This window comes from Pseudomonas sp. HY2-MNA-CIBAN-0224 (assembly GCF_040310285.1).
Lineage (GTDB): Bacteria > Pseudomonadota > Gammaproteobacteria > Pseudomonadales > Pseudomonadaceae > Aquipseudomonas > Aquipseudomonas helleri.
Genome location: NZ_JBEOPQ010000016.1, coordinates 1 through 56,553 on the forward strand (window position 1 = coordinate 1; position 56,553 = coordinate 56,553).

A 56,553-nucleotide genomic window follows, 5' to 3' on the forward strand; every position below is an offset into this window, starting at 1 on the left:
TGCCGCGGCCGGCCCGGGTGGTTTACATCCGCCCCTTTTGGCCTGTGTCGGGGCGAGCTGGCTCGCGATCTTTTGATCTTTTAAAAGATCGCGAGCAAGCTCGCTCCTACAGTTTTTTGTGGGTCAGGCGTTACACAGCCCTGCCCGCGCCTGCAAGCTCAGGTGCGCTTGTTCGCCGGGGGCCAGGCTTTGGGTCTGGGCGCCAGTGCTGGCGGATTCGACACAGACAAACCCCATCACTTCATTCCAGCTCACGCCCAGCAACGGCCGCTTGCCCGGGTGCCAGACCACGGTGTTGGCATGATCGCCGGTGTCGATGCTTAAAGCACGCTGCCAAGCGTGGTCGTTTAGCTGCATTTCGCCTTCGTGCTGGAACACACGCTGGCATCCACCCACCACCCGCAGTTCACCTTTTTGCTGGCACGCCTCGCGATTGAGCTGGTCGTAACCGCGCACACCATCAAGCCCAGACAGCGCTACCTCAGCCACGTCTCCAATCCGCCAATAAGCCCGCAACGCCTGGCTGACCTGGCAAGGTTCGTCGTCCTGGTGCTCGGTGCTCAGGCGCAGTTCCATGCTTTCGCCCAGCCGGGCGTGCAGATCAACCTGCCAGTCGCACAACTGCAAACGCCAGTGCAGCGAAACACCTTCTTCGTCGGTGCTGCTGTCCAGCAGTTTCCAGTCGATCAGCCGCGCCCAGCCATGGGACGGCCAGGCATTTTCGCTGGGATGGCGCCCGTACCACGGCCAAAAGATCGGCACGCCACCACGGATCGCCCCCACTTGAGGCCATTTAGCCGCGCACCACAACCAGGGCTTTTGCCCGGTCGGCTTGAAGTGCAGCAACTGCGCACCTTGACGACTGAACACGGCCTGACAGTGCGGGTGGTCGATGACCAGTACGTCGCGTTGCTGAAAACGCTCCCACTGGAAAATCGGCTGCTCACGCTTTGATTTGAAAAAACGGTGAAGCGGATGCTCATGCATGTCCCACAGTCCTGAAAATCATGTCGTCCAACCCTTTGGAAACGGCCTCGTCTGCATCAAAGCACCCTCCCCAAAAAAAACCGGATAGCACAGGCTATCCGGAAAATACGCATAACGAAAAGGAGCTTATCGCAACAACCGTTAGAAGACCGACTGAATTTTCAAACCGGCCACCAATGCGTTATCCACTTTGTCCACGCCACCGGGGTGGGTGATGTACTGCAAGTTGGGACGCACGGTCAGCCAATTGGTCACGTGGATACCGTAGTTGAGCTCGTAGTTGTACTCGGTGTCGCGCAGCGGCGAGTACGACAGGCTGTCGTAGTTGGTGACATCATTGGCGACGTTGGCCAGTTCAGCGTTTTTCTTCACTTGATCGTTAACGTGGATGCGGGCAAAGCCAATGCCGATGTCATCTTTTGGACGCGCATCGAACGGGCCTTTGTACACAAACATCAGCGACTGGTAGTTGTCGACGATGTTGGTGGCCTTGTCATGGAAGGTTGCGTTGGCGGCGACGTTCAGGCCGCGCGACGCATCACCGTTGTGGCTGGTGAGTTGTTGCTGCACAACCAGCCAGTAACCGTGCTTGCTGTCATGCATGCGGTACGGTTGGCCGGTGGTGGCTGCGTCCTGGCCGTTGATGTCTTCACGCAGGTCAGGCGCAGGGGCCGAGCTTTTGTAGTAACCGATGCGGTATTCGCCCGGCAGGTTGTTGACTTTGGGCGACCAGACCAGCTCGACCGGTAAGACCGTACCTTTGGTGCCACTGCCGTTGAGTTTGAAGCCGTTGCCGTGCTCCAGTTGCGACGGATTCTGGTTGTAGGCACCGATCTGCGCGTAAAACTCAGGCGTGATGTTGTACTTCACGCGCAGAGCCGCCTGGCTGACCGGCCAGTTGTACCAGATGTTGGTTGCCCAGTTACCCACCTGAGACCCGCAGAACGCCAGGTTCTGGAACTCGCACGGGAAGGTGTTGAAGTCTTCGCCTTCACCGAAGTAACCGGCTTTGACGTCGAGCTTGCCGTCGAGGAACTGATGCTGGATGTACAACTGGGTCAGTCGCACCATGTGCCCACGGCCGTAGACTTCTTGCGAAGAACTCAAGGTGCCGGCACGCGGATCGCCGATACGGTCGTTGGAGATGTTCTCACCGTTACGGTTGGTGAGCTGGATCTTGGCTTGGGTGTTATCCCAGCCCCAGAGCTTTTGCAGGTCCAGCGCCACGCCCAGGCCAAACTGGTCGCTGTAACGCGCAGTTTTATTGTTGTTGTAGCCGCCATGCAGGTTGGCGCCTACTTCACCGACATAATCAGCTTTAATGTCGATGCCCTGTTCGATGAGCTTGGTCCGCTCGCCCCCCCAATCCCCGGTCATCCATTTTGAATCGGCACTGAACGCTTCGTCTGCCATCGCATTGGCAGACATAACCAGCACGGCGGCCGCTGACAGCTGGCAGAACAACCGGGTATTGCCGTGTTGCTTTTTCATCCCAAAATCCTCGTCTTTTGTTATTAACTGTTTTTATCTAACGCGGTTTACAACATCTTCAGCCAGAAACAACACGCGTCCTTGAGTGTAGCTTTAGCGTCCTTTGAATTGGGCGACGTTATCGCCCCGGCTGTCTTGGGCGGGTAACGCAGCGCCAACACCTAAACGCTCACCTGTCTGGGCATCAAACAGCAGTACCTTGGCCGGATCGAACTGCAGGTTCAGGCTCTCGCCCACTTGCGGCGCAACATCAGGTGCCAGGCGGCAGCACACTTTGACGTCATTAAGCTGGACGAACACCAGCGTGTCCGGCCCGGTGGGCTCGGTCACTTTGACTTCGGCACGAAGCGTGGGCAGGCCATTGGGCTCATGGGGTGCCAGCATGATCTGCTCGGGACGAATCCCCACGATGACATCCCGCTCTTCAAGCCCTGCGTCCTGCACCCCCAGCGGCAACTCACAACGTGCCTGCCCGCTGTCTAGCACGGCCATCAAGCGGCCGTCCTGACGCTTCAAGCGTAGACCAATGAAATTCATTGGCGGCGAACCGATGAAACTGGCGACGAACAGGTTGGCCGGGTCGTTGTAGATCTGCTTGGGGGTGCCGAACTGCTGAATGATGCCGTCCTTCATCACCGCAACCTTGTCGCCCAGGGTCATGGCTTCGATCTGGTCGTGGGTCACGTAGACGGTGGTGGTCTTCAGACGCTGGTGCATCAGTTTCATTTCAGTACGCATCTCGACCCGCAGCTTGGCGTCGAGGTTGGACAGCGGTTCATCGAACAGGTAGATCTTGGGCCGACGTGCCAGCGCACGCCCCATCGCCACCCGCTGCTGCTGACCACCGGACAACTGGCCGGGCTTGCGATTGAGCAAGTGCTCGATCTGCAACAGCTTGGCGACCCGCGCGACTTCTTCGTCAATGGCCGACTGGGCCATCTTGCGGATCTTGAGGCCGAACTCGATGTTCTCGCGCACGCTCATGGTCGGGTACAGCGCGTAAGACTGGAACACCATGGCGATGTCACGATCCTTGGGGCTCATGCCGCTGACGTCCTGATCGTCAATCATGATCGCGCCGCCAGTGATGTTCTCAAGGCCCGCGATGCAGTTCATCAGCGTCGATTTGCCGCAGCCCGAGGGCCCGACCAGGATCAAAAACTCGCCGTCCTTGATCGACAGTTCAATGTTCTTGAGGGTGTCTGGCAGGCCAGCACCATAGGTCTTGTTTACGTTACGAAGCTCGAGCGTTGCCATGATTACCCCTTGACCGCGCCGGCCGTCAGCCCGCGCACGAAATACTTGCCTGCGACCACATAGACCAGCAGGGTCGGCAGCCCGGCGATCATCGCCGCCGCCATGTCCACGTTGTATTCCTTGACCCCGGTGCTGGTGTTGACCAGGTTGTTCAGCGCCACAGTAATGGGCTGGGAATCACCGCTGGAAAACACCACACCGAACAGGAAGTCGTTCCAGATCTGGGTGAACTGCCAAATCAGACAGACCATGATGATCGGGGTCGACATCGGCAGAATGATCCGCCGAAAGATCGTGAAAAAACCCGCGCCATCCAGACGTGCAGCCTTCACCAGTGCGTCAGGAATGCTGACGTAGTAGTTACGGAAAAACAGGGTGGTGAACGCCAGCCCGTACACGATGTGCACGATCACCAAGCCCGTGGTAGTGCTGGCCAGGCCCATCTTGCCGAGGGTGAACGAGGCTGGCAGCAGCACCGTTTGAAACGGCAGGAAGCAGCCAAACAACAGTAAGCCGAAAAACAACTGCGAACCGCGAAAGCGCCACATCGACAGCACGTAGCCGTTCAACGCGCCGATGGCGGTCGAAGCCAGTACCGCCGGAACGGTGATCTTGATCGAGTTCCAGAAGTAACCGTCAACGGTGGCCCAGGCCTTGACCCAGCCAATGCCGGTAACCACGCTCGGCCAGCTCAGCAAGTTGCCGGTGCTGATGTCTTCCGGGGTTTTGAAACTGGTCAGCAGCATCACCAGCAAAGGCACCAAATACAGCAATACCGCTACAATCAGCACCGCGTAGATCGCGATGCGGCTCAGGCTTAGTGAGCGTTTGCCGGTCAGACTAGTCATTTCGCTTGGCCCTCAGCTCGGAATACAGGTAAGGCACGATGATCGCGAGAATCGCCCCGAGCATCAGAATCGCACTGGCCGAGCCCATGCCCATCTGGCCGCGACTGAAGGTGAAGGAGTACATGAACATGGCCGGTAAATCTGACGAGTAGCCCGGGCCACCGGCAGTCATCGCCGCCACCAGGTCAAAGCTCTTGATCGCGATATGCGCGAGGATCATCACCGCACTGAAAAACACCGGACGCAGGCTCGGCAGCACCACTTTCCAGTAAATGCGCGGCAAGCTTGCGCCATCGATCTGCGCGGCACGGATGATCGATTGATCCACCCCACGCAGGCCCGCGAGAAACATGGCCATGATAAAACCCGAGGCTTGCCAGACAGCGGCGATGACCAGGCAATACACCACGCGGTCAGGGTCGATCAGCCAGTCGAGGCGAAAACCTTGCCAGCCCCAGTCACGCAGCAGCTTGTCCAGACCCATGCCGGGGTTCAGCAGCCATTTCCAGGCGGTACCGGTGACGATCATCGACAGCGCCATCGGGTACAGATAAATCGTGCGGATAAACCCTTCGCGGCGGATGCGCTGGTCGAGAAACACCGCCAGGGTCACGCCGATCACCAAGGTGATGCCGATAAACATGCCGCCAAACACCACCAGGTTCTTGCTGGCGACCCACCAGCGGTCGTTGTCGAACAAACGCTGGTATTGCGCCAAGCCAGCCCACTTGTAGGTCGGCAGAAAGGTCGAGGTGGTGAACGACAGAACGAACGTCCACAGGATGTAGCCATAGAAGCCCACCAACACGATGATCATGCTCGGCGCCAGCACCAGTTTGGGTAGCCAGCGTTGCAACACATCGAAGGGCGAGACTTTCCTGAACGCAGCAACAGAACTCATGGAGGAAATCCGTGCGAGGAAAAAGTAGAGACTGCTCCGGGCAGGAGCGAGCTTGTCTGGCGATCTTTTAGAACCTCAAAAGATCGCGAGGCGAGCTCGCTCCTACAGGAGTGGAGTTACTTGGCGGACTTGATCGCTGCGCCAAGTTTTTTGGCGGTGTCGGCCGGGTCGGCTTTAGGGTCGTTGATGTAATTGGTGATTACGTCAAAGAACGCCCCCTGCACGGCCAGCGTGGTCGCCATGTTGTGCGCCATGCTTGGCTGCAGGCCGCCGGACTTGGCGTCAGCCAGGAAGTCCTTGGCCGAGGTCTGGGCACAGGCGTCAAAGCCGAGCTTTTCCATGTTGTTCAACATGTCGTTGCGAACCGGAATCGAGCCCTTGTTGATGCTGAAGACTTTCTGGAAGTCTTCACCCAGCGCCACCTTGGCAATGTCTTGTTGACCGGCCTTGGTGCCCTCGTCTTTCACCTTGAACACCGCCAAAGAGTCGATGTTGTAGGTGAAGGCTTTGTCAGTGCCCGGGAAGGCTACGCACTCATAGTCTTTGCCGGCGATTTTCTTGGCGGCGGTCCATTCACTCTTGGCCCAGTCGCCCATGATTTGCATGCCGGCCTTGCCGTTGATGACTTTGGCCGCTTCCAGGTTCCAGTCCTGGCCTTTGCCATCGGCGTCCATATAGGTCGCGACTTTCTTCAGCTCGGTCAGCGCCTTGACCATTTGCGGGCCGGTCAGGGCGTCGTTGTCGAGGTCAACCAGGGCTTTTTTGTAGCCATCGACGCCCATGACCGAGAGCACCACCGCTTCGAACACGGTGCTGTCCTGCCAAGGCTGGCCGCCGTGGGCAAGGGCAATAAAGCCCGCGGCCTTGAGCTTGTCACCGGCTGCGTAGAATTCTTCGAGGGTGGTCGGTGGTTTTTCGATACCGGCTTTTTTGAAGACTTCCGGGTTGATCCACAGCCAGTTCACGCGGTGGATATTCACCGGCACGGCCACGTAATCACCGTCGTACTTCACGGTGTCGGAGACTTTCTTGTCGAGCAGGCTGTCCCACTTTTCGTCTTTGGCGACCGTCTTCAATACGTCAGTGTCGAGCAGCCCGGTAGACGCCCACTCTTGAATATCCGGCCCTTTGATCTGTGCCATACCCGGCGGGTTACCCGCCACAGCGCGGCTTTTCAGTACGGTCATCGCGGTGGCACCGCCCCCCCCGGCGACAGCGCCGTCCTTCCAGGTGAAGCCGTCTTTTTCAACTTGAGCCTTCAGCACATCGACAGCAGCTTTTTCGCCACCTGACGTCCACCAGTGCACCACCTCAACCGAACCTTTGGAGTCGGCGGCATAGCTGCTCAGAGGGAATAGTGTGGCGAGAGAGATAACGACGGCGAGGCGATTGAATGAATTCATGAGATGCCCTTTCTTGTTGTTATAGCTGTGCAAGTCTTTTGCTTGCGCTACCAATGAGTGTATCCACGCGCCACCCGCCTCAAGTAACGAAGAGACGTCTGTTTGTCACCGTCTGGTGACATTCAAGAACGCGGCCACGGGGCTGTTTGAGATCTTTCAGTATGAGCAACGTCAGCCTTCTTGTAGGCCAAAACCGTTGAAATCCCCACGAGATACAGTTTTTTCCGCATTGCCTGTAGGACGCATCCCGAAGTCGTTTTCCCACGTTGTACCCGCAAATAACATCAGCGAGTCTGCTACTCATCGTCGTAGAAAAAGAACGGATGCCGACCCCCTCAGGAGATTTTAGCCATGACAGAACGTAACTTAACGTCCCGGAATCATTGCTTCATTTACCCCATCAAAGATCAGGAAGGTCGCCCCTACGCCTGGAAAATCGATATTCAACGCGCGGGCAAAGTGCATGTGCATCACTTTGCTTTCGACCAATATGGCGGCGAGATTCCTGCACTGGAGGCCGCAGAAAACTTGCGTAACCAACTGGTGCTGAAAATGCCGCAGTCTTTCACCTATGAAGACCGACAGCGCCTGATGCCGCATAACACCAGCGGCCACCCCGGCGTGTATCGCGTGCAGTCCAATCAGATTGATTACTGGCGCGCCACCACGCGCATTCACGGCTACAACCTGAGCAAGAGTTTTCGCATTGATAAATATGGCGATGACCAGGCCAAACAGCTGGCGCTAGAGGAACGTGAACGGCAGTTAACCCTGTGCAGCGACCCTTACGATGTCGCCATGGAAAAGCTCCAGCATCACTTCAGCCAGACCAGCCGGCGCGTGCGCGAGAACCGTATCAAGGCCGCCATGCACAAGCCCCGCGAGCCCAAGCCCACCGTTCAAGAGGTCTCTGGCACGCAGATGGAACGCATACTGCCGATCAGCGCCGAGCAGGCCAGCCTGTCCATCAGTCGGCATTTCGCGGCAAGTACAAAGTGACCCGCAAACCGCCCACACGCAGGTTTTGCAAGCTCACTTCACCGCCATGGCTATGGGCGATACTGCGCGCAATCCCCAACCCCAGACCGTAGCCTTGCTGTTGCCCGGCCAGTCGAAAGTGTGGCTCGAACACCTGCTCAAGGCGCTGTTCGGGCACGCCCGGCCCCTCGTCGTCGACGGTCAGCACAAACGCTTGCTCGTTGTCGTCTATGCGCAAGTGCGCATTGGTGCCGTACTTGAGCGCGTTATCAATCAGGTTGCCCATGCAGCGGCGCAGGGCCAGGGGTTTGCCGTGATAAGGGCTGGTGGCTCGCCCCTGCAACGTTACCCGGCCATTCCCCTGCGGCAGCACATAGGGTTCTATCAGACAGTCGAGCAAGGTATTGACGTCTACCGGCTCGATATTCTCGTGAATGTCGGTGTCTTTCACGCATTGCAGTGCGCCTTTGACCAGCATTTCCAGCTCGTCCAGATCGCGGCCAAACTTGTATTGCAGTTGCTCGTCATCCAGCAGTTCCACGCGCAAGCGCAGCCGGGTGATGGGCGTGCGCAGGTCATGGGAGATGGCGCTGAATAACTGACCGCGCTCGGTCAGGTACCGGCTGATGCGCGCGCGCATGGTGTTAAAGGCACGCCCCACTTCAACCACTTCGCTGCCACCGCCCACTTCGACAGGCTGAACCTCGTCTTCGCCCAGTGACATGTCACGGGCCGCCCTCGCCAAGCGCTTGAGCGGGCGGCTTTGCCAATGCACCAGCACGCCGATAAACAACAGCAAAAAGATGCTGCTCAGCACGATAAACCACAGTTGCAGCGCCGGCAGCCCTTCTTCTTCAAGGCTGGTGTAGGGCTGGGGCAGCAAAGAGGCGATGTACAGCCACTCGCCCTGAGCCATCTGGATCTGCGTCACCAGCACCGGCGGGTCGACCGGTTCCAGGGTCAGGGCAAAGTGCGCCCACGAACGCGGCAACTCGTCGAGCTTCAGGCCCGCGTTGAAAATGCGTAAGTCCTGGGGGCTGACAAACTTCACCGACAGGTCGACATCAGGCCCCAGCGACTGGCGCAGCACTTGGTCCACGGCGTCCAGCACCGCCTGTTTGCGCTGGGTTGGCGGTAGCACCTGCATGTCCAGCGGCCGGTCATTGAGGCTGACGACAAACCGCGTGCCGCCCATGCTGCGCATTTGATCCAGCACCAGCGGGCGATAGGCCAGCGGCAAGGAGCGCAAGTACGTCACCGTGGCGTTCATCGAGTGCGCCATGCTGCGGGCACTGTTGACCAGGCCTTCAAGCTGGGTGGTGCGCAATTGTGAGAGCCAGATGGCACTCGACAACGTCTGCGCCAGCAAAATGGCCAGCAACGTCAGCAGCAACATGCGGCCCAGCAGCGAACGGGGGAGATGCAGGCGGGATAGAAACTTAATGGCCATTTCCGACGGTGACCTCAGCTGCCAACTGGTAACCGCTGCCACGGATCGTGCGGATAAGCCGTGGCGGCTTCTCGGTGTCGCGCAGGCGCTGGCGCAAACGGCTGACCGCCATGTCGACAATGCGGTCCAGCGGCATCAGATCACGGCCACGGGTGGCGTTGCCGATCATGTCGCGATCCAGGATCTGCTGCGGGTTGTCCAGAAACAGCTTGAGCAAGGCGAAATCCGCCCCGGACAAAATCACCTCTTCGCCATCGGTATGGAACAGCCGATGGGTCACGGTGTTGAGCCGCCACTCGTCAAACGCCATAACTTCATGACCGGCGCTCGCACTGGAAAACTGCGCACGGCGCAACAAGGCCTTGATGCGCGCCTGGAGTTCACGGGGGCTGAAAGGCTTGCCCAGATAGTCATCAGCGCCCAGTTCCAGGCCGATGACCCGGTCGGCTTCATCGGAACTGGCGGTGAGCATGATGATCGGAATTTGCGCAAAACGCGGGTGTTGGCGGACCAAGCGGCACAAGCTAAAACCGTCTTCGTCGGGCAGCATCACGTCCAGGATCAATAAATCGCTGGCCTGCTCATCAAGCGCCCGCCTGAAGCCCGCGCCGTCGCCCACGGTGCGCACTTGAAAGCCGGCACGGGTGAGGTAGATATCAAGGAGCTCGCGAATTTCCTGGTCATCATCGACCAGCAAAATGGATTTGCCGGATGTGCTCACAGGCGCTGATCCTTATTGTTGTTATGACATAGCTCTAAAAGGGCGAAGCTGTGTAGCCGCTGACGAGGTACGAGGCTGCGATGTGGGCCGCAGGACCGCCGATCGGGGGTCGCTTCGCAACCCATCGCAGCCTCATTCTTCGGCAGCGGCTACACCTATCAACCGAACGCTTGTTGCAATGCCACGCCGGCGCCGATCAGGCCCGAGTACGGTGCGGTCACCAGCCAGACCGGGATGCCTTTGAGATAGTCGCTCATGCAGCCTTTGTCGGCAAAGCTTCGGGCAAAGCCGCTGGCCACAAAAATATCGGCAAAACGCGGGATCACGCCACCAACAATGTACACCCCGCCACGCCCGCCGACTGTCAGCACGTTGTTACCGGCCACACGGCCCAGCCAGCAACTAAAGTGCTCCAGCACCTGCAACGCCACCGGATCACCCGCCAGGGCCGCCGCAGTGATCGCCCGGTCGCTGTCCAGCACCGGCTCATGCCCGTCGACCGCACAGATCGCCCGATACACACGCGGCAAACCGCTGCCGCTCAAGATGCTTTCGGCGCTGACGTGGCCGATTTCGTTGTAGATGTGCTGCCACAACTGCACTTCACGCGGGTTGCTCATGGGCAGGTCGACGTGGCCGCCCTCCCCCGGCAAGGCCATCCATTGCTCGTCGCCCAGGTTGAGCAAGGTGCCTACGCCCAGCCCCGTGCCTGGCCCGATAACCACCGCCGGGCGCGCCGGATCGGCAATGCCGGGGCACACCTGGCGCACGTCTTCGGGTTGCAGGCGCGTCATGCCCAGCGCCATGGCGCTGAAGTCATTGATCAGCAGCAGGTGATCGACTTGCAAGGTTTCGCAAAACGCCGACCGGCTCAAGCGCCAATGGTTGTTGGTAAAGCGAAACTCGTCGCCGCTCACCGGCCCGGCCACCGACAGGCACACCGAACCCACCGCTCCGAGCGCCAGGTTCAACTCATTGAGGTAAACCTTGATTGCGTCTTCCGGGCACGCGTAATCGGCCGTGGCCAACACGCTGACTGAACGCAATTGCTCGTCTTCCCAGAGAGCAAAACGGGCGTTAGTGCCACCAATATCACCGACGAGGGCGAGTTTCATTTCAGGGATTCCAGAGACGAGGTAAAGGTACTCGCGCCCTGCTCGGCCGAACTGAAGGCCTGACGCATAAACGCAAACAACTCGCGCCCGGTACCGACGGCATTGCTCAAGGTGCCGACAGCCGGGGTGCGTGCGGCGAATTCTGCCTCATCCACCAACAGTTGCAACGTGCCTTTTACACCATCGACGCGAATCAGGTCACCGTCCTGGACCCGCGCCAGCGCGCCGCCCACTTCCGCCTCGGGGCTGACGTGAATCGCCGCCGGGATTTTGCCCGACGCACCGGACATGCGCCCGTCGGTGATCAGCGCCACTTTGAAGCCGCGATCCTGCAGCACGCCCAGGAATGGGGTCATCTTGTGCAGCTCTGGCATGCCATTGGAGCGCGGGCCCTGAAAGCGCATCACGGCGACAAAGTCGCGTTCCAGTTCACCGGCCTTGAAGGCATCGGCCAGTTGCTGCTGGTCCTGGAATACCCGCGCCGGGGCTTCGACAATCTGGTGCTCCGGCGCAACCGCCGACACCTTCATGACCCCGCGCCCCAGGTTGCCTTCCATCACCCGCAGGCCACCCTCGGCTGAAAACGCACGGGCCACCGGGCGCAAGATGGTCTCGTCGAGGCTTTCGATCGGGCCTTCACGCCAGACCAGTTGGCCATCCACGAGGAACGGTTCGCGGGTGTAGCGGCTCAAGCCGTAACCGGCCACGGTGTTGACGTTTTCGTGCAACAACCCGGCTTCGAGCAGTTCGCGAATCAAGAACGCCATGCCGCCAGCGGCCTGGAAGTGGTTGATGTCGGCTTTGCCGTTTGGATACACATGGGACAGGGTTGGCACCACCTCGGACAGGTCGGCCATGTCTTGCCAGGTCAACTGAATACCCGCTGCCATGGCAATCGCCGGCATGTGCAGGGTGTGGTTGGTGGAGCCGCCAGTCGCGTGCAAGGCGACGATGGAGTTGACCAGAGAACGCTCGTCCACGATCTCGCCCAACGGGGTGAAGTTACCGTTTTGCTGGGTCAGACGGGTGACTTGATGCGCCGCTTCGCGAGTCAGGGCATCGCGCAATGGCGTGTAAGGATTGACGAAAGAAGCACCCGGCAAATGCAGGCCCATCACTTCCATCAGCAACTGGTTGGTGTTGGCGGTGCCGTAAAAGGTGCAGGTGCCGGGGCTGTGATAGGACTTCATCTCGGATTCCAGCAGCTCTTCGCGGCTGGCTTTGCCTTCAGCGTAGCGCTGGCGTACGTCGGCTTTTTCTTTGTTGGAAATGCCCGACGGCATTGGCCCGCCCGGTACAAAGATGGTCGGCAGATGACCGAAGCGCAGCGCGCCCATCAGCAGGCCCGGCACGATTTTGTCGCAAATGCCCAGCATCAAAGCGGCGTCGAACATGTTGTGCGACAGCGCCACGGCGGTCGACAGCGCGATCACTTCGCGGCTCAACAGGCTCAGTTCCATGCCGGCCTCGCCTTGGGTCACGCCGTCGCACATGGCCGGGGTGCCGCCCGCGAACTGGCCCACAGAGCCCATTTCACGCAGGGCTTGCTTGATCTGCTCCGGGAAGTGCTCGTAAGGCTGATGCGCCGAGAGCATGTCGTTATATGACGAAACAATTGCCACGTTGGCGGCGTTCATCAGTTTGAGGGTGTTTTTGTCTTCTGTGCCACATCCGGCCACGCCATGGGCAAAGTTGGCACATTGCAGCTTGCCGCGTTGCGGTCCGTCACTGGCCGCATCACGAATAAGCGTCAGGTACGCCTCGCGGGTAGCTCGACTGCGGGCAATAAGACGCTCGGTGACTTCAAGAACGCGGGGATGCATGTGTTGAACTCCAGGCTAACGGATGTGGCGACCTGTGCGTGTCCTATGCTGACTGAGGCTCGCAGACGCGTGCTCAGTCGTTCGGACCCGTTGATTCAGGTCACTCGTTGTAGATAAAACAAAATATTGCCACTTAAATGGCTTGTTTTCTATTTTTATGAGAATAATCTTGTAATTCCAACAACAAATTGATGACAGGTGCTGTCCATGACATTACGAATCGCAATCAATGGTTTTGGCCGGATCGGCCGTAACGTCCTGCGAGCACTGTATACCCAAGGCTACCGACAGGACTTGCAGATCGTCGCCATTAACGATCTGGGCGACAGTTCGATCAACGCTCACCTGCTCAAGTACGACACCGTTCACGGCACGTTCGATGCCACTGTTGAGCATGATCAGGAAAGTCTGACGGTCAATGGTGACCGAATTGCGGTGACCGCCATCCGTAATCCGGCTGAACTGCCCTGGGCCGACCTGAAGGTTGATGTGGTATTTGAGTGCACCGGCTTCTTCACCGAGCGCAGTAAAGCAGAGGCGCACATTACGGCCGGTGCGCGTAAGGTGATTATCTCGGCGCCGGGTAAAAATGCCGATGCGACGGTGGTCTATGGCGTCAACCACGACATTCTGCGCCAATCGCATCAAATCATTTCTAACGCATCGTGCACCACCAACTGCCTGGCGCCTGTGGCGCAAATCCTCAACCGCGAGTTCGGCATTGCCAACGGCCTGATGACTACCATCCACGCCTATACCAATGACCAGAACCTGACCGATGTTTATCACACCGACCCGTACCGCGCGCGTTCGGCCACGCAGAACATGATCCCGAGCAAAACCGGCGCCGCCGAAGCCGTAGGCCTGGTGCTGCCAGAGCTGGCCGGCAAGCTGACCGGCATGGCGGTACGCGTGCCGGTGATCAACGTGTCGCTGGTCGACCTGACCGTTGAACTGACGCGCGAAGTCACGGCGGCAGAAGTGAACGCGGTGTTTAAAGAAGCCAGCCAGCACTCCAAGGTATTGGGTTACAACAGCCTGCCGCTGGTTTCCAGCGACTTCAACCACAACCCGCTGTCGTCGATCTTTGACGCCAACCACACCAAGGTCAGCGGCAAGCTGCTCAAAGTGCTGGCGTGGTACGACAACGAGTGGGGCTTCTCCAACCGTATGCTCGACAACTGCCTGGCGCTGCACAACGCGGAGTGACGCGATGATCGGTATCAGCTTCACCACGGCTACCTTGGCGGCGCGTAAGCGCATCGCCCTGGTGGCGCATGATCACTGCAAAGGGTTTTTGCTGGACTGGGCCGAACGCCACAAGGCCGCGCTCAGCCAGCATGACTTGTGCGCAACGGGCACCACCGGCCTGTTATTGAGCAAGCGCCTGGGGTTGCCGATTGAAAGCATGATCAGCGGCCCGCTGGGCGGTGATCAACAAGTGGGGGCGCAGATCGCCGAGCAGAAAATCAACATGCTGGTGTTTTTCTGGGACCCGTTCGAGCCACAGCCCCACGACCCGGACATCAAGGCCCTGCTGCGCGTGGCGGCAGTGTGGAACATTCCGGTGGCGAGCAATGAATGCACCGCTGACTATTTGCTCAGCAGCCCCCTGATGAACCAGCCGCACGAACACCGCATTCCCGATTACGCCGCTTATTTGAAAGGCCGGGTTTAACCTGGAATAAAACACACATCTTGTGGGAGCGGGCTTGCTCGCGAAGAGGATCGACTCGGTCAACCCTCAGACCGCGTCGCCCCAATCGCGAGCAAGCCCACTCCCACAGACTGAACTGCCCAAGCAACAAACTCAAAACATCACTTGACCAAACACACAGATGATAAGCATTATCATTCGCTCAAAATCGGTCGGGTAGTGCTGTGAGTCAGTCCCAGTTCAATCAAGTCTTCCTTACTCAGCGGGTGACCTTGCTGCGCACGTTACAGCGGATGGTGAATAACCCCAGCACCGCCGAAGACTTGCTGCAAGAGACTTACCTGCGGGTTACCCGCGCCTTGAACGAGCGTTCGGTCGAGCACTTGGAACCGTTTGTCTACCAGACCGCGCGCAATCTGGCGCTCGATCACCTGCGCTCGCGACGCATTCAGGCGCGTACGGTGGTTGAAGATGTACCGATCGAGGTGCTTGAGGGCATTGCGTCTACCCACAGCACCCCGGAAGAAGCCCACCAAGCAGCGCAATTACTGGAGCGTTTGAGTGTGAGCCTGAGCCAGTTAAGCGCACGTCAGCAGCGGATTTTTATCCTCAGCCGGCTGCATGGCTGCAGTTATCAAGAGATCGCCGAAGAACTTGACGTGTCGTTGAGTACCGTTCAAAAGGAACTCAAATTGATCATGGCGATCTGCATCGGGGTAGCCGACAGGCTGAATCGGCCTTAACCTTGCCCTTCAATGCCACGCGAACGCCCTGAAACTGCCAAGGAACCTCTGTGACGGACACTCACAAATCTGCTGCGCCCGACCCGGCGCACGAGGTGCTGCACGACAGCGCCATGGATCAGGCACTGGATTGGCTGATCACCCTTGAGTGTGCGAGCGACGAACAGAAAATCGTGTTTGAGCAGTGGCTGAATGCCGACCCGGCGCACGCCAGGGCGTTTGCCAAGGCCAACGCCATCTGGAACGGGCAACCGGTGCTGCATGCTGCGCAAACCCTGCAAACCCGGCGCAAACCCGGCGTGCTGCGGCGTATCAGCCGGCATTGGAAGCACGTGGCTGCGGCAGCTGTGCTGGTACTGACAGTCGGTAGCTATACCAACGTGCCGCTGCGCCTTCAGGCAGATCACCTGACGGTGGTGGGCGAGCGCCAGCGCCTGCAGCTCGAAGACGGCTCCAAAGTGCTGCTCAATACCAATTCGGCATTTTCCAGCAAAGTGGTGAATACCCAGGCCCGCGCCCGGTTGTTGCAGGGAGAAGCCTTTTTTGAAGTCCCGGCCAACCTTGAACTGCCCATGGTGGTGGATGCCGGCCCGGTGCGCGTCAGCGTGCGTGACACCGCGTTTGCGGTGAGCTACTTCAATGGCGAAGCGCAAGTGCGGGTACAGCGCGGGGATGTGGACTTGCGGGTAAACAGTGTCGGCACACAAATGCGTTTGTCCGCGGGTAACAGCGTCAGCATTGGCCCGAACGGCTTCGGCCGCCCCACTACACTCAACCCCCAAACCGACCTTGCCTGGGTGCAAGGCCGATTGGTGTTTGAAAACTGCCCGATGAGCAAAGTGCTCGATGAAGTGCGCCGCTACTACCCCGGCTGGATCGTCAACAACAACGAAAAGCTCGCCAACGTGGCCGTCACCGGCAACTACCGGCTGGATCAGCCACTGGATATCGTGCGCTCGCTGGCCCACATCACCTCCAGCCGCCTCTCGGAATACCCGGCGCTGGTCATCCTTAATTAAAAAAACTCGTTTAATCGCATCTTTTTTTACTCGATAGCCCAAGGTCATTCGTCTCGTTGTGATCAATGCAACTGATTCGCATTTTGAGTCAGCTTCGCAACTACAAGACTTGTCACCTCTGGAGCGCTATCAATGCCCACACGTTTCAACAGCCGGTCCACTTCCAACGCTCGCACTGGCGGCTTGCACCAGTGCACATTGTCGTTGTTGACCGTTGCCATGCTGATGGCTGGCGTACAGGCCGCCCCGGCCCTGGCCGCAACCGATCCGCAGCCAGCCAGCCGCTCCGTGGGCAGTTATAAGTTTGCGATCGCTCAGCAGCCACTCGCCTCTGCGTTGAATGACTTCAGCAGCGTGACTGGCTGGCAAGTCGGCCTGCCGGCAGAGCTGGCACAGGACGTGGCCTCGCCCGGCGTACGTGGCTCCCTGAGCCCGGAAAAAGCCCTGGAGCGCCTGCTCACCGGCACCAACCTGACGTACCGCAAGCTGAGCACTAACAACATCGTGCTGGAAAAACGCAGCGCGACCTCCGGCACCCTGGCCTTGCAGCAAGTGACCATCAGTGCCACGCGTAACGCACAAGACGTCAGCGCCGTACCCAGCACCGTCACCGTTCATGACCGCCTGGACCTGGACCGCGAAAACGTTAACACCATCAAAGACCTGGTTCGTTATGAGCCGGGTGTTTCGGTAGGCGGCGCCGGCCAGCGCGGCGGCATCACCGGCTACAACATTCGCGGCATCGACGGCGACCGGATCCTCACCCAGATCGATGGCGTTGAGATCCCCGACTCGTTCTTCAACGGCCCTTACGCCCAGACCCAACGCAACTACGTTGACCCTGAAATCATCAAAAGCGTTGAAATCCTCCGTGGCCCGGCGTCCGTGCTGTACGGCAGCAACGCCATTGGCGGTGCCGTCAGCTACTTCACCCTGGACCCGGATGACATCATCAAGCCGGGCCAGGACGTTGGCGCCCGCCTCAAAACCGGTTACAGCTCGGCTGACCGCAGCTGGCTCAAGTCGGGCACCGTGGCCGGTCGCTCGGGTGACTTCGACGGTTTGCTGCACTTTAGCCAGCGCGATGGCCATGACACCGAATCTTACGGCGACCGTGGCGGCAACGGCCTGGCCCGTACCGCGGCCAACCCGGAAGACGTGAGAACCACCAGCGTGCTGGCCAAGGCCGGCTGGAACTACAACGATGACGACCGTCTGGCCTTCACCTACGAGAAGTACAAAAGCCACGACGACGTCAATGTGAAGAGCGCCGTCGGCGGGCCGTTCACCAACGGCCAGCCATTGGGCATGTACCGCTCGCGTACCGGCACCGACACGGTGAGCCGTGAACGCTTCGGCCTGGTCAACACCATGACGGTCGACAGCCTGGTTGCTGATCACATCAAGACCAGCCTGAATTACCAAATCGCCAAAACCGACGAGACCACGCTGGAAGATTATTTCCCGTTCACCCGCAATGTCATGCGCTCTCGCGACACCACGTATCAAGAGAAGCAATGGGTCCTCGACGCACAGGCAGACAAGGCCTTCAGCATCGGTGAAACCGATCATTTGCTGACCTACGGCGCCACTCTGAAAAACCAGAAAGTCACCAGCTCGCGCAGCGGCTCGGGTACGTGCCTGGCAGTAGGCCGCGGCTGTACGGCAATCGGCGCTGACAGCCCGTCCGATTACCTGGTCAAGTCCAGCGACTTCCCGGACCCCACCATCAACACCTACAGCCTGTTCGCCCAAGACCAGATCAGCTGGAACGACTGGACGTTCTCGCCAAGCTTGCGTTACGACTACACGCGCCTGACGCCGCACATCACCCAGGAGTTCCTCAACACGATCCCGGCCGATGAACGCGCCAACGTCAGTGACGAGAAGAAAATCTGGCACCGCGTTTCGCCAAAATTCGGCCTGACGTACGCCCTGACTGAGCAATACACCTGGTACGGCCAGTACGCGGAAGGTTTCCGTACGCCGACGGCCAAAGCGCTGTACGGCACCTTCGAAAACCTGGCGGCCGGTTACAAAGTAGCGGCCAACCCGAACCTGGAACCGGAAAAAAGCAAAAGTTTCGAAACCGGCCTGCGTGGCAAGTTTGATGCGGGTTCATTCGATGTAGCGGTGTTCTACAACAAATACCGCGACTTCATTAACGAAGACGCCATCACCCCCGGCTACAGCGAAACCACGTTCCAGAGCAACAACATCAAACACGCCACCATCAAGGGTGCCGAGGTTAAAGGTCAGTTGAACCTGGATGCGTTCGGTGCGCCAAAAGGCCTGTACACGCGCGGTTCGGTAGCTTATGCCCATGGCAAAAACGACGACAACGGCGAGCCGATCAACAGCGTCAACCCGCTCAAAGCCGTTATGGGTCTGGGCTACGACCAGGAAACCTACGGCGCTCTGGTCAGCTGGACACTGGTCAAGCGCAAGGACCAGGTGGACAACACCAGCTTCTTTGCCCCGGACGGCACCAGCAAGCAATTCAAGTCGCCAGGTTATGGCGTAGTGGACCTCACCGGTTTCTACAAAGTCACCAAGGACGTCACCGTCAACGCCGGCCTGTACAACCTGACCGACAAGAAATACTGGAACTGGGATGACGTGCGCGGCTACGACAGCGTGGGTGAAGCCGGTGTGCTCAACCCCGCCAACATGGACCGCCTGACCGCTCCAGGTCGCAACTTCTCGGTCAATTTGGTGTGGGACATCTGATAGACACATCCACTGCGTAGTCTTTTCAGGCTACGCAGTGAGGAATTTTTACTGTGATGCGTCTTCTTGATCGTCTAGTTACAAAGCGCATCTCATTCTCAAGGATATTTGCATGACCACTCCTGATTCCGCACAGCGTCCAGCCTTGCGTTCTCAACGCCTGAACCAGATCACCAACGAGCCGCATCAAAAGCTCGATGCACTGGTAAAAGCTCACAAGCCTTTCGACACCCGCGAAAACTTCGCCCGTTTTGTTGTGGCTCAATATCTGTTCCAATCCGAGCTGCAAGCGCTGTACACCGACGCGGCCTTGAAAGAGATCGTGCCGGACCTGCCAGAGCGTTGCCGTGCAGAACAAGCCAAGGCTGACCTGGCGGACCTGAACACCCAGGTGCCTGCTCCAGTCGCTGGCGCAGTCAATGCTCCGAGCAAAGCTGAAGCCTTGGGCTGGATCTTTGTGTCGGAAGGCTCCAAGCTTGGCGCTGCGTTTTTGATCAAGCGTGCTGTGGCACTGGACCTGAGCGAAACTTTCGGTGCACGCCACTTGGGCGAACCGGCCGGTGGTCGTGCTGAAGGCTGGAAGAGCTTCGTTAAAACCCTCGACGGCCTGGAACTGAGCGCCGAAGAAGAAGCCGACCTGGACAAAGGTGCTGTCGCCGCGTTTGAACGTTTTACCGTATTGCTGGAACATGCTTACGCTGCTGAGCCAGAACTGGCCTAAGCAGGATCTGCTCGGTCAGCGAGCGCTGACCGAGTATCTTTTTCTGCGCCTTGAGCCTATGACACACCCAACTCAATCCTCATCCAAAATCGCCCGTTTCCTGTTTGGCGTGCTGGCCTACGTCAGCTTGGGCATCGGCCTGATCGCCATCGTGATCCCTGGCTTACCCACCACCGAATTTATTTTGCTCGCTGCCTGGGCTGCGACCAAAAGCTCCCCTCGCCTGAGTGCCTGGCTCGAAAACCACCGTTTGTTTGGCCCGATTTTGTTCAATTGGCGCAACGGTAAAATCATCCAGCGCAAAGCCAAAGTCAGCGCCACCATCAGCATGCTGCTGTGTGCCGGGTTGATGCTTTACGTGCTTGATCACGACTGGCCGGTGTTTCTGGCCATTGCCGGCATGAGCATGGGCAACCTGTGGATCTGGTCCCGCCCGGAACGCTTGCCGCTGGCGAGCGAGTAACTGAACGGCAAGCTCGCTCCTACCGTTTATTGGGGGTTAGAGCGTTAACGCCCCGCTGTACAGCCCATACGCCGCGCCCAGCGCGGTAATCACGACTGCCGCGAATATCAGCGGCTCTATGCCCTTGAACAACGCCTGCCCTTGCTCACGCTTGGCCTTGGCAAACAGAAATATCCCCGGCGCATAGAGCAACGCGGACAACAGCAAGTACTTGGGCCCCGCCGCATACAGCAACCACATCGCGTAGATCAATGCGATGGCTCCTATCAGCAAGTCCTTGACCCGGCTACGACTGGCCTTGGCGTAGGTCTCACCGCGCACGCACAACAACACCGAATACGCCGCCGACCAGAAATAAGGCACCAGAATCATCGATGAGGCGAGGTAGATCAGGGTGGTGTAGGTGCCCGATGACACCAGCGTGATGACCAGAAACAGCTGAATCATGATATTGGTCAGCCACAGGGCGTTGACCGGCACATGGTTGGCGTTTTCCTTTTTCAGGAACGCCGGCATGGTTTTATCCCGAGACGTCGCGTACAAAATCTCGGCGCACAACAACGCCCATGACAGCAGCGCACCGAGCAATGAAACCGCAAGGCCGATGCTGATCAGAATCGCGCCCCAATCCCCCACCACATGCTTGAGCACCCCGGCCATGGACGGATTTTGCAGTTGCGCCAGTTCGGGCTGAGTCATGATGCCCATCGACAACACGTTCACCAGCACCAGCAACGCCAGCACGCCGAGAAACCCGATCACGGTGGCCTTGCCCACGTCGGAACGCTTTTCGGCGCGCCCCGAGTAAACACTCGCGCCTTCGATGCCGATAAACACAAACACGGTGACCAGCATCATGTTGCGCACCTGGTCCATCACACTGCCAACGCTGGGCATTTCAGCGCCCCACAGGTCACGGGTGAAGATGTCGGCTTTAAACGCCACGGCGGCCAGCACGATAAACATCACGATCGGTACGATTTTCGCGACGGTGGTGAGCTGGTTGATAAACGCGGCCTCTTTGATGCCGCGCATTACCAAAAAATGCACGCCCCACAGCAACAGCGACGCGCAGCCAATGGCAATGGGCGTATTGCCCTGGCCAAACGCGGGGACGAAAAAACCCAAGGTGCTGAACAGCAACACGAAGTAACCCACGTTGCCCATCCAGGCACTGATCCAGTACCCCCAGGCCGACGAGAAGCCCATGTAGTCGCCAAACCCGGCCTTGGCGTAGGCGTACACCCCCGAATCCAGCTCCGGCTTGCGATTGGCCAGGGTCTGGAACACAAAGGCCAGCGCCAGCATGCCCACCGCCGTGATTGCCCAACCAATCAATACCGCAGCGCCAGCGGCTCGTTCGGCAATATTTTGTGGCAATGAAAAAATACCGCCGCCAATCATCGACCCGACCACTAACGCAATCAAGGCATTGAGCCGAAGCTTCTGGGTCTGCTGAGACATCGCTACCTCTTTGTTGGGTGTTTTATTAATGCTGGTTATCAAGCGACAGGCATTTACGAGTAAATAAATGTTTGTCCCAAACGTTTAATAAAGTTGCGCTATAAGCCTGATTTTTTAACAGCAAGATTTTCTATTAAAGACCAAAAACCAGCGCAGATGCAGATGACGTTTTCATTTCACAGGTCGTTAAATGAAACATTCGGCTCACATTTGCAAATTCTCAAATAGTGTCTAGCTTCATTCCCCACGACGAATCAATTAAAGCCGCTGTATTACCTGAAAGCCCTCTGGAGCCGGGTTTCCAGCGCGCGTCATAAAAATGCGCAATAGCGACCTCCCCGCTCTACTGACAATGGAATGTAGTCATGACCTGACCTAAGTCAACAGGGTAAGCAAACAACGCAATAACCTCTGAGACATCACTTCACATGGATTGGAGTCACTCTAAATGTCTGACACTCCTGGAAAACTTCGACTAGGTGCATTGGTTGCTCTGGTAGTCGGTTCAATGATTGGCGGCGGGATTTTTTCGCTGCCGCAAAACATGGCGGCAAGTGCGGATGTCGGGGCGATTTTAATCGGCTGGGCGATCACCGCCGTGGGCATGCTGACCCTCGCATTTGTGTTCCAGACCCTGGCCAATCGAAAACCCGACCTGGACGGCGGCGTGTACGCCTATGCCAAGGCCGGGTTTGGCGATTACATGGGTTTCTCATCGGCCTGGGGGTACTGGATCAGTGCCTGGCTGGGCAACGTGGGTTACTTTGTGCTGCTGTTCAGCACACTCGGTTACTTCTTCCCGATCTTCGGTGAAGGCAACACGGTCGCCGCCATCGTCGGCGCGTCAATTCTGCTCTGGGCCGTGCACTTTCTGGTCTTGCGCGGCATCAAGGAAGCAGCGTTCATCAACCTGGTGACCACCGTCGCCAAGGTCGTGCCGCTGATTCTGTTCATTCTGATTGCACTGTTCGCCTTCAAACTGGACATCTTCACCAGTGACATCTGGGGCCTGAAAAACCCGTCGCTGGGCAGCGTGATGGACCAGGTGCGCAACATGATGCTGGTCACCGTGTGGGTGTTCATCGGTATCGAAGGCGCGAGCATCTTCTCGTCCCGTGCCGAAAAACGCTCAGACGTCGGTCGCGCCACCGTGATCGGTTTTATCACCGTGCTGCTCTTGCTGGTGCTGGTGAACGTGCTGTCGCTGGGCATCATGACTCAGCCAGAACTGGCAAAACTGCAAAACCCTTCGATGGCGGCCGTGCTTGAACACGTGGTCGGCCACTGGGGGGCGGTGCTGATCAGCGTCGGCTTGATCGTGTCCTTGCTGGGTGCCCTGCTGTCGTGGGTGCTGCTGTGTGCAGAGATCATGTTCTCGGCTGCCAAAGACCACACCATGCCGGCGTTCCTGAAGAAGGAAAACGCCAACCACGTACCGGTCAACGCCCTGTGGCTGACCAACGTGATGGTGCAGATCTTCCTGATCATCACCCTGTTCTCGGAAAGCACCTACCTGTCGCTGATCTATCTGGCGACCTCGATGATCCTCGTGCCTTACCTCTGGTCGGCGGCCTACGGCCTGCTGCTGGCGGTGCGCGGCGAGACTTACGAGAACGCCCTGGCTGAACGCAAAAAAGACCTGATCATCGGTTCTGTCGCGCTGATCTACGCGATCTGGCTGATCTATGCCGGTGGTCTGAAGTACCTGCTGCTCTCGGCGCTGCTGTATGCACCTGGCGCCATCTTGTTCGCCAAGGCCAAGCGCGAAAGCGGCCAACAAGTGTTTACCAACATCGAGAAAGTGATTTTTGCCGCAGTGATTATCGGTGCCCTGGTGGCAGCGTATGGCCTCTACGACGGCTTTCTAACCCTGTAACACCCTGTTTTATGTACTTTGGAGGATGACTGTAATGACCACGGAAAAAGTGAAGTACGGCGTGCATTCCGAAGCCGGCAAGCTGCATAAGGTTATGGTGTGTTCCCCAGGCCTGGCTCACCAGCGTCTGACCCCGAGCAACTGCGACGAGCTGTTGTTTGATGACGTGCTCTGGGTCAACCAGGCCAAGCGTGACCACTTCGATTTCGTCACCAAAATGCGCGATCGCGGGATTGATGTGCTGGAGATGCACAACCTGCTGACCGATATTGTTGCCATTCCAGAAGCGCTGGACTGGATCCTTGACCACAAGGTCACGCCAAACCAAGTGGGCGTGGGCCTGGTCAATGAAGTCAAAGCCTGGCTCAAGAGCCTTGAGCCGCGCCACATTGCCGAGTACCTGATTGGCGGTGTCTCAGCTGACGACCTGCCCAATAGCTTCGGTGGCAAAACCATCCAGATGTTCCGTGATTTCCTGGGCCACACCAGCTTTATCCTGCCGCCCCTGCCGAACACTCAGTTCACCCGTGACACCACCTGCTGGATCTACGGTGGCGTAACGCTGAACCCGATGTACTGGCCAGCCCGCCGTCAGGAAACCCTGCTGACCACGGCAATTTACAAGTTCCACCCTGAGTTCACCCAAGCTGAATTCAAGGTCTGGTACGGCGACCCGACCGTTGACCACGGCAATGCCAGCCTCGAAGGCGGCGACGTGATGCCAATCGGCAAGGGCGTAGTGCTGATCGGCATGGGTGAGCGCTCGTCACGCCAGGCCATCGGCCAACTGGCACAGAACCTGTTCAAGAACAAAGCGGTTGAGCGTGTGATTGTTGCCGGGCTGCCCAAGTCTCGCGCGGCGATGCACCTGGACACCGTGTTCAGCTTCTGCGATCACGACCTGGTAACCATCTTCCCGGAAGTGGTCAATCAGATTGTCGCCTTCTCCCTGTACCCGGATGAAAGCAAAGCCGGTGGCATTGACGTTCGTCGTGAAGAAGCCAGCTTCCTCGATGTGGTCGCCAAAGCCCTGGGCCTGAAAACCCTGCGCGTTGTCGAAACCGGCGGTAACAGCTTCGCCGCCGAACGTGAGCAGTGGGATGACGGCAACAACGTCGTGGCACTGGAGCCTGGCGTGGTCATCGGCTACGACCGCAACACCTACACCAACACCCTGCTGCGCAAGGCCGGTGTCGAAGTGATCACCATCAGCGCCTCTGAACTGGGACGCGGCCGTGGCGGCGGCCACTGCATGACCTGCCCGATCGTACGCGACCCAATCGATTACTAAGTCACCCATTGATTGCTTGCGCTGACCCCACAAGGGGCGGCGCAAGCCGGTTAACCAGAAACCCAGGAGATCCCCATGGCGTTTAACATGAAAAACCGCAGCTTGCTGAGCTTGGTTCATCACACCCCTCGTGAGCTGCACTTCTTGCTGGATCTGTCCCGTGACCTCAAGCGCGCCAAGTACACCGGTACTGAAGAGCCGCACTTGAAAGGCAAGAACATCGCGCTGATTTTTGAAAAAACCTCGACCCGCACCCGTTGCGCGTTCGAAGTGGCGGCCCACGACCAGGGCGCGCACGTGACTTACATCGACCCGGTTTCTTCGCAAATCGGCCACAAAGAAAGCATGAAAGACACCGCCCGCGTTCTCGGCCGCATGTTTGACGCCATCGAATACCGTGGCTTTGAGCAAGTGATTGTCGAAGAGCTGGCCAAGTACGCAGGCGTACCGGTGTTCAACGGCCTGACCGCTGAGTTCCACCCGACGCAAATGATCGCTGACGTGCTGACCATGCGCGAACACAGCGACAAGCCGCTGCACAACATCAGCTACGCCTACCTGGGCGATGCGCGCAACAACATGGGTAACTCGCTGCTGCTGATCGGCGCCAAACTGGGCATGGACGTGCGCATCGCCGCACCAAAAAGCCTGTGGCCAGAAGAAGCTTTCGTCAAACAGTGCCAGGAATTCGCCAAGGAAAGCGGTGCCAAAATCACCCTGACCGAAGACCCGAAAGCGGCGGTCAAAGGCGTGGACTTCATCCACACCGACGTGTGGGTATCCATGGGCGAGCCGGTTGAAACCTGGAACGAACGCATCAAGCTGCTGCTGCCTTACCAGGTCAACACCGACATCATCAAGGCGGCAGAAAACCCGCGCGTGAAGTTCATGCACTGCCTGCCGGCGTTCCATAACAGCGAAACCAAAGTCGGCAAGGACGTGGCTGAGCATCACCCGAACCTGAAAAACGGCATTGAAGTGACCGAAGAAGTGTTCGAGTCGCCGGTCAACATTGCCTTTGAACAGGCTGAAAACCGCATGCACACCATCAAGGCCATTCTGGTGGCGGCGCTGGCTGATATCTAAGCCCTGGTTCGGTTGGCCTGTGTACACAGGCCTTCTGTGGGAGCGGGCTTGCTCGCGATGGTATCCGCGCGCGTTCAGAGACAGACCGCGTCGCCAGCATCGCGAGCAAGCCCGCTCCCACACCACAGCGTCGCTTACCCTCCCCTTTAAATAAGGACATTTTCTATGCGTATCGTCGTTGCACTGGGCGGTAACGCCCTTCTTCGTCGCGGTCAGCCCATGACCGCTGACAACCAACGCGAAAACATCCGTACAGCCACCGCCCAAATCGCCCGCGTCGCCCCTGGCAACGAACTGGTGGTGGCGCACGGTAACGGCCCGCAAGTGGGCCTGCTGTCGCTGCAAGCCGCTGCCTACACTGACGTTGCGCCCTACCCGCTGGACGTGCTCGGGGCTGAAACCGAAGGCATGATCGGTTATATGATCGAGCAAGAACTGGGCAACCTGCTGCCCAAGGACGTGCCTTTCGCCACCTTGCTGACCCAGGTCGAAGTCGATCCCAAAGACCCTGCTTTCAAGAACCCGACCAAGCCGATTGGCCCGGTGTACAGCGAAGCTGACGCCAAGCGCCTGGCCGCTGAAAAAGGCTGGGACATTGCCCCGGACGGCGACAAGTTCCGCCGTGTGGTGCCAAGCCCCAAGCCCAAACACATCTTTGAAATCCGCCCGATCAAATGGCTGCTGGAAAAAGGCACCGTGGTGATCTGCGCGGGCGGTGGCGGTATTCCGACCATGTACGGCGAAGACGGCAATCTCAAAGGCATTGAGGCGGTGATCGACAAAGACCTGGCCTCGTCCCTGCTGGCTCAACAGCTCAACAGTGACTTGCTGGTAATCGCCACAGACGTCAACGCTGCCTTTATCAACTGGGGCAAACCTGACCAGAAAGGCATTACACAGGCGCACCCGGACGAACTGGAAAAACTCGGCTTTGCCGCTGGCTCCATGGGCCCGAAAGTTGAAGCGGCCTGTGAATTTGCCCGCAAGACCGGCAAGACTGCCGTGATCGGCGCACTGGCGGATATTGAAGCAATCGTTCAAGGTAAGGCAGGTACTCGAGTGAGCACCGAGAAACCTGGTATTACCTACTTCTGAACCCAAGGGCAGGCCTGGCGGTCTGCCCTTGACTACTTAGCCTCAAGGAGCAGCCCTATGGCCTCGTTCGAACCCGGTCACCTGCATATCCATCGCGAACCGCTGCAGCCGGGCGACTTTGGTTATGACATCAAAATCGATTACCAGGTCGTTCAAGATCCCAAGGAAGGCAGGTCGATGCAGTTCGACATGCACGGCCAGATCAACAAAAAGGATTTCAAGGACTCGTTCACGCTGCCCAAGGACATGGCGTTCGATTTCGCCCGCGTGGCCTTCAAAATCGCCGTGAAAAACGGTATCCCCAGCAACGCGAACATCCTGTCGATGCATAAATACTACGACTTGATGTTCAAGGACGTACGAGAGCAACTCGACGTCAAGCCGGGTGACCCGGTAAAACCTGAACACCTGGAATAACCCCCTGTAGGAGCGAGCTTGCCTCGCGATCTTTTAAACGATCAAAAGATCGCGAGACAAGCTCGCTCCTACAGAGCCGATGTGCGGCTCACATTTCACCAATCCTCCCCGCCAAGGCATACTGGCCATCCCCTGGCTTAAGTTTTCTCGTTCCCATGCGTATCCATGTCAGTTTTATCGACCGTGTCGGCATCACCCAGGAAGTTCTGGCGTTGCTCGGCGGGCGTAATCTCAACCTGGATGCCGTGGAGATGGTCCCGCCCAACGTCTACATCGACGCCCCGACCCTCAGCCCGCAAGTGCTCGACGAGTTGCGCGAAGCGCTGTTCCGGGTCAACGGCGTGCAGTCGGTGCGGGTAGTCGATATCCTTCCCGGCCAGCGCCGCCACCTGCAACTCGACGCCCTGCTCGCCGCCATGACCGATCCGGTACTGGCGCTGGACAGCGGTGGCCACGTACTGCTGGCCAACCCGGCGCTGGTCACGCTGTATGGCCGTGACCCCACCGGTGAAAGCATCGGCGAGCTGTTCAGCGATCCCGGCCTGCTCAATGTGTTGCTGGAAAACGGCTTTCGCCTGCCGCTGCGCGAAGTGACGCTCAACGGCCAGCCGCTGATGCTCGATGCCACGCCGATTACCGACGCCGGTGCTTTGCTCACGCTGTACCAGCCCAGCCGTATTGGTGAGCGGTTGGCCGCCCTGCATCACGACCACGCGGAGGGCTTTGATGCGCTGCTCGGTGACTCCCCGGCGATTCGCACCCTGAAGGCCCGTGCCCAGCGCGTGGCGGCGCTGGATGCGCCCTTGCTGATTCAGGGCGAAACCGGCACTGGCAAAGAACTCGTGGCCCGCGCCTGCCATGCGATCAGCACCCGTTTTGCAGCGCCGTTTTTAGCCTTGAACTGCGCGGCGCTCCCGGAAAACCTGGCCGAAAGTGAGCTCTTTGGCTATGCCCCCGGCGCCTTCACCGGCGCCCAGCGCGGCGGCAAACCGGGGCTGATGGAGTTGGCCAACCACGGCACGGTGTTCCTCGATGAAATCGCCGAAATGTCGCCCTACCTGCAAGCCAAGCTGCTGCGCTTTTTGAATGACGGCAGCTTTCGTCGCGTGGGCGGCGAGCGCGAGGTCAAGGTCAATGTGCGGATCCTTAGCGCGACCCACCGCAACCTCGAAAAAATGGTCAATGAAGGGACGTTTCGCGAAGACCTGTTCTATCGCCTGAACGTACTGAACCTTGAGGTGCCGCCGCTGCGCGAGCGTGGCCAGGATATTTTGCTGCTGGCACGCGCCTTTATGCAGCAGGCCTGCACACAAATCCAGCGCCCAGTGTGCCGCCTGGCACCCGGCACCTATCCGGCGTTGCTGGGCAATCGCTGGCCGGGCAATGTGCGGCAATTGCAGAACGTGATTTTCCGCGCGGCCGCAATCTGTGAAAGCACGCTGGTGGATATCGGTGACCTCGACATCGCAGGCACTTCGGTGGCCCGGCAAAGCGATGGCGAAATTGAAACCCTGGAACTGGCGGTCGAAACGTTCGAAAAAGCCCTGCTGGAAAAACTCTACGTCAGCTACCCCTCAACTCGCCAACTGGCCAGCCGCCTGCAAACCTCGCACACCGCCATTGCGCACCGCCTGCGCAAGTACGGCATTCCGGGTAAGAATTAATCCGCAAGCCCCATGTCCCGTATTGAATTCATTCCAGCGGAACGATTTCGATACAGATACGGCAATCCTCAGTAACCCAAGGCTTTGATCCTCTTGGATTTTTTAATTGCGCCAGCACTGTAGCGATTTCGCTACAGCGTGATGAATCAGGCATCCGCGAACAACCTATAACCAACTGATAAATAAGGCTTTTTAGAAACTGGCAACCATCTTGCAATGGCTTTCGCATTCAGCTCGACCGGCTCGAGCATTACACCTGTGACCACCAGACATGTCTGGCCCTGAGGAGTTTCGATGAGCGAATTGCGTTTTACTGAAGACCACGAATGGCTGCGTGCCGAAGCCGATGGCAGCGTGACCGTAGGCATTACGGCTTTTGCGCAAAACGCTTTGGGCGATGTGGTGTTTGTTCAGTTGCCAGAGTTGCAGGCTTACGACAAAGGGGCTGAAGCCGCCACGGTTGAATCGGTCAAGGCCGCCAGCGGCGTGTACATGCCACTGGACGGTGAAGTCCTCGAACTGAACGCTAAACTCGAAGACAGTCCAGAACTGGTCAACGAGGATCCGCTGGGTGAAGGCTGGTTTTTCCGCTTTAAACCGGCTGATCCCGAGGCGCTCGGCAAACTGCTCACGCAGGACGCTTACGACCGCTTGATCAAAGCTCAAGACGACAACTGAGGAGCCGGCCATGACGATTAATCTCAGCACTGCCAATGAATTCATCGCGCGCCACATCGGCCCGCGTCAGGCCGACGAACAGGCCATGCTCACCACCCTGGGCTTTGACTCGCTGCAAGCGCTCAGCGCCAGCGTCATCCCGGAAGGCATTAAAGGCACCAGCGTACTCAACCTACCCGCTGGCCAAAGTGAAGCCGATGCCCTGGCATCGATCAAAGCCATCGCGGCGAAAAACCAGTTGCATAAAACCTATATCGGCCAAGGCTATTACAACTGCCACACGCCTTCGCCGATCTTGCGCAACCTGCTGGAAAACCCGGCCTGGTACACCGCTTACACGCCGTATCAGCCGGAAATTTCCCAGGGTCGCCTTGAGGCCTTGCTGAATTTCCAGACGCTGATCAGCGACCTCACCGGCCTGCCGATTGCCAACGCTTCGCTGCTCGACGAAGCCACCGCGGCCGCCGAAGCCATGACCTTCTGCAAACGCCTGAGCAAGAACAAAACCAGCGAGCGCTTCTTCGCCTCCCGCCACTGCCACCCGCAAACCCTCGATGTGCTGCGCACCCGTGCCGAGCCGCTGGGTATTGAAGTGGTGGTGGGTGACGAACGTGAGTTGAGCGACTTGTCGTCGTTTTTCGGCGCCCTGCTGCAATACCCGGCAAGCAACGGCGACGTGTTTGATTATCGCGATCTGGTTGAACGCTTCCACGCCGCTAACGCGCTAGTGGCGGTGGCCGCTGACTTGTTGGCGCTGACTTTGCTGACACCGCCTGGTGAATTCGGCGCCGACGTGGCCATCGGCAGCGCCCAGCGCTTTGGCGTGCCACTGGGCTTTGGTGGCCCGCACGCGGCTTACTTTTCGACCCGCGATGCCTTCAAGCGCGACATGCCGGGGCGTCTGGTCGGCATGTCAGTAGACCGTCACGGCAAACCGGCACTGCGCCTGGCGATGCAAACCCGCGAGCAACATATCCGCCGCGAGAAGGCCACCAGTAACATCTGCACCGCTCAAGTGTTGCTGGCCAACATCGCCAGCATGTACGCCGTGTACCACGGGCCTCAAGGCCTGACCCAGATTGCCCGGCGCATCCATCAGTTGACTGCAATCCTTGCCCAGGGCCTGAAGGGGCTGGGGCTGAACGTTGAGCAAAGCCAGTTTTTCGACACTCTGACTCTGTACACCGGCAGCCGCACCAGCGCGCTGCACGCCAAGGCTCAGTCCCAGCACATCAACCTGCGGGTGGTCGACGACGAACGCCTTGGGCTGTCGCTGGACGAAACCAGCAGCCTGTCCGACGTGGTTGCCCTGTGGGCCTTGCTCGCGGTCGATGGCCAGACATTGCCTGACTTCGACGCGCTGGCCCAATCGGTAACAGGCACGCTGCCTGCGGCGTTGCTGCGCCAGTCGGCGATTCTGAGCCACCCGGTGTTCAACCGTTATCAGTCTGAAACCGAGCTGATGCGTTACCTGCGCCGTCTGGCTGACAAAGACCTGGCGCTGGACCGCACCATGATCCCGCTGGGCTCGTGCACCATGAAGCTCAACGCCGCCAGCGAAATGATCCCGGTGACCTGGGCTGAGTTCGGCAACCTGCACCCCTTTGCTCCTGCCGAGCAAAGCCAGGGCTATCAGCAACTGACCCGCGAGCTGGAACTCATGCTCTGCGAGGCCACCGGCTACGACGCCGTGTCGCTGCAACCCAACGCCGGTTCCCAAGGTGAGTACGCCGGCTTGCTGGCCATTCGTGCCTATCACCAGAGCCGTGGCGAAGAGCGCCGCGACATCTGCCTGATCCCCTCCTCGGCCCACGGCACCAACCCGGCGACCGCACACATGGCCGGTATGCGCGTGGTGGTGACGGCCTGCGACGCACGCGGCAACGTCGACATTGAAGACCTGCGCGCCAAGGCCATCGAGCACCGCGATCACCTTGCCGCGCTGATGATCACATACCCGTCGACCCACGGCGTGTTTGAAGAAGGCATCCGCGAAATCTGCGGCATCATTCATGACAACGGCGGCCAGGTGTACATCGACGGTGCCAACATGAACGCGATGGTCGGCCTGTGCGCACCGGGCAAGTTTGGCGGCGACGTGTCGCACCTTAACCTGCACAAAACCTTCTGCATCCCCCACGGCGGTGGCGGCCCGGGCGTTGGCCCGATTGGCGTCAAGTCGCACCTGATCCCGTTCCTGCCGGGCCACAGCGCCCTGGAGCGCAAGGAAGGCGCGGTGTGTGCCGCCCCGTTCGGCAGCGCCAGCATTCTGCCGATCACCTGGATGTATATCCGCATGATGGGCGGCGAAGGCCTGAAACGCGCCTCGCAATTGGCCATCTTGAACGCCAACTACATTGCCCGCCGCCTTGAAGAGCATTACCCGGTGCTGTACTCGGGCGCCAACGGCCTGGTGGCGCACGAATGCATCCTCGACCTGCGCCCGCTCAAAGAAACCAGCGGCATCAGCGTTGATGACGTGGCCAAGCGCCTGATCGACTTTGGCTTCCACGCGCCGACCATGTCGTTCCCGGTGGCGGGCACGTTGATGATCGAGCCGACTGAAAGTGAATCCAAACAAGAGCTGGATCGCTTCTGCGAAGCCATGATCCGCATCCGCGAAGAGATTCGCGCGGTCGAAAACGGCACCCTCGACAAAGACGACAATCCGCTGAAAAACGCCCCGCACACGGCCGCAGAAATCGTTGGCGAGTGGACTCACCCGTACAGCCGTGAACAAGCGGTGTACCCGGTCGCGTCGTTGATCGAAGGCAAATACTGGCCGCCGGTGGGCCGTGTCGACAACGTGTTCGGCGACCGCAACCTGGTCTGCGCGTGCCCGTCGATCGAGAGCTATCAGGAGGCGTAACAACACCCCAAACACCCTGTAGGAGCGAGCTTGCTCGCGAGCTTTTAAAGATCAAAAGATCGCGAGCAAGCTCGCTCCTACAGAGGTGATGTATTGCCAATTCATCTATAAGAAACCGGAGAACCCTATGTCGTTAAGCGTGTTCGACCTGTTCAAAATTGGCATCGGCCCTTCCAGTTCCCACACCGTCGGCCCCATGCGGGCTGCCGCACGTTTTGTCGAAGGTTTGGCCCGCGAGGGTTTGCTGCTGAGCACAGCCTGCGTGAAAGTCGAGCTGTATGGTTCCCTCGGCGCCACCGGTAAAGGTCACGGCAGCGACAAAGCCGTGTTGCTGGGGCTAGAAGGCGAACTCCCGGACACCGTCAACACCGAAACCGTGGCCGAACGCCTGGCCCGGATTCGCAGCAGCGGGCGTTTGAACCTCAACGGTGAACACGCCATCGACTTCAACGAAAAACTGCACCTGGCGATGATTCGCAAACCCTTGGCCTTTCACCCCAACGGCATGATTTTTCGCGCCCTGGACGCTGCCGGCATACAGATTCGCAGCCGCGAGTATTACTCGGTCGGGGGCGGCTTTGTGGTGGATGAAGACGCTGCGGGCGCTGACCGTATCGTCGAAGACAGTACGCCACTGAAGTACCCGTTCAAGACCGCCAAAGAGCTGCTGAACCATTGCGCCACGCAGCACTTGTCCATCAGCCAGGTGATGCTGGCCAACGAAAGCGCCTGGCGCCCGGAAGCCGAAACCCGCAGTGGCCTGCTGCACATCTGGCAAGTGATGCAGGACTGCGTGAGCGCGGGCTGTCGCAATGAAGGGATTTTACCCGGTGGCTTAAAGGTCAAGCGCCGGGCTGCTGCGCTGCACCGTCAACTGTGCAGCCACCCGGAAGCCGCCCTGCGCGATGCGCTGTCCGTGCTCGACTGGGTCAATCTGTATGCACTGGCCGTTAATGAGGAAAACGCCAACGGCGGGCGCGTGGTCACCGCGCCCACCAATGGAGCTGCGGGGATTATCCCGGCCGTGCTGCATTACTACATGCGCTTTATCGGCGGTGCCAACGAAGACGGCGTGGTGCGGTTTCTGCTGACGGCTGCCGCCATCGGCATTTTGTACAAGGAAAACGCCTCGATCTCGGGCGCCGAAGTCGGCTGCCAGGGCGAAGTCGGTGTGGCCTGTTCCATGGCCGCGGGCGCGCTCTGCGAAGTGCTGGGCGGCAGCGTGCAACAAGTCGAGAACGCCGCCGAAATCGGCATGGAACACAACCTGGGGCTGACCTGCGACCCGATTGGCGGGCTGGTGCAAGTGCCGTGTATCGAACGCAACGCCATGGGCTCGGTCAAGGCCATCAACGCCGTGCGCATGGCGTTGCGCGGCGACGGCCAGCACTTTGTCTCGCTCGACAAGGTGATCCGCACCATGCGCCAGACCGGCGCCGACATGAAAAGCAAATACAAAGAGACCGCCCGCGGCGGTCTGGCTGTCAACATTATTGAGTGCTGATTTTCAAGGAGTCACGAATGTCCACCGAACACTTGCTCATTACCCCGCTGCACGCACTGCACCTTGAACTCGGCGCCCGCATGGTGCCGTTTGCCGGCTATGACATGCCTGTGCAATACCCGCTGGGCGTGATGAAAGAGCACTTGCACACCCGTGAACAGGCCGGGTTGTTTGATGTTTCGCACATGGGGCAGATCCTGCTGACCGGCGCTGGTGCCGCCAAAGCACTGGAAGCATTGGTGCCCGTCGACATCATCGACCTGCCCGTGGGCATGCAACGTTACGCCATGTTCACCAACGAACAAGGCGGCATCCTGGATGACCTGATGGTTGCCAATATGGGTAATGACCAATTGTTTTTGGTAGTTAACGCGGCCTGCAAGGAGCAGGACCTGGCTCACCTGCGCAAACATCTGGGCGCCCACTGCGAGATCCAGCCGCTGTTTGAAGAGCGCGCCCTGCTGGCCCTGCAAGGCCCGGCAGCGGTGAACGTGTTGCAGCGTCTGGCACCTGACGTGGCCAAAATGACCTTTATGCAATTTGAGCCTGTGACGCTGCTGGGCGCGGCGTGTTACGTCAGCCGCTCGGGTTATACCGGTGAAGACGGCTTTGAGATCTCGGTACCGACGGCACGCGCAGAAGAACTCGCCCGCGCCCTGTTGGCTGAGCCTGAGGTTCAGGCCATTGGTTTGGGCGCACGTGATTCACTGCGCCTTGAAGCCGGTCTGTGCCTGTATGGCCACGACATGAATGAAAAGACCACGCCAATTGAAGCCAGCCTGTTATGGGCGATCTCTAAAGCGCGCCGTGCCGACGGCCCGCGTGCGGGTGGCTTCCCCGGTGCTGACACCATTTTTGCCCAACAACAAGGGGTTGCACGAAAAAGGGTCGGCCTGCTGCCCCAGGAACGCACACCGGTACGTGAAGGCGCCGAGGTGGTCGATGCACAGGGTAACGTCATCGGCACAGTGTGTAGCGGCGGCTTCGGCCCGACCTTGGGCGCACCGCTGGCCATGGCGTATCTGGACAGTGCATTCAACCCGATAGACACCGAGGTCTGGGCGATTGTTCGGGGTAAACGTGTACCGATGAAAGTGTCTAAACTGCCGTTTGTAGCGCAACGTTATTATCGGGGATAAGCCCCCGGGCTTTTTATACAGTTGTATGACACTTGCGTGCCATACAACTGCCTCAAAACAGTGCGAAGTTTCGATAGCGAAAAAGGCACTTTAAACATGAAAACAATTGAACATTTCTATGAACACACTTTCTTTAATGCTGCCCACTGTAGGAGCGAGCTTGCTCGCGATCTTTTGATCTTTTAAATGCGTTGCTATAAGTGAACTGCATGAGGTTATAAAGGGGTTTATTTAAGGGGCTTGTTTTTTTAATTCTGTTTTCGTAGAGTTTGACCACTGTGTTTGCATGGGTCGCTGGAATCGTGACCTGGGCAGTAGCTCTATGTTTGCTACAACCCGTTCTGCGTCTCTTACTTTCCTGCAACCCAGCACCAGTCCTCTTTCAACGTAAGGAGGCTGCCATTAATTGTTAGCGTCAAGGAATTAAGAAATGTCTCAACGTCAGAGCGGTACCGTCAAGTGGTTTAACGACGAGAAAGGTTTTGGTTTCATCACTCCGGAAAGCGGTCCGGATCTGTTCGTACACTTCCGTGCCATTCAAGGCAACGGTTTCAAAAGCTTGAAAGAAGGCCAGAAAGTGACCTTCATCGCTGTTCAGGGCCAAAAAGGCATGCAGGCTGACGAAGTTCAAGCCGAAGCCTAAGCTTCTGCTGCACAAAAGCCTCTGATGCTGACATCAGAGGCTTTTTTGTGGGCGCAATTTCGTAAGATGGGTTTTTCCTTCACGAGAGCCTGCCATGTCGAAACCACCACTTAGCCCCCAAGGCGACTTTCACGCCGCCGGCCTGGGGCGCCGTCTGGCAGCCATGTTCTATGACTTTCTGCTGTGTACGGCCCTGCTGATCGTGACCACGTTTATCTACAAGCTGATCATGATGGGCTTTATCGGTGAAGCCAAAATGCGCGAGCTGACCGAAGCCGGGGCGCTGGATGGCGACCCGTTGCTCTCGACCATTTTGTTGTTTGTCCTGTTCGCGTTCTTTGCCAAGTTCTGGACCCACAGCGGCCAAACCCTGGGCATGCAAGTGTGGGGTGTGCGGGTGCAAAACGCTGATGGGTCGGCGATCAGCCTGTGGCAAGCGCTGTTGCGCTTTATGGTGTCGATTGGTTCGTGGCTGTGTTTAGGGCTGGGGTTTATCTGGTCTGTGTTCGATAAACGCAAGCGCACCTGGCACGACATATACTCCGACAGCCAGCTGGTTCGCATCCCTAAACAAAAGAAATAAAAAAAGCCCGTATCTCGCGATACGGGCTTTTTATTGTTGCTGTGTCTCTGTGGTCACTGCCGTTTGCTGGAGAAACGGGTTGCTGCGCAACCCTTCGCAGCCTTCAGCAGCGACTACAAGGGTTGGTTACTCTGCCAGCTTGAAGGTAATGAAGCTCGCGCGGCCCTGACGCAGTACACGCATCGAGACCGAACGATTTTTTGGCAATGCCTTGGCAATTTCAGTGAATTGCTTGGCATCGGTAATCGCCTGGTTGTTCAGATGAGTGATCACGTCACCCGGTTGCAGACCAATCAACGCCGCAGGACCGTCCTGTACGTCTTTGATGATCACGCCACCTTTGATGTCGTTGGCTTTCTTCTGCTCGTCGGTCAAGTCAGCGACAGCGACGCCCAGACGGTTGCTGCTTTGCTCAGCACCGGTCAGGCCAGCCATTTCCTTGCCTTCATCCGGGATAGCGCCCACGGTGAGGTCCAGGGTTTTGCGCTTGCCGTCACGCACCACTTCAAGCGTGGCTTTGCTACCGGCTTTCAACGCGCCTACCAAGTGCGGCAGGTCGGCCGACATGACGATCGGCTGGCCGTTCATGCTCAAGATCACGTCACCCACTTGCAGACCGCCTTTGGCAGCCGGGCCGTCGTCCAGTACTTGAGCAACCAGCGCACCGGCTGGTTTTTCCAGGCCGAAGGATTCAGCCAGGTCTTTGTTGACCTCTTGAATCACTACGCCCAACCAGCCACGGCTGACTTTGCCGCCGGCTTTGAGTTGGTTGGAAACGTCCATGGCCACATCAATAGGGATCGCGAACGACACGCCCATAAAGCCACCGGAACGGGTGTAGATCTGTGAGTTGATGCCGACCACTTCACCTGCCAGGTTGAACAGCGGGCCACCGGAGTTACCCGGGTTGATTGGCACGTCAGTCTGGATGAACGGCACATAGCTTTCATTCGGCAGGCTGCGGCCGATGGCGCTGATGATGCCTTGGGTGACGGTGTGGTCAAAGCCAAACGGCGAGCCGATCGCTACCACCCATTGACCGGCCTTGAGGTCCTGGGACTTGCCCAACTTCAGCACCGGCAGGTTTTTGCCATCAATTTTCAGCAGGGCCACATCGGAACGCGGGTCGGTACCGACCAGCTTGGCTTTCATTTCGCTGCGGTCAGACAGACGCACGATGATTTCGTCAGCGTCAGCCACTACGTGGTTGTTGGTCAGGATGTAGCCGTCCGGGGAGATGATAAAACCCGATCCCAGCGATTGAGCTTCGCGCTGACGCCCACCTTGGCCACCGCCCATGCCTGGCGGCATGCCGCGTTCAAAGAAATCACGCAGCCCCGGCGGCAAGCCTTCTAGGTCTGGCATGTTCGAGACTTTGCGGTCCGGCAGCTTTTGCGTCGTACTGATGTTGACGACGGCGGGTGATGCCTGCTCGACCAACTGCGTGAAGTCGGGCAACTGCGCTTCAGCCAGCGCGGGCACTGCCTGGCCGAGCATCAGCACGGCAGCAAAAATGGGTAAGTAAGACTTCAATCGAGGCATTGGTTTACAGCTCCCGTTAATAGCCAGCAGGGTTGTGCAATGAGTCCCAAAAACTTAAGCCAGCATAGACCGGTTTTTGGGCGGACCAGAAACAAACAAGGTCAGAGCCCATTAGGCACTGACCTTTGTAAAAAAAATGAAAAAAACAATTTGAAATGTTCACCGCGCATTTCAGTGTTCCATCAAGGTTTGACCGTCGCCGAGGGTTCGGCCTGCCCTGCCCGCATCGAGAGTGCGATGCGCTCTGCAGTGCCCATCGGGATCTCGCCCACCACGGTTGCGAGGATCTCTGCGTCAGGGGTCGAGAGGTGCCTTGAGACCGCAACAGTCGGCCCCAGCTGCAGGCGCATGTCGGGCACAGCGTCGCCTTTCAGGGGTTCGAGGAACACCGAGAAACGCGTCAAGCCGTCGTCATACATGAGGCTGGTGACTTCTGTTTTGGTTTTGGGATCGCGACGCACGTTGCTGCTCAAGAGCTCAAACCCTGGCGGCAACCAGTCGGAATGCCAGCTGTGCACAGGTTTGCTCACAGGTGCAGCCGCTTGAGAGGTGGCCACGGCCTGACAACGGTTACTGGGGGTGAGCTGGCTGTCGTTGGGCGGCGTCGTTTCAAGGTGGGTGAACTGAAAACGTTCCAGCAACTGACCTTTGTCATTGACCAGCAATGACTTCAAAGGCAAGCCGGTTTCACGGTCCAGATACAGTTCAACGCCATAGCGATGCTGGTCACGCGGGGTTAGCACAATGACTGCCACAGGGCGACCGGCTACCCGCGAATCACCCGCGCGAGTCACGGCATACCAGTTTTCAAGGCGTTGCAAATCCAGCTGTCGCGCGGTGGTGTCGGCGACATCTGCAAGGCCGTTGATCAGTTTGCCAGTGACGCACTCAGTGCGCCCATCGGCACGGACCACCTCATAAGGTGCACCATCAAGCTGCACCAGTCGTTCACGCACGTTGCCGTCTTGCACGCGGTGCCAGATGCGATGGGTCGAAAAACTCCCATTGCGCTCGTAAACAAACGTGCCTTGATAGCTTTGCTGCTGCTCAGCCGCGCCTAAGCGTTTTAGCCAGTCTTGGGCGTCATCGGCATGAGCAGGTACAACAAAAAAACCACTGAGCAAAAGCGGTAACAGAGGTAGGACGCGCATGATGGCCCTTAACGGTTTTCCAGGCTTGCAGCTCGTGCGTAAGGCAGCGGGCTTTCAGTTCCTTTCATGGCCGCTTGTTCAGCGTGCTGGCGCAAATAGCCCGGCAAACGCTGATTCTGCCAACCAGCCTGGCCTTGCAGTACACCATTGGCCATTGGGCCGGTGCCCTGATCAGAGCTCTCGCTGTAGTTAGCCAGTACCGCCGGGCCTTTAACTGTCGGCGCACTCAGGCTAGGCTGAGTGCCTTGCTGGGCCAGTTGGGCGCCCACAATGTCATCCTGGTTGTACAGTCTGACACCCGCCAGAACAGCCACCGTCACCGAGGCAGCAACTGCCAGGCGGCCAATGCTTTGCCAGTGACTGCGCTTGGCTTTGGCGGGTGTTTGTTCTTCGGCCAGTGCGGCCGATACTGCAGATGCGATGTCCAGGCGAGGGATCAGCAGATCTTTGTGCATCACTGCACGGGCAACCTGATAGCGATCCCAGGTGGCACGTGTTTGTGCATCGTCAAAGGCATTCAATACCCGACGTAATTCCAGTTCGTCCGCTTCGTTATCCATCACTGCGGACAGCGATTCCTGCAGGGCTTCACGACTCATGGCGGTTCCTCTCTTGGCTGTCGCCGCTGTCTCAGTTTTCCTGCAACAACGGCTGCAGGGCTTTATCGATGGCTTCCCGAGCACGGAAAATCCGGGATCGTACGGTACCCACCGGACATTGCATGACGCTCGCAATATCTTCGTAACTCAGACCATCAAACTCACGTAAAGTTAACGCCGTACGTAAATCTTCTGGCAGTAACTGAATGGTGCGGTGAACCGTGCCTTCGATCTCATCGCGAAGCAAAGAGCGCTCCGGCGATTCCAGATCTTTCAGACCGTGATCACCATCATAAAATTCAGCATCTTCAGAACTCACATCGCTATCGGGTGGACGACGACCGCGTGACACCAGATAGTTTTTCGCCGTGTTAATGGCGATGCGGTACAGCCACGTATAAAAGGCGCTGTCTCCGCGAAAATTGCCAAGTGCACGGTAAGCCTTGATAAAGGCTTCTTGTGCCACGTCCTGGGCTTCATGGGTGTCGTGCACAAAACGCACGATCAACCCGAGAATTTTGTGCTGGTATTTCAGCACTAGCAGATCAAATGCACGCTTGTCGCCGCGCTGCACGCGCTCGACCAGCTGCTGATCCTCTTCCTGGGTTAGCATGAATACTCCTCATAAGACCGGGAGGAAGAGTGTTTTGCTAATTGATCAGGCTTGCAAACATAGACTCGGGCTTTACGCAAAAGTTCTCTCCCCCCTGGCAAGTTTCCTGCGCACTCGGATTTGGCACGCACGAAAACGCAGCTCGGGCCTGGCCGGCTGCGTCAATAATCTTGTCGTCAAAGTCACCTGCACGGGCCGTAAAATCAACCCCGCATGGCATTGACGCAACTCCCCTTTATGGCGGGCAACCTGCTATTGAACCCTGAGCCGTAGGAAAAGTTCCAAAATTCAGACCAGGTGTCACGTCTATAGCAGGATAAAATACAGTTCGTGCGCAGGTTGTGCCCGACGCGCAGCCTCTGGTTTGCCGATTTATTCTGCAAAACGGCATGCAGATCGCCACACTCTGAGGCACACTTCTCGCCCGCTGTAATGACCCAACGCCACAAAGGCCCGGCTATTGTGCCGATCCCCCCCTCTATATACTAGTGGGCGCTTTTTTTGCGGACATAAGAAGAATGAGCCAACATTTTCAACACGATGTGCTGGTGATTGGCAGCGGGGCTGCCGGTCTGAGCCTGGCGCTGTCACTGCCAGGCCATCTGCGCATTGCAGTTTTGAGCAAGGGCGATCTGGCCAACGGCTCGACGTTTTGGGCGCAGGGCGGCGTCGCTGCCGTACTGGATGACACCGACACGGTGCAGTCCCACGTCGAAGACACCCTGAATGCCGGGGGCGGCCTGTGCCATGAAGATGCCGTGCGTTTTACGGTCGAACACAGTCGCGAAGCCATTCAGTGGCTGATCGACCAGGGTGTGCCCTTCACCCGCGATGAGGACGCCGACCCTGAACATCCAGGATTCGAGTTCCACCTCACCCGTGAAGGCGGCCACAGCCATCGCCGCATCATTCACGCCGCCGATGCCACCGGCGCGGCTATTTTCAAGACTCTGCTCGAACAAGCCCGCCAGCGCCCCAACATAGAATTGCTCGAACAACGGGTGGCCGTTGATTTGATTACCGCCCGTCGCCTGGGCCAAGAAGACGACCGCTGCCTGGGAGCCTACGTGCTCAATCGCGCCACCGGCGAAGTCGACACCTACGGCTCGCGCTTCACCATTCTGGCCTCAGGCGGCGCGGCCAAGGTGTACCTCTATACCAGCAACCCCGATGGCGCCTGCGGTGATGGCATTGCCATGGCCTGGCGCTCGGGCTGCCGGGTCGCGAACCTGGAATTCAACCAGTTCCACCCCACTTGCCTGTATCACCCGCAAGCCAAAAGCTTTTTGATCACCGAAGCCCTGCGTGGCGAAGGCGCACACCTCAAGCTGCCGAATGGCGAGCGCTTCATGCACCGTTTTGACCCGCGTGGTGAACTGGCCCCGCGAGACATCGTGGCCCGTGCCATCGACCACGAAATGAAACGCCTGGGCATCGACTGCGTGTTCCTGGACATCAGCCATGAGTCCGACACGTTCATCAAAACCCATTTCCCGACGGTCTATGAACGCTGCCTGGAATTTTCCATCGACATCACCAAACAGGCGATTCCGGTGGTGCCTGCGGCGCACTACACCTGCGGCGGCGTCATGGTGGACGGTCACGGGCGCACCGACGTCCCCGGCCTGTATGCCATTGGCGAAACCAGCTTTACCGGCCTGCACGGTGCCAATCGCATGGCCAGCAACTCATTGCTGGAGTGCTTCGTGTACGCCCGCTCTGCGGCTGACGACATCCTCACGCAACTCGAACACATCGACATTCCGGATTCGCTGCCCAGCTGGGATGCCAGCCAGGTGACCGATTCGGACGAAGACGTGATCATCGCCCACAACTGGGATGAACTGCGGCGCTTTATGTGGGACTACGTGGGCATTGTCCGTACCAACAAACGCCTGCAACGTGCCGAACACCGTGTGCGCCTGCTGCTGGACGAAATCGACGAGTTCTACAGTAACTATAAAGTCAGCCGCGACCTGATTGAGCTGCGCAACCTGGCGCAAGTGGCGGAGTTGATGATTCGCAGTGCAATGGCGAGAAAGGAGTCACGGGGGCTGCATTACACCCTCGACTACCCGGACATGCTGCCTGAAGCGCTGGACACTATTCTGGTGCCAACCACCTACGCCGACTGAACTTGAGTCGCACGCGCAAGCGCCGGTGCTGATCCGGCGCCAGCGCGTCACGCGGGATGCACACCGCCCTCACCCACCACTCGCCCGGCACCCTGAAGCGCAGCAGCACCATCCTCGGCAACGCCAGGCTGTCGCGCTGCAACTGCACGGCCTGCCAACCCTTGGCCTGACTCCATAACTGCCACCCCTCGGCGTTTCGTCGCACACCGCTGAAGGCCTTGGCGTGGGTCAATCGAATATGCCGGGGCACTGCCCAAACGCCATGCATCAGGCACAACAACAGCCCAAGCAGGCGAGCCCACACGGGTATCGAAAGAAGGCAGATTGAGATCAGCGCCAGCGATTGCGCTGCCAGATACGCCGCCAGCAATTGCCCGGAGGCCTGCCAGCGGCATTCGAAGAAATCACTTGGGCTGGACACGGTCCAGAATCATGCGGACCATGCGCTGCAGCTCGGGGTCTTGAGACTCGCTGCGCTCCATGAACCAGCCGAACATGTCCTGGTCTTCGCACTCCAGGAGCTTGCGATAGACTTCGCGATCAACGTCATTGAGGTGCGGGTAAACCTCCTTGACGAACGGTACCAACAGTACGTCCAGCTCAAGCATGCCGCGGCGGCTGTGCCAGTAGAGACGATTGAGTTCAACATCTTCGACCATGGAGCGCTCCTCAAATAGAGCGCAAGTATACAGACCGATCCAAGAGAGAACAGTCGGCTTTGGTCGGTTGTCGAGAACCTTTGCGAACTACCCATTTACAGGTCACCCCTCTATGATGTGCCCCAGACTTTACAACCTGCGATGACTCATGGCCGACTCTGCTTTTTTCTGCACCTTGTCTCACGAAGGCGTTCTTGCTGTTATTGGCAACGACGCCAGCAAGTTCCTGCAGGGACAACTCACCTGTAACCTCAATTATCTGAGCGACACGCGCTCAAGCCTCGGTGCGCGTTGCACGCAGAAAGGCCGGATGCAGTCGAGTTTCCGTATCCTCCTCGAACCGCAGGGCTGCTTTCTGGCCATGGCGCGTGAACTGGTCGAGCCACAATTGGCTGACCTGAAAAAGTACGCGGTGTTCTCCAAATCAAAATTGACCGATGACAGCGATCACTGGGTGCGCTTTGGTCTGAGCCAGGGCGACGCAGTATTGCAAGGCCTGGGCATAGACCTCCCTGCCGACACCGACAGCGTCGCCCGGGCGAACGGCCTCATCGCCATTCGTGTGTCCGAGGGCAGCGCAGAACTGTGGGCACCGGCCGAGCAAGCCGAACACCTGCACCAGCAGTTGAAAGCCCAGTTACCAGAAGCCGACATCAACCAATGGACACTCGGCCAGATCCGCGCCGGCATTGGCCAAGTCATGCCGCAAACGCGCGAACTGTTCATCCCGCAAATGATCAACCTGCAAGCGGTAGGCGGTGTCAGCTTCAAAAAGGGTTGCTACACCGGGCAAGAAATCGTCGCGCGCATGCAGTACCTCGGCAAGCTCAAGCGCCGTCTTTATCGCCTGTCGCTTGAGGCTGGCAATGCGCAGCCAGAGCCTGGCACGCCGCTGTTTTCAGCAACACACAGCAGCGCCGTGGGTGAAGTGGTGATTGCCGCTCATACCCCGGAGCGTATTGAACTGCTGGCCGTGTTGACGGCTGACGCGGTGGAAGCGGGAGACATTCATGTAGGGGATCTGCAAGGTCCTGCACTGACGTTGCTTGATCTGCCTTATCAACTCGACCGTGATCGTGAGATACAGCGTTAATTCTCGAGAATAGAAATGAGCATGTTGGCGAGCAAAGTCCAGATGGACTTGGTAAAGGCCATCGTTCGAGATGACCTGGTTTTGCCCACGCTACCGGAAGTAGCGTTAAATATTCGCAAGGCAGCGGAAAACCCGGAAATCAGCGTCAGCAACCTTAGCAAAGTCATCGGTCGCGATACCGCGCTGGCGGCGCGGCTGATTAAAGTCGTCAACAGCCCGCTCCTGCGCGCGTTGTACGAAGTGACAGACTTGCACACCGCCATCACCCGGCTGGGCGTGAATTACAGCAGCAACCTGGCCATTGGTCTGGTCATGGAGCAGATCTTCCACGCGCGCTCGCCTGTCGTCGAAAGCAAAATGCGCGACGTCTGGCGACAAAGCCTAGAGGTGGCCGGTGTGTGCTATGCGTTTTGTCGGCGGTATACCTCGCTCAAACCCGATCAGGCAGCGCTTGGCGGGTTGGTGCATCAAATTGGCGTATTGCCGATCCTGATTTATGCCGAGGAACATAACGAACTGCTCGCAGACCCTGTGTCGCTGAACCATGTGATCGAGCGCATTCACCCGGTGATTGGCGACAAATTGCTCGCGGTCTGGGAATTTCCGGAAATGCTGCTCAAGCTGCCGGGGCAGTATCAGGACGTTGGCCGCGAGTCCAAGGCCATCGACTACATTGATCTGGTGCAAATCGCCACGGTGTTCTGCGAACAGCGCGACACCCCGACGCTCAGCCACAACCTGAATGCGCTGCACGCATTCAAGCGGCTGAAGCTGGATGCCGACAGCGAGCTGTTTCAGCAACAAATGAACGATGCGCGCGGGATGTTCATGTAACGCCACACCTGTGTCCGGCTGCTAAGCGGCCGCAAGTTCAAAAGATCGCCAGGCAAGCTCGCTCCTACAGAACCCGTAGTCGCTGCCGAGGCACGAAGGCTGCGATAGCTCGCGCCTACAGCGAACGATTGTCGGCTGCCGATACGAAGTTCACTCGCACTTTCAGCCCGCGCTGGGCGCCGTCATGCAGGCTGATATGGGCCAGATGCGCGCGGCAGATTTCGCCAACAATGGCCAGGCCCAGGCCACTCCCCGCCACTTGCTGGTTACGTCGATAAAACCGCTCGAACACTCGCTCACGGTCTTCATAGGGGATACCCGGGCCGTCGTCTTCAACTTCCAGCACCGCTGGCAAGGACACCCGCAAGATCACATTGCCCCCGGCGCAGGTGTGCGCCAGTGCGTTGTCGATCAGGTTGCTCAATAGCTCATTGAGCAAGGTCGGCTCCCCGCGCAGCCAGACCGGCTGGTCGGCTTCCAGCGCCAGGGCCACGCCTCGGGAATGCGCCAGGGGCGCCATGGCCATGCCCAGCTCACGGGCCAGTTGGCTGAGATCGAGCAATTGCGCCCCGCCCTCAGCAATCGCCCTGGCGCCATTTTCAATACGCGCCAGCGACAACAACTGGTTCGCCAAATGTGTCAGCCGGTCAGTGTCTTTAACCGTTTGTTCCAGCGTGTGACGCAAGACTTGCGGGTCATGTGTGCGCAAGCCCAATTCAATGCGGGCCTTGAGCACGGCCAGCGGGGTGCGTAACTCATGGGCCGCGTCGGCAATAAACTGCGCCTGACGCTCAAACTGCCAACGCAGGCGCTCGGTAAAGTGGTTCAAGGTTTGCACCAGCGGCCTTAGCTCACGTTGCACAGGCACCAGTGGCAACGGGCGTAAATCATCCGGTTCGCGCTCTTCAACGGCGGTGCGCAAACGCTCTAGCGGGCGCAAGGCGGCGCTTACGGCAAACCACACCACCAACAATGCGCCCAGCCCCAGCATGCCCAGACGCAGCAAGGTGTCGGCCATAAGGCTGCGCGCCATGGCCACGCGCGCCTCGTCGGTTTCTGCCACGCGAATTTCGGCCATGCCATTCATGTTCGGCTCGCTCACAGCCTTGAGCAGGCTCACCACGCGGACGTTTTGCCCACGGTATTCAGCGTTGTAAAAACGCGCCAGCGCCGGGTAGTCGTCAGTCCGCGGCGTGCCGGGTGGCGGTGCCGGCAAGTGTTCATAGCCCGAAATCAGCCGCCGCTGAATATCGTAAACCTGGTAATAGATGCGTCCGGCACTGTCGTAGGCAAAGGTATCGAGCGCTACGTAAGGTACGTCGGCACTCAGGCTGCCATCACGCTGTGACAAGCCTGCGGCGATGGTGCGGGCGGATGCCAGCAAGGTGCGGTCGTAGGCCGTATCAGCGGCTTCGCGACCATTGAGGTAAGCACTCAGGCTGCTGGCGAGCATCAGCACCACCAGCAACAGGGTCAGGGTCCACAGCAACCGCCAACGCAGGCTGTCGACCTTAAACATCACGGCCTTCCAGCAAGTAGCCCAAGCCCCGGAACGTCACGATTGCGACCGCATGACCATCAAGTTTTTTGCGCAAGCGGTGCACGTAGATTTCAATCGCGTCCGGGCTTGCTTCTTCGTCCAGACCAAACACTTGAGCCGCCAGTTGCTCCTTGCTCATGACCCGTCCTGGCCTTGCGATCAGCGCTTCCAGTACGGCTTGCTCACGCGAGGTCAGGGTAAGCAATTCGTCTTTTAACGTGAAGCGTCGGGTCTCCAGGTCGTAAATCAGCGTGCCGCAGCGCTGCTGGCGCTCGCCACCCAACACGCTTCGGCGCAACAGGGCTTTTACCCGCGCTTCGAGTTCAGCCAGCTCAAACGGTTTGGCCAAGTAATCATCGGCGCCCAGATTGAGCCCATGCACCCGATCCTTGACGTCACTGCGTGCGGTCAGCATCAACACCGGCAGGGTTTTGCCACGCGCCCGCACACGGGCCAGCACCTCAAAGCCATCCATTCGCGGCAGGCCCACGTCCAGAATGGCCATCGCATAGTCTTCGCTGCTCAGTGCCAGGTCAGCGGCCACACCATCGTGCAGGACGTCCACGGTCAGGCCGGTACTTTTCAACGCTTGAGCAACACTCTCGGCCAACTGCAACTGATCCTCGACCAAAAGAACACGCATCGGATTTACCTCATTATTTTTGTTCAGGCCTGTGGCTCTGTGCGCAAAGTGTACAGACGCAAACAGGGCTGTGAACCCCAAATAAACACTGAAAGAAAACTGAAAGGTTCACGAAAGGTTGGCGGATTAGGATTCGCCAACAAACAGTTGCATCTGTTGCGCAAATGATTTTTTAGCGCTGCGCAAAACACCTCGACGTGTTTTCGCCAATAAGAACAATAATGGAGCACACCGTATGCTGATACCTCAGCCTATCGCCCTTTGCCTAGCTGCTTGCCCCGTCTTCGCTCACCGCCACACAGGCCTGCGAACGACATTCTGTTGCCCCTCGCTGTACCCATGACGCTGACGATGCACGGCACTTGCCCGGCGTAAACGTTGGCGATGGCCACGGCTGATCACAGCACTTTTCTGCTCGTTTAAAACAATAACTCCTGCGGAGACATTATGAATTTCTCACTGCGCTCTTTGGCTCTTGCTGCCGGCTGCATGTTGTTCGCTGGCCAACTGATGGCTGAACCTAAACGCCCTGAATGTATCGCCCCGGCCTCCCCTGGCGGCGGTTTTGACCTGACCTGCAAGCTGGTGCAAAGCGCACTGGTAAACGAAAAACTGCTCAGCAAACCAATGCGCGTGACCTACATGCCGGGCGGCGTGGGCGCTGTGGCGTATAACGCGGTCGTCGCGCAGCGCCCGGCAGACGCTGGCACATTGGTGGCATGGTCCAGCGGCTCACTGCTGAACCTGGCACAAGGCAAGTTCGGACGCTTTGATGAAAGCAATGTGCGCTGGCTGTCTGCTGTGGGCACCAGCTACGGCGCGCTCGCTGTGAAAAAAGACTCGCCCTACAAGAATCTCGACGATCTCGTTCAAGCACTGAAAAAAGATCCGGGCAGTGTGGTGATTGGCTCCGGCGGCACAGTGGGTAGCCAGGACTGGATGCAGACGGCGCTGGTCGCCAAAGCGGCAGGCATCAACCCGCGTGACTTGCGTTACGTCGCGCTGGAAGGCGGCGGCGAAATCGCCACGGCCTTGCTGGGCGGCCATATCCAGGTCGGCAGCACCGATATTTCCGACTCCATGCCTCACATCCAGAGCGGTGACATGCGCCTGCTGGCGGTCTTCGCCGATGAACGTCTTGACGACCCGCAGATGAAAGACATCCCGACCGCCAAGGAACAAGGCTACGACATCGTCTGGCCGGTGGTGCGCGGCTTCTACCTGGGGCCAAAAGTCAGCGATGAAGACTATGCGTGGTGGAAAGACACCTTCGACAAACTGCTGGTGTCCGAAGACTTCGCCACTTTGCGTGATCAGCGCGAACTGTTTCCGTTCTCGATGACCGGCCCGGAACTGGACGCCTATGTGAAGAAACAGGTGGCTGATTACAAAGTCCTGGCCAAGGAATTTGGCCTCGTTCAGTAACCGTCGCTGATCGCTGACTGTGCCCTTTACCGTGAGGGCACAGCCCTGGAGTGAACCATGCTCTTACAACGTATTTTTGCCTCGGCGCTGCTCATTGTCTGCCTCTGTCTGGCGGCGATGGCCTGGCCTTATCAGGCGTCTTTTTCTTACGAGCCGGTCGGCCCGCGCGCCTTCCCGCTGTTGATGCTCGGCCTGATGAGCCTGGGTTTGATCTACATGATCTTTCGCCCCTCGCCGGTGGTGCACAGCGAAGACGACCCCCAACTGGATCGTGAAACCCTGATCAAGATCGGCCTGTGTGTGGTGCTGTTGCTGATTTTTGCCGGCACTTTCGAAACCCTCGGTTTTGTCCTCAGCGCCATCTTGGTCGGCATCCCGATGGCACGCCTGTATGGCGGCCGCTGGTTGCCGAGCATTGTGATCATCAGTTTGATGAGCGTCGGTCTTTATCTGCTGTTTGATAAAGCGATGGACGTTCCGCTGCCGCTTGGCCTGCTCGAAGTTCTGGAGAACTGATATGGATACTTTTAGCTATTTGGGCCAGGGCTTCGGCGTCGCGCTCAGCCCTTACAACCTGGTCACCGCTCTGTGCGGCACCTTGATCGGCACCGTGGTCGGCCTGCTGCCCGGCCTTGGCCCGATCAACGGCGTGGCCCTGCTCATCCCGATTGCCTTCGCCCTCGGCCTGCCGCCAGAGTCCGCGCTTATCTTGTTGGCTGCGGTGTACCTGGGCTGTGAATATGGCGGCCGTATCAGCTCGATTTTGCTGAACATCCCCGGCGAAGCATCGACTGTCATGACCACCCTTGACGGCTACCCAATGGCCCGTAAAGGCCTGGCCGGCGTGGCGTTGTCGCTCTCGGCCTGGAGCTCGTTCATTGGTGCATTCATTGCCACCTGCGGCATGGTGCTGTTTGCCCCGCTACTGGCCAAATGGGCGATTGCCTTCGGCCCGGCTGAATACTTTGTGCTCATGGTGTTCGCGATTGTCTGCCTCGGCGGTATGGCCGGCGACCGACCGCTCAAGACGTTTATCGCTGCACTGATCGGCCTGTTTCTGTCGTGCGTCGGGATCGATGCCAACAGCGGTGTGTACCGTTTCACCGGCGATAACATCCACCTGACTGACGGCATCCAGTTTGTCGTGCTGGTGCTCGGGCTGTTTTCCATCAGCGAGATTCTGCTATTGCTGGAGAAAACCCATCGCGGCCAGGAAGCCGTGAAAGCCACCGGCCGTATGCTGTTCAACTTCAAAGAAGCCTCCGCGGTGTTCGTGGTGAACATCCGCTGCGGTTTGCTGGGCTTCATCATGGGCGTGCTGCCGGGTGCCGGTGCAACCTTGGCGAGTGCGGTGGCCTACATGACGGAGAAACGTCTGGCCGGTGCCACAGGCACATTCGGACAAGGTGACTCACGTGGTCTGGCGGCCCCCGAAACCGCTATCGGCGCTTCGGCGTGCGGTGCCCTGGTCCCGATGCTGACACTGGGCGTACCGGGTTCCGGCACCACGGCGGTGATGATCGGCGCCTTGTCGCTGTACAACATCACCCCGGGCCCGCTGCTGTTTGAACAGCAACCGGACATTGTCTGGGGCCTCATCGCTTCGTTGTTTATCGCCAACATCATGCTGGTGATCCTCAACATTCCGATGATCCGCATCTTCACGCGTATTCTGGCCGTGCCTAACTGGGCACTGGTGCCGGTGATTGCCATCATCACGGCGATTGGCGTGTATGCCGTGCATGCAACCACCTTTGACTTGTTCCTGATGATCGCCATCGGCATCTTCGGCTATATCCTGCGCAAGCTCGACTTCCCGCTGTCGCCGGTCCTGCTGGGGTTCATCCTGGGCGGGCTGATGGAGCAGAACCTGCGTCGTGCGCTGTCGATTTCCAATGGTGCACTGGAGATCTTGTGGGCCAGCCCGATCACCATGAGCGTCTGGGGCCTGACCGCCGTGATGCTGCTGTTCCCTATCGTGCGTATCTGGCGCAAGCGCAGCGCCAAACGTCACACCACAGCCAATGCCTGAATCAGGCGTTAAAGGCTGCGAGTAACACCGCCAGTCGCCCTGACTGGCGTTTGCCTTAGGGCAATCAAGTAAAACACCTGGCGGGCGCCCTGCTCGCCAGGCAACCCGTGAATCGCCAACTTGTGTGCAATCGGCTTAAACGCCCTTGCAGACCCATGTATAAACACTCAACTTGCGTGTAGGAATATTCCATTACTGTCATGGACATTCCTACAACCTTGCCACGTTGTTGAGCCGTCATCAGGACGATTATTTTTAGCACATCAAGAATGATCTTCTCGTCCGGCACACTCCTCAATGCAAGGGCAACATATGAAAAAGCGCAGCTTTTCCAGGCGACCTCTCTCGCTGGATACACCCTCTACATCGCCTGATTTCATATCCTCTCTGACGCCAAAGGAACATGAAGTCCTTAGTTGGTGTGCCCAAGGAAAAACCAGTGCCGAGGTGGCGCTCATTCTGAACAGATCAGAAACAACCATAAATTTTCATATCGCCAATGTACGAATGAAATTCGGCGTCACGTCGCGTCACGCCGCCGTCATCAAAGCCATTAAGCTCGGCATGCCCCTGCTACCTTAACGAGCAATAAAAAGGCGTGCCAAGGACTATAAGCATGAGCCTATCAACAGCGTCTCTCTCAATGTCTGAGTGCATCAGCGATGATGCGTTTTGGCCTCCCGTCAACTTGACATCGCTCAGGAAGGCCCTGTCCTTGAGCTCAAGTATCAGTGAAGGTCGACTTAGAACAGCAGCGCACGGTGCAACTGCCACCGTCAATAAAGCACTGACCGTGTGGCAGCAGCATGTTCGGCAACAAGGTTATGGGTATTTAGAAGAGGTCCCCGCCCCCACTATCAACAACTGTTCCGTGTTGGTGGCCCACTACCTCAACGCTGTAGAAGCCACCGCAGCCATTGAGCTTTATCAGTATCTTAAAATTGCAAAGTGCGGACGCCGCTGTTCTCTGGATGAGCCGCCCGCCCTCCATTTGTTCACGCATGAGTACCGACATCATGACGAATGAAATGATTAGTTTTGCTTCGTACTGGTATCTGGAAACAGGGCTTCCGATTATCGCGATGATCGACCGTGATGCCGTGTTTGGGGCCTCTCTGGGGGCGTGGGTGGTCACCAGTGCACGCAGGTCTCTCAAGGGCTGGCAACACGTAGGCTCCTTTCTGCTGAGCGCCAGCGTCGGTTATTTGTTCACCCCTGTCGCCCTGCCATATTTAAACGGTTTATCCGTGGGCGTCACGGCATTTATTTGCGCACTGATAGTCATACCTATCAGCATAAAACTCATGATTTGGGTCAATACTGCAGATATTGCCGATGTCCTGCGACGTTTCAAAGGCCCAAAATAAACTAACGGCGAGCGGCATCATACTCAAGACGGGCTGACAGTTCTTCAACTTGACGAAGTAACAGATAAAGCTGTTGTTTTTCTTCGGCCACTTTATACACAACGCGTTGATCGGAGCGTTTTAATGCTCGAAACATCAATACCATTTTTCGCTCATGTTCCGACAGCCTGCCCACGGATTCAACCACCGTCGCCGGCGACTGCAACAACATTGGACCCTGACCACCAAACAGCCAGTCAAGCGAGACACCATGTGCGCTGGCAAGTTCCATACACACCGAGTAAGGAATGCGACCACGGCCTTTCCAGCTACTGAGCGTTTGCGGACTTACTCCCAGCACCTCAGAAAGCCCGGAGTCTGTTTTAACGCGAGTTATTTTTTTCAACCGTCCAAGTATTTCAATAGATTTACTGCTACTCAATTTGAATTTTTCCAATTTGACATTGTTGTGTTTTTTGGCAGAATTTACGCGTATTGAGTATTTTTTAGTTATAGATATGTAACATTTCCCATCAAAACAAAAGACTACTGAAACAGCCGATTAGGAAAAAACAAAGATATAAAGAAAACCTGAAAAAAAGATTACCTATCCGAAGTCATAATTCTTACAAGAACAGTTAAAAAGGATTACTCATCATCAAAAAACTGACTAACCCCGACATAAGGTGTCAGCCTGCATGATCAACGGATTGATCTTTCTTTGAAATTAACGTGCTTATTCAAACGAGCACACAACAATAGTTCAATTGGAGTCAGTCATGAGCACCTATAAAATGGTTTGTCCGCATTGCTTAAGCAGAATGCGTATTCGCACCAGCGAAGGTCGACATATCTTCTTACGCGTCGCTTATTTGCAATGCACAACCGAAGCCTGCGGCTGGTCAGTCAGGGCAGAATTTGAAATGACCCATGAGCTGTCTCCCAGTGGTATGCCGAACCCGGACGTGCGCCTGCCGGGTGTCAATCAGGAGTTGCGCCAAGCGGCGCTACCCTCCGAAAAAATGACTGCCGAGGGCGCCCGCGCATGACTCTTATTTATTCGAAAAGCGAAGACCACCCCTACCTTCAGCAAGCTGCGCTGGTGTTCTTGCAGCGTTATCAGGCCCAGCACCCCCGTCACGATCAGGTGCTTTTTTGCAAGGCGGTCCGGTATTTGGTCACAACGTTTGAATTAAGCACAGCGCTTGCGGAAAAGCTGGTCAGTCATGCCTATGGCGATTTAAAAACCATTCATGAACGACGACGTCTGGACGTCAGTGCCAGCAGCGATACGCTCGCTGTGATTACCGACCCGGCCAACGGCATGACTTGGGCTGTGCCTGTCGCAGCAATAGTCGGCAGAGTGATTGAGGCGCCCGATAACTGTCGCTTGCGCCTGGTCTGACCTGGATAGGCCCAGATCATTGCACCTCAGCACACCAGGCGTCTTACCTGGTGTGCCAACGGCGTATGAGTCCGGATCAAACAGGCGGTAACTTCCAGTCGATCGGGGTCAGGCCATTTTGCTCGAGAAACTTGTTGGTACGGCTGAAATGCCCATTGCCGATAAAACCACGGTAAGCCGACAACGGCGAGGGGTGTACCGAGGTCAGCACCAGATGTTTAGTCGCATCGATCAGCTTTTGCTTGCTCTGCGCATGAGCGCCCCAAAGCAAAAAGACCAGATGAGGTTGCTGCTCACTGACGACTTGAATAATGCGATCGGTAAAACGTTCCCAGCCTTTTTTGGCATGTGAGGCAGCAATCCCCCGCTCCACGGTCATCGTCGTGTTAAGCAGCAACACGCCCTGATCCGCCCAGGACTGCAAACAGCCGTGAGGCGCGATATCAATATTCAAGTCACGCTTGAGTTCTTTATAGATATTGACCAGCGATGGCGGCACTGCGATACCCGGCTGAACCGAGAAACACAAACCATGAGCCTGGCCAGGCCCGTGATAGGGGTCTTGCCCCAGAATGACCACTTTGATGTTGTTCAGCGGCGTTGAGTTCAGCGCATTGAAAATCAACGGCCCTGGCGGGTAGATTTCTTTTCCGGCGGCATGTTCCTGGCGCAAAAACTCGCGCAACTCACCCATGTAGGGTTCATCGAACTCCTCACGCAAAGCCTGCTTCCAGGCAGCTTCAAGTTTTATACGATCATCCGACGTCATGGCTATACCCTTGAAAACAATGCCGCGGACACTAGAAAAGCTCGCTCCCATTGTCAATTGATCAATACCCGTAGCGCAGACTGACGATACGCACGCCAGCCTGCGACGCAGAGATTAGTCGCGTTACGTGCTCTGTGGTTTATCGGCCTCCCCAGCCTCGGCCGTACCCTCCCCCATAACCATAGTGATACCCGGGCCCAGGGCCCCAGTAGTGTGGCGACGGGGCGTAGTAAGGGTGCGGGTAGACGTAATAAGGCCGGTAAACGCCGTAGTAATAAGGTGCTGGCACCGTATAAACATCAGAGCGATAAACGCTGTAACCCGAGTTATAAGGCACACACGCAGACACAGCCAAACCCAATACAACAATAGTGAGTAGACGTCGGAACATGGCGGCCTCCTGGACCGCGAAAGGGCACGATCCAGCGGCGCTGGACGGCGCCAAACAGCAATGCTGCCTGACGATTTATATGACCGCAAAAAGCAGACTCAGTGCCATGCAACACTCACCCTCAGACCAGTGGCCAGGCCCGTACGCGACAAGATGTTTAGCGCAGCGCCAGGGCACAAGGCATACACTGACGCCACAGATGCCAGCCACTCCACGGACACCCGACATGACAGCTCCCGACCTCTGCCCCGCCTGTGGTGCGCGTAATGACTGCTCTATGGCCAGTGCACAGACCGAGCATCTGCCCTGCTGGTGTTACAGCGTCAGCATTGATCCTGAGATCTTGCGGGCTTTGGCGCCCGAGCAACGCAACAGCGCATGCCTGTGCTCCCGCTGCGCCGATGTACTCAACCAATTACCCTCGGCGCCCCCAGAACACCTCGCGTAAGATGCAGGCCTGTATTTCTTGTGATTGATCGCTATGCGCGTAGACCGTTTTCTGAGCAACCTGCCCCAGTTCAACCGCCAACAGGCTCGCTTGTTGCTGATTGAAAAGCGCGTTCGGGTTGATGGCCAGATCGTCTCTGACCCGCACCATGACATTCGCGAGTTCAGCCGGGTTGAGCTCGATGAACACGTGTTGCAAGCCGGCAAACCCGCGCGTTATTTCATGCTGCACAAACCGCCAGGCTGCGTCAGCGCCACCCAGGACCCGGAGCACCCGACCGTGCTGGATCTGCTGAACGAAACCGACAAGCACGACCTGCACATCGCGGGTCGACTGGACTTCAACACCAGCGGCTTGATGCTCATCACCAATGACGGTCATTGGTCTCGCCACCTGACGCAACCGCAAACCAAACTGCCCAAGGTGTACTACGTCGAGACTGAACAAGAGATCACTGACGGTTACATCACCCGGTTCGAACAGGGCGTGTATTTTGCCTACGAAGACCTGACCACCTTGCCTGCCATACTTGAACTGCTCGGCCCACGCTCGGCGCGCTTAAGCATTGTTGAAGGTCGCTATCATCAGGTTAAGCGCATGTTTGGCTACTTCGACAATAAGGTCTTACGCCTGCACCGTGAAAGCATTGGCCCGCTGATGCTCGACAGCCGACTCGCCCCGGGCGAATACCGTGCGTTGACGTCAGAGGAAATCCAGCAGTGCTGCCCCGCGATGCAACCGCTGTAGGAGCGAGCTTGCCTCGCGATCTGTTGATCGTTGAAAAGATCGCGAGACAAGCTCGCTCCTACAGATGTGAACTGCGCTTAAGGCCACGCCTGCCTGTCACAATCGCGGCGCATTATCAGTCTGACAGACGCTCGATTCACTGGAGTCAGACCCATGATGAAGCCCGAAATCGCTGTGCTCGACATTCAGGGACAGTATCGAATTCACACTGAGTTCTACCGCTCTGATACCGCGCAAAACACTATCATTCTGGTCAACGGGTCGATGTCCACAACAGCATCGTTCGCCCAAACCGTCAAAAACCTGCACCCGCACCTCAACGTCGTCCTTTACGATCAGCCCTACGCAGGCCAGTCAAAACCTCACAACCGGCATCTGAACCCTCTGACCCAAGAACTGGAAGCCGACGTGCTTCTGGAGTTGATTGAGCACTTCGACGCCCAGTACGTGCTGTCATTCTCATGGGGAGGCACCGCCGCGCTGACCGCCCTGGCCAGCTCACCCCGGCGTATCGAAAAAGCCGTCATCAGCTCATTTTCGCCCCTCATCAATGCCCCCATGCGCA

At 57.9% G+C, this 56,553-nt stretch carries 55 protein-coding genes (1 of these 55 only partly in view); 34 read left to right on the forward strand and 21 right to left on the reverse strand.

The features are described 5' to 3' along the window. Positions 1–123: 123 nt before the first annotated feature. From AAEZ03_RS10140 to AAEZ03_RS10165, 6 genes are all read right to left on the reverse strand, one after another. Positions 124–987: a D-hexose-6-phosphate mutarotase gene (locus tag AAEZ03_RS10140; RefSeq protein ID WP_048367934.1), complete on the reverse strand. Its 864-nt coding sequence runs from the start codon at positions 985–987 to the stop codon at positions 124–126. A 141-nt stretch (positions 988–1,128) separates the two neighbouring features. Next, positions 1,129–2,478 carry a carbohydrate porin gene (locus tag AAEZ03_RS10145; RefSeq protein WP_048367935.1) on the reverse strand — a complete coding sequence of 450 codons (1,350 nt, stop codon included), beginning with the start codon at positions 2,476–2,478 and terminating at the stop codon, positions 1,129–1,131. Positions 2,479–2,571: 93 nt separating this feature from the next. Continuing rightward, positions 2,572–3,735: an ABC transporter ATP-binding protein gene (locus AAEZ03_RS10150; RefSeq protein WP_350578223.1), complete on the reverse strand. Its 1,164-nt coding sequence runs from the start codon at positions 3,733–3,735 to the stop codon at positions 2,572–2,574. Between the two features lie 2 nt (positions 3,736–3,737). Then, complete coding sequence (locus tag AAEZ03_RS10155) at positions 3,738–4,583, reverse strand: carbohydrate ABC transporter permease (RefSeq protein WP_350578226.1); 846 nt, start codon at positions 4,581–4,583, stop codon at positions 3,738–3,740. Continuing rightward, entirely contained in the window at positions 4,576–5,484 is a 909-nt protein-coding gene (locus AAEZ03_RS10160; RefSeq protein ID WP_123749774.1) for a carbohydrate ABC transporter permease, read from the reverse strand. The genes AAEZ03_RS10155 and AAEZ03_RS10160 overlap by 8 nt, the downstream gene beginning before the upstream one ends. A 116-nt stretch (positions 5,485–5,600) precedes the next feature. Beyond that, positions 5,601–6,887: an ABC transporter substrate-binding protein gene (locus tag AAEZ03_RS10165; protein WP_048367943.1), complete on the reverse strand. Its 1,287-nt coding sequence runs from the start codon at positions 6,885–6,887 to the stop codon at positions 5,601–5,603. Positions 6,888–7,238: 351 nt separating this feature from the next. Between AAEZ03_RS10165 and AAEZ03_RS10170 the strand changes: the two genes are divergently transcribed. Next, on the forward strand, positions 7,239–7,886 hold the full coding sequence (locus tag AAEZ03_RS10170; RefSeq protein WP_350578230.1) for an AP2 domain-containing protein: 648 nt from the start codon (positions 7,239–7,241) through the stop codon (positions 7,884–7,886). Here AAEZ03_RS10170 and AAEZ03_RS10175 read toward each other — a convergent pair. From AAEZ03_RS10175 to edd, 4 genes are all read right to left on the reverse strand, one after another. Further along, positions 7,855–9,315, reverse strand: coding sequence for an ATP-binding protein (locus AAEZ03_RS10175; protein WP_123749772.1), 1,461 nt, complete (start codon positions 9,313–9,315; stop codon positions 7,855–7,857). The two genes, AAEZ03_RS10170 and AAEZ03_RS10175, sit on opposite strands and share 32 nt — an antisense overlap. Beyond that, entirely contained in the window at positions 9,305–10,036 is a 732-nt protein-coding gene (locus AAEZ03_RS10180) for a response regulator (protein WP_350578233.1), read from the reverse strand. The genes AAEZ03_RS10175 and AAEZ03_RS10180 overlap by 11 nt, the downstream gene beginning before the upstream one ends. A gap of 158 nt (positions 10,037–10,194) precedes the next feature. Further along, positions 10,195–11,151, reverse strand: a complete 957-nt coding sequence (locus AAEZ03_RS10185; RefSeq protein WP_350578235.1) for a glucokinase — start codon at positions 11,149–11,151, stop codon at positions 10,195–10,197. Then, positions 11,148–12,974, reverse strand: a complete 1,827-nt coding sequence (gene edd / locus AAEZ03_RS10190; protein WP_350578237.1) for a phosphogluconate dehydratase — start codon at positions 12,972–12,974, stop codon at positions 11,148–11,150. The genes AAEZ03_RS10185 and edd overlap by 4 nt, the downstream gene beginning before the upstream one ends. 207 nt (positions 12,975–13,181) lie before the next feature. Here edd and gap point away from each other — a divergent pair, with 207 nt between their 5' ends. From gap to AAEZ03_RS10225, 7 genes are all read left to right on the forward strand, one after another. After that, a complete protein-coding gene (gap, locus tag AAEZ03_RS10195) occupies positions 13,182–14,183 on the forward strand; it encodes a type I glyceraldehyde-3-phosphate dehydrogenase (RefSeq protein ID WP_262125098.1) in 1,002 nt (333 codons plus the stop codon). Positions 14,184–14,187: 4 nt separating this feature from the next. Continuing rightward, positions 14,188–14,652: a methylglyoxal synthase gene (locus AAEZ03_RS10200; protein WP_350578239.1), complete on the forward strand. Its 465-nt coding sequence runs from the start codon at positions 14,188–14,190 to the stop codon at positions 14,650–14,652. Between the two features lie 203 nt (positions 14,653–14,855). Further along, the gene (locus AAEZ03_RS10205) at positions 14,856–15,374 is read left to right on the forward strand and encodes an RNA polymerase sigma factor (RefSeq protein WP_048367959.1); all 519 of its coding nucleotides are present in this window, start codon (positions 14,856–14,858) and stop codon (positions 15,372–15,374) included. A 50-nt stretch (positions 15,375–15,424) separates the two neighbouring features. After that, positions 15,425–16,393 (forward strand): FecR family protein, encoded by a 969-nt coding sequence (locus tag AAEZ03_RS10210; protein WP_123749768.1) that lies wholly within the window; start codon positions 15,425–15,427, stop codon positions 16,391–16,393. Positions 16,394–16,525: 132 nt separating this feature from the next. After that, entirely contained in the window at positions 16,526–19,123 is a 2,598-nt protein-coding gene (locus tag AAEZ03_RS10215; protein WP_278938102.1) for a TonB-dependent receptor, read from the forward strand. Positions 19,124–19,235: 112 nt separating this feature from the next. Continuing rightward, entirely contained in the window at positions 19,236–19,844 is a 609-nt protein-coding gene (locus AAEZ03_RS10220; protein WP_153336018.1) for a biliverdin-producing heme oxygenase, read from the forward strand. A 58-nt stretch (positions 19,845–19,902) separates the two neighbouring features. Next, a complete protein-coding gene (locus tag AAEZ03_RS10225) occupies positions 19,903–20,307 on the forward strand; it encodes a YbaN family protein (protein ID WP_048368458.1) in 405 nt (134 codons plus the stop codon). 36 nt (positions 20,308–20,343) lie between these two features. Here the strand turns inward: AAEZ03_RS10225 and arcD (AAEZ03_RS10230) are convergent, their stop codons facing one another. Then, entirely contained in the window at positions 20,344–21,771 is a 1,428-nt protein-coding gene (arcD, locus tag AAEZ03_RS10230; protein WP_123749766.1) for an arginine-ornithine antiporter, read from the reverse strand. A gap of 448 nt (positions 21,772–22,219) precedes the next feature. Between arcD (AAEZ03_RS10230) and arcD (AAEZ03_RS10235) the strand changes: the two genes are divergently transcribed. From arcD (AAEZ03_RS10235) to AAEZ03_RS10290, 12 genes are all read left to right on the forward strand, one after another. Next, positions 22,220–23,647, forward strand: a complete 1,428-nt coding sequence (arcD, locus tag AAEZ03_RS10235) for an arginine-ornithine antiporter (RefSeq protein WP_048367967.1) — start codon at positions 22,220–22,222, stop codon at positions 23,645–23,647. 34 nt (positions 23,648–23,681) lie between these two features. Then, positions 23,682–24,938 carry an arginine deiminase gene (gene arcA, locus AAEZ03_RS10240; RefSeq protein WP_153334183.1) on the forward strand — a complete coding sequence of 419 codons (1,257 nt, stop codon included), beginning with the start codon at positions 23,682–23,684 and terminating at the stop codon, positions 24,936–24,938. Positions 24,939–25,013: 75 nt separating this feature from the next. Beyond that, positions 25,014–26,024 (forward strand): ornithine carbamoyltransferase, encoded by a 1,011-nt coding sequence (locus tag AAEZ03_RS10245; RefSeq protein WP_278938100.1) that lies wholly within the window; start codon positions 25,014–25,016, stop codon positions 26,022–26,024. Positions 26,025–26,189: 165 nt separating this feature from the next. Next, entirely contained in the window at positions 26,190–27,119 is a 930-nt protein-coding gene (arcC, locus tag AAEZ03_RS10250) for a carbamate kinase (protein WP_123749763.1), read from the forward strand. 57 nt (positions 27,120–27,176) lie between these two features. Further along, positions 27,177–27,536, forward strand: a complete 360-nt coding sequence (locus tag AAEZ03_RS10255) for a DUF5064 family protein (RefSeq protein ID WP_123749762.1) — start codon at positions 27,177–27,179, stop codon at positions 27,534–27,536. 155 nt (positions 27,537–27,691) lie between these two features. After that, a complete protein-coding gene (gcsR, locus tag AAEZ03_RS10260; protein WP_048385459.1) occupies positions 27,692–29,200 on the forward strand; it encodes a transcriptional regulator GcsR in 1,509 nt (502 codons plus the stop codon). A 294-nt stretch (positions 29,201–29,494) separates the two neighbouring features. Next, positions 29,495–29,878 (forward strand): glycine cleavage system protein GcvH, encoded by a 384-nt coding sequence (gene gcvH, locus AAEZ03_RS10265; protein ID WP_048367977.1) that lies wholly within the window; start codon positions 29,495–29,497, stop codon positions 29,876–29,878. Positions 29,879–29,888: 10 nt separating this feature from the next. Next, positions 29,889–32,747, forward strand: coding sequence for an aminomethyl-transferring glycine dehydrogenase (gene gcvP, locus AAEZ03_RS10270; RefSeq protein ID WP_278938098.1), 2,859 nt, complete (start codon positions 29,889–29,891; stop codon positions 32,745–32,747). Between the two features lie 127 nt (positions 32,748–32,874). After that, the gene (locus tag AAEZ03_RS10275) at positions 32,875–34,251 is read left to right on the forward strand and encodes an L-serine ammonia-lyase (protein ID WP_350578248.1); all 1,377 of its coding nucleotides are present in this window, start codon (positions 32,875–32,877) and stop codon (positions 34,249–34,251) included. A 17-nt stretch (positions 34,252–34,268) separates the two neighbouring features. After that, positions 34,269–35,390, forward strand: coding sequence for a glycine cleavage system aminomethyltransferase GcvT (gene gcvT, locus AAEZ03_RS10280; protein ID WP_350578251.1), 1,122 nt, complete (start codon positions 34,269–34,271; stop codon positions 35,388–35,390). Between the two features lie 430 nt (positions 35,391–35,820). Then, on the forward strand, positions 35,821–36,033 hold the full coding sequence (locus AAEZ03_RS10285; protein ID WP_007977299.1) for a cold-shock protein: 213 nt from the start codon (positions 35,821–35,823) through the stop codon (positions 36,031–36,033). Between the two features lie 94 nt (positions 36,034–36,127). After that, positions 36,128–36,616 (forward strand): RDD family protein, encoded by a 489-nt coding sequence (locus tag AAEZ03_RS10290; RefSeq protein ID WP_350578254.1) that lies wholly within the window; start codon positions 36,128–36,130, stop codon positions 36,614–36,616. Between the two features lie 126 nt (positions 36,617–36,742). On the opposite strand, the gene AAEZ03_RS10295 is transcribed toward AAEZ03_RS10290, so the two are convergent. The 4 genes from AAEZ03_RS10295 to rpoE all read right to left on the reverse strand — a co-directional run bounded on the left by AAEZ03_RS10295 (position 36,743) and on the right by rpoE (position 40,521). Beyond that, positions 36,743–38,158, reverse strand: a complete 1,416-nt coding sequence (locus tag AAEZ03_RS10295; protein ID WP_350578257.1) for a DegQ family serine endoprotease — start codon at positions 38,156–38,158, stop codon at positions 36,743–36,745. A gap of 182 nt (positions 38,159–38,340) precedes the next feature. Beyond that, entirely contained in the window at positions 38,341–39,309 is a 969-nt protein-coding gene (locus AAEZ03_RS10300) for a MucB/RseB C-terminal domain-containing protein (protein ID WP_123749758.1), read from the reverse strand. Between the two features lie 8 nt (positions 39,310–39,317). Next, positions 39,318–39,908 (reverse strand): sigma-E factor negative regulatory protein, encoded by a 591-nt coding sequence (locus tag AAEZ03_RS10305; RefSeq protein WP_123749757.1) that lies wholly within the window; start codon positions 39,906–39,908, stop codon positions 39,318–39,320. Between the two features lie 31 nt (positions 39,909–39,939). Then, on the reverse strand, positions 39,940–40,521 hold the full coding sequence (gene rpoE, locus AAEZ03_RS10310; protein WP_048367992.1) for an RNA polymerase sigma factor RpoE/AlgU: 582 nt from the start codon (positions 40,519–40,521) through the stop codon (positions 39,940–39,942). Between the two features lie 518 nt (positions 40,522–41,039). Between rpoE and nadB the strand changes: the two genes are divergently transcribed. Further along, positions 41,040–42,656 (forward strand): L-aspartate oxidase, encoded by a 1,617-nt coding sequence (gene nadB / locus AAEZ03_RS10315; RefSeq protein WP_350578261.1) that lies wholly within the window; start codon positions 41,040–41,042, stop codon positions 42,654–42,656. On the opposite strand, the gene AAEZ03_RS10320 is transcribed toward nadB, so the two are convergent. Beyond that, on the reverse strand, positions 42,625–43,077 hold the full coding sequence (locus AAEZ03_RS10320) for a protein YgfX (RefSeq protein WP_350578263.1): 453 nt from the start codon (positions 43,075–43,077) through the stop codon (positions 42,625–42,627). The genes nadB and AAEZ03_RS10320 overlap by 32 nt on opposite strands. After that, positions 43,061–43,315, reverse strand: coding sequence for an FAD assembly factor SdhE (locus AAEZ03_RS10325; protein WP_048385476.1), 255 nt, complete (start codon positions 43,313–43,315; stop codon positions 43,061–43,063). The genes AAEZ03_RS10320 and AAEZ03_RS10325 overlap by 17 nt, the downstream gene beginning before the upstream one ends. A gap of 148 nt (positions 43,316–43,463) precedes the next feature. Here AAEZ03_RS10325 and ygfZ point away from each other — a divergent pair, with 148 nt between their 5' ends. Continuing rightward, on the forward strand, positions 43,464–44,408 hold the full coding sequence (gene ygfZ / locus AAEZ03_RS10330; protein ID WP_350578267.1) for a CAF17-like 4Fe-4S cluster assembly/insertion protein YgfZ: 945 nt from the start codon (positions 43,464–43,466) through the stop codon (positions 44,406–44,408). A 15-nt stretch (positions 44,409–44,423) separates the two neighbouring features. Further along, complete coding sequence (locus AAEZ03_RS10335) at positions 44,424–45,242, forward strand: HDOD domain-containing protein (RefSeq protein ID WP_048385479.1); 819 nt, start codon at positions 44,424–44,426, stop codon at positions 45,240–45,242. Positions 45,243–45,357: 115 nt separating this feature from the next. Here AAEZ03_RS10335 and tctE read toward each other — a convergent pair whose 3' ends face one another. Together tctE and tctD are read right to left on the reverse strand one after the other, a co-directional pair. Then, a complete protein-coding gene (gene tctE, locus AAEZ03_RS10340; RefSeq protein WP_123749753.1) occupies positions 45,358–46,761 on the reverse strand; it encodes a two-component system sensor histidine kinase TctE in 1,404 nt (467 codons plus the stop codon). After that, positions 46,754–47,425, reverse strand: coding sequence for a two-component system response regulator TctD (gene tctD, locus AAEZ03_RS10345; protein WP_123749752.1), 672 nt, complete (start codon positions 47,423–47,425; stop codon positions 46,754–46,756). The genes tctE and tctD overlap by 8 nt, the downstream gene beginning before the upstream one ends. 447 nt (positions 47,426–47,872) lie before the next feature. Here tctD and AAEZ03_RS10350 point away from each other — a divergent pair, with 447 nt between their 5' ends. The 6 genes from AAEZ03_RS10350 to AAEZ03_RS10375 all read left to right on the forward strand — a co-directional run bounded on the left by AAEZ03_RS10350 (position 47,873) and on the right by AAEZ03_RS10375 (position 52,249). Next, a complete protein-coding gene (locus tag AAEZ03_RS10350; protein WP_350578272.1) occupies positions 47,873–48,850 on the forward strand; it encodes a Bug family tripartite tricarboxylate transporter substrate binding protein in 978 nt (325 codons plus the stop codon). Positions 48,851–48,907: 57 nt separating this feature from the next. After that, positions 48,908–49,366: a tripartite tricarboxylate transporter TctB family protein gene (locus tag AAEZ03_RS10355; RefSeq protein ID WP_048368006.1), complete on the forward strand. Its 459-nt coding sequence runs from the start codon at positions 48,908–48,910 to the stop codon at positions 49,364–49,366. A gap of 1 nt (position 49,367) precedes the next feature. Next, positions 49,368–50,882: a tripartite tricarboxylate transporter permease gene (locus tag AAEZ03_RS10360; RefSeq protein WP_350578275.1), complete on the forward strand. Its 1,515-nt coding sequence runs from the start codon at positions 49,368–49,370 to the stop codon at positions 50,880–50,882. Positions 50,883–51,194: 312 nt separating this feature from the next. Next, a complete protein-coding gene (locus tag AAEZ03_RS10365; protein WP_350578277.1) occupies positions 51,195–51,464 on the forward strand; it encodes a helix-turn-helix domain-containing protein in 270 nt (89 codons plus the stop codon). 34 nt (positions 51,465–51,498) lie between these two features. Beyond that, complete coding sequence (locus tag AAEZ03_RS10370; protein ID WP_350578280.1) at positions 51,499–51,909, forward strand: head completion/stabilization protein; 411 nt, start codon at positions 51,499–51,501, stop codon at positions 51,907–51,909. Further along, positions 51,899–52,249 carry a putative holin gene (locus AAEZ03_RS10375; protein ID WP_350578283.1) on the forward strand — a complete coding sequence of 117 codons (351 nt, stop codon included), beginning with the start codon at positions 51,899–51,901 and terminating at the stop codon, positions 52,247–52,249. The genes AAEZ03_RS10370 and AAEZ03_RS10375 overlap by 11 nt, the downstream gene beginning before the upstream one ends. 1 nt (position 52,250) lies before the next feature. Here the strand turns inward: AAEZ03_RS10375 and AAEZ03_RS10380 are convergent, their stop codons facing one another. After that, entirely contained in the window at positions 52,251–52,670 is a 420-nt protein-coding gene (locus AAEZ03_RS10380) for a helix-turn-helix domain-containing protein (protein WP_350578285.1), read from the reverse strand. Between the two features lie 337 nt (positions 52,671–53,007). Here AAEZ03_RS10380 and AAEZ03_RS10385 point away from each other — a divergent pair, with 337 nt between their 5' ends. Together AAEZ03_RS10385 and AAEZ03_RS10390 are read left to right on the forward strand one after the other, a co-directional pair. Beyond that, positions 53,008–53,277: an Ogr/Delta-like zinc finger protein gene (locus AAEZ03_RS10385; protein ID WP_123749746.1), complete on the forward strand. Its 270-nt coding sequence runs from the start codon at positions 53,008–53,010 to the stop codon at positions 53,275–53,277. Next, positions 53,274–53,633: a hypothetical protein gene (locus AAEZ03_RS10390; RefSeq protein ID WP_350578288.1), complete on the forward strand. Its 360-nt coding sequence runs from the start codon at positions 53,274–53,276 to the stop codon at positions 53,631–53,633. Before AAEZ03_RS10385 ends, AAEZ03_RS10390 begins: the two co-directional genes overlap by 4 nt. 76 nt (positions 53,634–53,709) lie before the next feature. Here the strand turns inward: AAEZ03_RS10390 and ung are convergent, their stop codons facing one another. Then, positions 53,710–54,402 carry a uracil-DNA glycosylase gene (gene ung, locus AAEZ03_RS10395; RefSeq protein WP_350578291.1) on the reverse strand — a complete coding sequence of 231 codons (693 nt, stop codon included), beginning with the start codon at positions 54,400–54,402 and terminating at the stop codon, positions 53,710–53,712. Between the two features lie 617 nt (positions 54,403–55,019). Here ung and AAEZ03_RS10400 point away from each other — a divergent pair. From AAEZ03_RS10400 to AAEZ03_RS10410, 3 genes are all read left to right on the forward strand, one after another. Then, entirely contained in the window at positions 55,020–55,241 is a 222-nt protein-coding gene (locus AAEZ03_RS10400) for a cysteine-rich CWC family protein (protein WP_350578294.1), read from the forward strand. A 33-nt stretch (positions 55,242–55,274) separates the two neighbouring features. Then, positions 55,275–55,988 (forward strand): pseudouridine synthase, encoded by a 714-nt coding sequence (locus AAEZ03_RS10405; protein WP_350578297.1) that lies wholly within the window; start codon positions 55,275–55,277, stop codon positions 55,986–55,988. Between the two features lie 156 nt (positions 55,989–56,144). Beyond that, positions 56,145–56,553, forward strand: partial view of an alpha/beta fold hydrolase gene (locus AAEZ03_RS10410; protein WP_350578349.1) — the start only. Its footprint extends 464 nt past the window's final position; the window shows 409 of its 873 coding nt (coding positions 1–409); the start codon lies at positions 56,145–56,147; its stop codon lies beyond the right edge, outside the window.

Excerpts from the sequence above, each read along its gene's own strand:
- arcD (WP_123749766.1), bottom strand. The coding sequence starts at position 21,771 with ATGTCTCAGCAGACCCAGAAGCTTCGGCTCAATGCCTTGATTGCGTTA.
- AAEZ03_RS10140 (WP_048367934.1), bottom strand. The coding sequence starts at position 987 with ATGCATGAGCATCCGCTTCACCGTTTTTTCAAATCAAAGCGTGAGCAG.
- gcvT (WP_350578251.1), top strand. The coding sequence starts at position 34,269 with ATGTCCACCGAACACTTGCTCATTACCCCGCTGCACGCACTGCACCTT.
- AAEZ03_RS10175 (WP_123749772.1), bottom strand. The coding sequence starts at position 9,315 with ATGGCCATTAAGTTTCTATCCCGCCTGCATCTCCCCCGTTCGCTGCTG.
- AAEZ03_RS10375 (WP_350578283.1), top strand. The coding sequence starts at position 51,899 with ATGACGAATGAAATGATTAGTTTTGCTTCGTACTGGTATCTGGAAACA.
- AAEZ03_RS10295 (WP_350578257.1), bottom strand. The coding sequence starts at position 38,158 with ATGCCTCGATTGAAGTCTTACTTACCCATTTTTGCTGCCGTGCTGATG.
- AAEZ03_RS10385 (WP_123749746.1), top strand. The coding sequence starts at position 53,008 with ATGAGCACCTATAAAATGGTTTGTCCGCATTGCTTAAGCAGAATGCGT.
- AAEZ03_RS10335 (WP_048385479.1), top strand. The coding sequence starts at position 44,424 with ATGAGCATGTTGGCGAGCAAAGTCCAGATGGACTTGGTAAAGGCCATC.
- ygfZ (WP_350578267.1), top strand. The coding sequence starts at position 43,464 with ATGGCCGACTCTGCTTTTTTCTGCACCTTGTCTCACGAAGGCGTTCTT.
- AAEZ03_RS10300 (WP_123749758.1), bottom strand. The coding sequence starts at position 39,309 with ATGCGCGTCCTACCTCTGTTACCGCTTTTGCTCAGTGGTTTTTTTGTT.
- gcsR (WP_048385459.1), top strand. The coding sequence starts at position 27,692 with ATGCGTATCCATGTCAGTTTTATCGACCGTGTCGGCATCACCCAGGAA.
- AAEZ03_RS10200 (WP_350578239.1), top strand. The coding sequence starts at position 14,188 with ATGATCGGTATCAGCTTCACCACGGCTACCTTGGCGGCGCGTAAGCGC.
- AAEZ03_RS10405 (WP_350578297.1), top strand. The coding sequence starts at position 55,275 with ATGCGCGTAGACCGTTTTCTGAGCAACCTGCCCCAGTTCAACCGCCAA.
- edd (WP_350578237.1), bottom strand. The coding sequence starts at position 12,974 with ATGCATCCCCGCGTTCTTGAAGTCACCGAGCGTCTTATTGCCCGCAGT.
- AAEZ03_RS10360 (WP_350578275.1), top strand. The coding sequence starts at position 49,368 with ATGGATACTTTTAGCTATTTGGGCCAGGGCTTCGGCGTCGCGCTCAGC.
- AAEZ03_RS10145 (WP_048367935.1), bottom strand. The coding sequence starts at position 2,478 with ATGAAAAAGCAACACGGCAATACCCGGTTGTTCTGCCAGCTGTCAGCG.
- arcA (WP_153334183.1), top strand. The coding sequence starts at position 23,682 with ATGACCACGGAAAAAGTGAAGTACGGCGTGCATTCCGAAGCCGGCAAG.
- AAEZ03_RS10275 (WP_350578248.1), top strand. The coding sequence starts at position 32,875 with ATGTCGTTAAGCGTGTTCGACCTGTTCAAAATTGGCATCGGCCCTTCC.
- AAEZ03_RS10155 (WP_350578226.1), bottom strand. The coding sequence starts at position 4,583 with ATGACTAGTCTGACCGGCAAACGCTCACTAAGCCTGAGCCGCATCGCG.
- AAEZ03_RS10350 (WP_350578272.1), top strand. The coding sequence starts at position 47,873 with ATGAATTTCTCACTGCGCTCTTTGGCTCTTGCTGCCGGCTGCATGTTG.
- AAEZ03_RS10165 (WP_048367943.1), bottom strand. The coding sequence starts at position 6,887 with ATGAATTCATTCAATCGCCTCGCCGTCGTTATCTCTCTCGCCACACTA.
- AAEZ03_RS10290 (WP_350578254.1), top strand. The coding sequence starts at position 36,128 with ATGTCGAAACCACCACTTAGCCCCCAAGGCGACTTTCACGCCGCCGGC.
- AAEZ03_RS10305 (WP_123749757.1), bottom strand. The coding sequence starts at position 39,908 with ATGAGTCGTGAAGCCCTGCAGGAATCGCTGTCCGCAGTGATGGATAAC.
- nadB (WP_350578261.1), top strand. The coding sequence starts at position 41,040 with ATGAGCCAACATTTTCAACACGATGTGCTGGTGATTGGCAGCGGGGCT.
- AAEZ03_RS10245 (WP_278938100.1), top strand. The coding sequence starts at position 25,014 with ATGGCGTTTAACATGAAAAACCGCAGCTTGCTGAGCTTGGTTCATCAC.
- gcvH (WP_048367977.1), top strand. The coding sequence starts at position 29,495 with ATGAGCGAATTGCGTTTTACTGAAGACCACGAATGGCTGCGTGCCGAA.
- AAEZ03_RS10255 (WP_123749762.1), top strand. The coding sequence starts at position 27,177 with ATGGCCTCGTTCGAACCCGGTCACCTGCATATCCATCGCGAACCGCTG.
- AAEZ03_RS10170 (WP_350578230.1), top strand. The coding sequence starts at position 7,239 with ATGACAGAACGTAACTTAACGTCCCGGAATCATTGCTTCATTTACCCC.
- rpoE (WP_048367992.1), bottom strand. The coding sequence starts at position 40,521 with ATGCTAACCCAGGAAGAGGATCAGCAGCTGGTCGAGCGCGTGCAGCGC.
- arcC (WP_123749763.1), top strand. The coding sequence starts at position 26,190 with ATGCGTATCGTCGTTGCACTGGGCGGTAACGCCCTTCTTCGTCGCGGT.
- AAEZ03_RS10365 (WP_350578277.1), top strand. The coding sequence starts at position 51,195 with ATGAAAAAGCGCAGCTTTTCCAGGCGACCTCTCTCGCTGGATACACCC.
- AAEZ03_RS10355 (WP_048368006.1), top strand. The coding sequence starts at position 48,908 with ATGCTCTTACAACGTATTTTTGCCTCGGCGCTGCTCATTGTCTGCCTC.
- AAEZ03_RS10150 (WP_350578223.1), bottom strand. The coding sequence starts at position 3,735 with ATGGCAACGCTCGAGCTTCGTAACGTAAACAAGACCTATGGTGCTGGC.
- arcD (WP_048367967.1), top strand. The coding sequence starts at position 22,220 with ATGTCTGACACTCCTGGAAAACTTCGACTAGGTGCATTGGTTGCTCTG.
- gcvP (WP_278938098.1), top strand. The coding sequence starts at position 29,889 with ATGACGATTAATCTCAGCACTGCCAATGAATTCATCGCGCGCCACATC.
- AAEZ03_RS10215 (WP_278938102.1), top strand. The coding sequence starts at position 16,526 with ATGCCCACACGTTTCAACAGCCGGTCCACTTCCAACGCTCGCACTGGC.
- AAEZ03_RS10400 (WP_350578294.1), top strand. The coding sequence starts at position 55,020 with ATGACAGCTCCCGACCTCTGCCCCGCCTGTGGTGCGCGTAATGACTGC.
- AAEZ03_RS10285 (WP_007977299.1), top strand. The coding sequence starts at position 35,821 with ATGTCTCAACGTCAGAGCGGTACCGTCAAGTGGTTTAACGACGAGAAA.
- tctD (WP_123749752.1), bottom strand. The coding sequence starts at position 47,425 with ATGCGTGTTCTTTTGGTCGAGGATCAGTTGCAGTTGGCCGAGAGTGTT.
- AAEZ03_RS10225 (WP_048368458.1), top strand. The coding sequence starts at position 19,903 with ATGACACACCCAACTCAATCCTCATCCAAAATCGCCCGTTTCCTGTTT.
- ung (WP_350578291.1), bottom strand. The coding sequence starts at position 54,402 with ATGACGTCGGATGATCGTATAAAACTTGAAGCTGCCTGGAAGCAGGCT.
- AAEZ03_RS10160 (WP_123749774.1), bottom strand. The coding sequence starts at position 5,484 with ATGAGTTCTGTTGCTGCGTTCAGGAAAGTCTCGCCCTTCGATGTGTTG.
- AAEZ03_RS10185 (WP_350578235.1), bottom strand. The coding sequence starts at position 11,151 with ATGAAACTCGCCCTCGTCGGTGATATTGGTGGCACTAACGCCCGTTTT.
- AAEZ03_RS10325 (WP_048385476.1), bottom strand. The coding sequence starts at position 43,315 with ATGGTCGAAGATGTTGAACTCAATCGTCTCTACTGGCACAGCCGCCGC.
- tctE (WP_123749753.1), bottom strand. The coding sequence starts at position 46,761 with ATGTTTAAGGTCGACAGCCTGCGTTGGCGGTTGCTGTGGACCCTGACC.
- gap (WP_262125098.1), top strand. The coding sequence starts at position 13,182 with ATGACATTACGAATCGCAATCAATGGTTTTGGCCGGATCGGCCGTAAC.
- AAEZ03_RS10390 (WP_350578288.1), top strand. The coding sequence starts at position 53,274 with ATGACTCTTATTTATTCGAAAAGCGAAGACCACCCCTACCTTCAGCAA.
- AAEZ03_RS10370 (WP_350578280.1), top strand. The coding sequence starts at position 51,499 with ATGAGCCTATCAACAGCGTCTCTCTCAATGTCTGAGTGCATCAGCGAT.
- AAEZ03_RS10220 (WP_153336018.1), top strand. The coding sequence starts at position 19,236 with ATGACCACTCCTGATTCCGCACAGCGTCCAGCCTTGCGTTCTCAACGC.